Origin of the sequence: Acinetobacter sp. VT 511 (assembly GCF_001077515.1) — a bacterium.
Lineage (GTDB): Bacteria > Pseudomonadota > Gammaproteobacteria > Pseudomonadales > Moraxellaceae > Acinetobacter > Acinetobacter schindleri.
Genome location: NZ_LFRE01000061.1, coordinates 115,343 through 161,203, shown reverse-complemented (window position 1 = coordinate 161,203; position 45,861 = coordinate 115,343). Strand labels below are relative to the sequence as shown.

The following is a 45,861-nucleotide window of genomic DNA, read 5'->3' as shown; positions in this document are numbered from 1 at the left end:
TTTCTAGGACGAGTATTCAGTGACATGGCAACTTGATTTAAATAATGCTGATCTGCCTGATTTAAATCAATCCCTTTAGGTAAATATTGCCTAATTAAACCATTCATATTTTCGCATGTGCCTTTTTGCCAAGGTGAATGTGGGTCACAGAAATATACATCTATGCCTAAATCTTCTTCGAGTATTTTATGTTCTGACATCTCGCGTCCACGGTCATAGGTCAACGTTTTACGCAGTTCTGCAGGTAAATATTTCAGAGCTTCAGTTAAAGCCTTGCGCACTGATTCTGCCTTTGCATCAGGTAATGTTGCCAAGATACAGAGCCGTGTATTTCGTTCAATAAGTGTTGCTATCGAACTTTTATTGTCTTTACCTTTAATTAAATCAGCTTCCCAATGACCCGGTATTTTTCTTTCTTGAACTTCGGCTGGGCGCTCATGAATAGTTTTAATATCCTGTAATATAGAATCTTTTTTAGGTTCACCGTTAGCTTTTCGCTTTTTATTTTCATGACGCAGACAGGATAATAAGTCTTTTTTCAACTCACCCTTTGGTAATGCTCGTATCGTTGAATAAATCGTTGTATGGCTTACATTCATTGTTTGATCCAAATCAGGAAATGTCTTTAAACGCTTTGCTATTTGCTGAGGAGACCATAAACAACGGATCGCTTCAACAATAAATTTCCAGAGGATTGAATCGATTTTGAGTTTTCTGTGACCACGTCTACGTCTAGCGAAGGTGTTATCAGAAGCATATCGAGCTTGATAAACGTCATTGATGCTATTTCTTTTAAGCTCACGATAGATCGTACTAGGATGTCTTTTAATGAGTTCAGCAAATTTTCTGGCTGAAAAGCCTTCTTTTCTTGACTCAAGCATTAATGCAGTACGATCTTCAAAGTTAAGATGATGGTATGACAATTTTATATACTCCATAAACCCTTTAAATTAATTAGGTGGTTTATGTCGCACTTCAAGTTTTACTCTGCCCTTTTTTTAATAAAGGGATGAACGCGACTTTAGAAAAAATCACGGTTTTTTCGCAAATCCTGAGAGAAAATAAAGAATAAGCCAGCTTCTTTGATAGGTATTCTTTAAAACCATAATTAAATATAAAACAGTATTTTATCTTCGCCTTCTCCCGAAAGGGAGATGGAACTTTATATGTGGATTTTTTTCTAAAAGTGATCGCTTTTTAAAAATCACTATTATCATATAGATGTGACATACGTTTTTGCTTTGTTTCTAGATAAGCTTTGTTAAAGATATTTAAACCAACTTTTAAAGGAATACGTTCAACAACATTAATTCCTAAATCAGTTAAAGATTTAATTTTAAGGGGATTATTTGTAATGAGTTTTACATTCTTTATTTTTAAATAATCTAACATAATGGTACACATATCATATTTACGAGCATCTGCTGGTAAATTTAATAATAAATTGGCGTCAAGAGTATCATGTCCTTGGTCTTGAAGGGCGTAAGCTCGAATTTTATTGGTTAGTCCTATGCCGCGACCTTCTTGGCGTAAGTATAAGATCACACCTTGACCTGCATCATTCATCATTTTCATAGTTGAGTGTAATTGTGGACCACAATCACATTTGAGTGATCCAAAAGCATCACCTGTTAAGCATTCTGAATGAATTCTAACGAGTACAGGTTGATTAGAAATAGTATCCATTCCTTTAGCAAGAGCGATATGTTCTTCACCAGTACTTTGGTCTTGAAATGCTATAATTTCAAAATCGCCAAATGCAGTAGGTAACTTTGATTTGGAAACAAATTCTATAGCCATTGAAGAATACACCTATATAAATTTATATTTGATACGATTTACTTAATTTTTTTAAAAGCATTGGCTAAATTTTTACAATTATAAATTTCAGCGTTTTACTTCTAATTAAAGATTATGTATTTAATAGTGAATTTTTTGTGAAATGTTAAGTTGACAAAACCACTAACCAAGCGAAAAAGGATAATACCCTCATTTCAAGCTTCTCAAGCAGGCATGTCATGACGTTGAATCATGGCCGGCTTTGTTGCATAAACATTCAAAAGCTGAGTTTTCCCCAATCCATTCAAATTTAAGAGACAACTTGGGTGTGAGGTTGAGGTCTACCTAATTCCGTAAATCTATTCAGAACTGCCACACGCGCATGAATTTCATTGACCTGACTTTGAAAATGTCTTGCCGTCAGCTTATCTCCTAATAATTTGATGCAATGCATCTTGGTTTCCACCAAACTACGACGGTGATAACCCGACCATTTTTTCCATAGGGTTCTGCCTAAATGTTTAACCGTTTGAAGTAACTCATTTCGTTCTATTGAACTTATTTTAGAATCTTTCCAGGGCTTGGCATTCTTTCTGGGTGGAATTACTGCATGTGCTTGACGATCTGAAATCACTTGTCTGCAGCACTTCGTGTCGTACGCGCCATCGGTATAGACAGAATCTATTCGCTCATCTAGTGGAATTTGATCCAGCAAATCACCTAGTACTTGTGAATCACTGACATTATTTGTCGTAAGCTGAACGGCACGCATTTGCAGTGTTTCAGCATCTATACCAATATGCAGTTTACGCGATTGCCGACGGTATTCAGGCTGATGTTTTTTACGCTTCCATTCGCCTTCACCTAAAAATTTTAAACCCGTAGAGTCAACGAGTAGGTGTAACCCATCACGACTTTTCTGATAGCTTATCGCAATATCAATATGCTTTTGTCGTCTACAAAGGGTGGAGTAATCTGGTGCTATCCAATTCAAGCCACAGAGTTTAATCAGGCTTTGAACAAAGCCAGTAACCATACGTAAAGAAAGACGGAATAGAGATTTGATCATTAAACAGCATTGAATCGCTGTATCGGAATAAGTTTGATTTCGTCCGTGCTTGCCTTGTGGTTGTGCATACCATTGCGTCTTAGGATCAAACCAGATTGAAATATTTCCTCGCTTGATTAAAGCTTGGTTATACGAGGACCAATTGGTTGTACGATAGATTTTAGGTGTAGGCTTCTTCATTTGGAAATTATATTGCTGAAGAAGCCTTCAAGAATAGCTTTGTGCAACAAAGCCATTTAAAGTCTCAAAAAAAATAGGAGCTTAGAGCTCCCATTTTTATATTAACTTTCTAATTCCCTATGTTACTTTGAAGAATACTTCATCATAATGTCCGAATACAGCTATATTTTTTTGATTTCTACAATATCACTGGATTCAATGAGCGATTGGATATTACCAAATAAACTTTGAATATAATCAGAGGCTATATGGATATCTAAATCCTCCCTGCTACGCCATTCTTCTAAGAAAAAATATCTACTCGAGTCATTTTCGCTAATATAAAGCTCATATTTCAAGCATCCTTCTTCGTGAAGCGTAGGCTCTATTACACTTTTTAAAAGCGCTTCTAACGTCTCTTTTTGATCTGACTTTGCCTTAAAGTTCGCAATGATTGAAATAGTCATTATTTCACCTTGAATTTGTTTTAGAAGTTTTCTAGTACAATTTTGCCTTTTGACTTACCTGATTCAAGCAACTTATGCGCCTTCTCCAAGTTTGCAGCGTTAATTTTGCCTAGATTTTGGTTGAGGGTACTTCTAATTTTTTGCTGGTCAACTAATTGGGCAACCTGTTGCAATAGATCACCTTGCTTTTCAATATCATCGGTTTCATACATTGAACGGGTGAACATCAACTCCCAATGGATAGAAATAGATTTAGTCTTAAACGGCATAATATCAAAGGTTTGTGGATCATCGATTAATCCAAGCTTGCCTTGTGGTGCAATCAGAGAAACTATTTGCTTGATATAGGTTTCTGTATGATTTGTAGAGAATACGTATTTTGGTTTTGCAATGCCTAGTGTCTCGATTTGTGCATTTAAATCTTTGCTATGATCAATGACATGGTCGGCACCAAGTGATTCCACCCAAGATTTCGTTTCTTCACGTGAAGCTGTTGCTATAACGGTCAGATTTGTTTTTGCTTTTAGGAGTTGGATAGCGATAGATCCTACACCGCCTGCACCACCAATAATCAGAATACTGCCAACTTCTGTTTCTGAAATTTGAAACCGATCAAACAGCATTTCCCATGCCGTTATTGCAGTTAATGGCAATGCTGCTGCTTCTGCATTAGATACTGTAATGGGTTTAAGACTGATAATTCGTTCATCGACTGCTTGAAACTCAGCATTACTACCATCTCGGGTTAAATCGCCAGCATACCAAACAGAATCTCCTACTTTAAACGAGGTAACTTTTGAGCCAATTTCAATAATTTCACCAACGGCATCCCAACCTAAAATACGATTATTTGCTTCAGATGAATTTTTTCTCACTTTGGTATCAACTGGATTCACAGAGATTGCCTGAACTTTTACCAGTACATCACGCTCCTTAAGCGTAGGCTTCACTTTTTCAATATCTACCAATGAATTTTTAAAATCATCATGGTGATTGATAACATACGATACGGCTTTCATAGATTTGTCCTCAACTTTAAAAAAATAGAGTAAAAATGGGAGCCAAGTGCTCCCATTTTATGTTCCTCAATAATTAAAACTCTTGGCTCGTTGGGCGTAAAACAATTTCATTAATATCTACATCCGCAGGCTGTTCAATTGCATAAGCAATTGCTCGAGCGACTGAGTCAGCTGGTATGGCTTGTTTGTAGAAATCAGTAACAAACTCTGAACTTTCTTTATGAGAAGAACCGAATTTTAGTTCTGACTCAACTGCACCAGGCTCAATAGTCGTCGTTCTAATTGTTCCCCCAACTTCATGACGAAGTCCTTCAGAGATGGCTCTTACAGCGAACTTAGTACCGCTATAAACAGTACCTCCTGGACTAAATACTTTTATCCCTGCAACAGATGCGAGATTAATAAAGTGTCCAAAGTTTTGTTTTTGGAAAACAGGTAGAGTAGCTGCTATACCATAAAGAACACCTTTAATATTAATGTCGATCATACGATCCCATTCATCAACTTTTAGCTCACTTAATGGTGCAATAGACATTAATCCAGCATTGTTTACCAATACATCGATTTGACCAAATGCGCTTAATGCCTTTTCAATAAGTGCTTGTACTTCATGTGGTTTGGTTATATCCATACCAATAAATTCAGCTTGACCACCTTCAGCACGAATGTCGTGAACAATAGCCTCTAATTTTTCAGTACGTCTAGCACCAAGTACAACCTTTGCACCTTTTTTAGCAAGTAAGCGAGCAGTAGCTTCACCTAAACCACTACTTGCACCAGTGATAACAATAACTTTATTTTCTATATTATTCATACAAGTAACCTTCAACTTATCTGTCAATCATATTTGATGGATTAAGTATTACAGCCTTGTTAGGTATAATAAATGAATAATATTATCTTTCAGAATTCCTATTTACGGAATAATTACCAGACTACAGGGTTGGACATGCAGAACAAATTGGAAATGATGCGTATCTTTTGTGTCGCAGCAGAGTCTCGAAATTTTAAAGAGGCAGCCACTCAGCTCGGTATTTCCCCGCAGGTAGTAACACGGGCAATAAAGGAGCTAGAAGAGCAGCGCGGAGAGATTCTGTTCTACAGGAGTACTCGACAAATTAAAATTACCGCTGATGGTGAGCGTCTGGCAAAGCAAGCACGTTTTGCGGTGGGATCGATCGATGCTTTGTTTGTAAAAGACACCAAGGAAAAACGAGATGAAATGCGTGGGACTGTCCGTCTTACTGTGTCGTCTGTGTTAGGGCGTAAATTGGTAGTACCTGCACTAGCAGAATTTGCCACACGTTACCCAGATATTGTCGTGGATTGTGTGCTAACAGATTCACACTCGGATGTGATCGATGAGCGGATAGATATCGGGATCAGATTTGGATTTTTGCCGGACAATCGATATGTGGCAAGGGAATTGGCTAAAGTGAACTTTTATTCTGTGGGTACGCCAGAGTTAATTGATAAGGTCGGAATGCCTAAAAAAATTATTGACCTTGATAAATACCCTCTAACAGCACTATTCGATCATAAAACAGGGCGTTACTGGCCATGGACATTCACCGAAAGTCGAAGCTTCACGCCATCAAAGCCTCGTTTTATTACAGATGATCTAGAAGCTGAATTTCAAGCGATTCTCGCTGGAGTTGGATTCGGACACATGCCTGGATTTCTAGTTTTGCCGTGGCTTAGGAGTGGTAAGCTCATTCAGATACTTCATGAGGAAACCTCTCCCGTTTGGCGCCTGTATTTATATCGTCCACAGCGGGGCCCGACACCTTTGCGAATCCGAGCATTGTTTGATTACTTAGCGGAAGTGTTGGGCCATATAGAAAACTGAATCAGATAAGAACATCATGTATCTAGAGTAACTACAATTTTTCCTATTTGCTGATTTGATTCAAGATAGCGCTGAGCGTCATGCATGTCCTCAAAGTTAAAGCAACGGTCGATCACTGGACGAAGATATCCTGCACCTATACTGCTAAGAATAAATCGTCTGGCTTGCTCCCTTAGAACAGGGTCATGGAGAACCTCAAGGAACAAAAAACCTCGCATGGTTAAGCTCTTGCGTAATGCAACTTTAAGGGGGAATGGTGTGATCTCCGGGCTAAGTGCACCATGCATAACCATCGTTCCTCCTACCGACATCGCTTTTGCAATCTGTTCAATATGCGGCCCTCCTACAGCATCGAAGGCGACATCAAGATATTCTCCACCCAAACGTGAAACAAGCGCCTCATACAAATCTGGTTCATCTTCACTGGCTATAACATTTTTAACACCGAGATCCAGTAAACGTTGCTTTTTCTCTATCGTTTGTGTACTTGCAATGACCTTAGCACCCGCTGCTTCAGCGATCTGTATCGCAGCTAGTCCTACACTACTTGAAGCTGCTGTGATCAAGATCGTTTTTCCCTTCGATACTCCACCAGCATGGATTACACCACCCCAAGCCGTCAAATACTGCATCCAGATTGAAGAAGCTTCTTCCCAACTTAAACTATCGGGTTTGTGAACTAAAAAAGTTTCTGGAATCAGAAGCTTATCCGCATATGTCCCATATTTGGCTAGATTGTCAGTCGGAAGAATCGATACTGCATCTCCTGGAGAAAATTGGCGTACACCTTCACCTATCGCCAGAACTATGCCTGCTCCCTCATATCCCAGACGAGAAGGGAATACTGCCTTTTGAATATAAGTACCACGCCGAAACATTACATCAGCCCGGTTGAGTCCGATCGTTTTCATCTGGATTAGAACTTCTCCTGCGGCTGGTAAAGCCACAGGAAGTGTTTCTAATGTCAGAACATCTGTATCTCCAATACTATTGAAGCGCCAAGTCTTGGCCTGAAGTGCGTTAAATGACATCAATCACGACCTTAATATTGGCAGAGCGATCTTGAACAGCATCATGAGCCTCAATCGCTTGGTCTAGAGTAAAATGACGAGGATCAACAATAGGACGCAGTTTACCTTCCTCAACGAGACGAGTCGCGATCTTAAGGACATCACCATGATGAGCACGGCGATTGCCTGTTAACATCGGCATTAGGACGAATACGCCAGACACTGTGGCACACCGTAGAGATGAACTCGCTAAATTATGATTACCAAATGCAGCACAGCTGGTAATGTGGCCATAGTGAGTTGTCATGGAAAGCGAAGCTTCGAGTACTGGACCACCCACAGTGTCGTAAACAATGTTAAAACCTTGACCCTCAGGGCTTGCAGCAATAATGTCATCGGAAGATGCTGTTGTGTAATCGAGAGGTGTTGCACCGAGTTCTGAAATCAGTGATTGATCAGCTGTACGACCAGTCGCCCAAACATTTGCATCAAGTGCTTTTGCAAGCTGAACCACCATATAACCAACGCCACCAGCACCACCCTGAACCAGTACAGTTTGCCCTGGTTGGACCTTCGCATGATCCACTAAACCTTCCCAAGCGGTGAGGAACGTCAATGGTAGTACTGCTGCCTCGCGCATAGAGATATTGCGTGGCTTTAATGCGATCAGATCAGCATCTGCTACAACATATTCTGCTAAAGATCCTTGAAGACCACGAACGCCACCTATCAGACCGTAAACTTCATCTCCGACGTTGAAGCGGGTGACACCTTCACCAACAGCAGTGACAACCCCAGCCATATCCGTTCCCAACACGGCAGGAAGCTCTGGCATAGCATATGGTGCTTCACCAAGACGAATTTTATAATCAATAGGGTTTACACCACTGGCATGAATACGGACTAGAACTTGCCCAGCCTCTGGTTGAGGTATAGGGAGTTCTACACGTTTAAATTCATGATCACCAAAATTTTCTAGGATAAGAGCATTCATCATCTTATTCATAATTGTTCCTTATTTTTAACTGGGGGATGATGTGCACAGTACCAAAGTTAATTAATCCAATAAATGATATTTATAGGATTTAATAATTCCTAAATAATGAATAATAAATATCATCCGCTCCTTAAGATATTCTAGTACAGTCTATAAAGGCGGTTTAATCTAAACTGTCGGTAGTATTTTTAAGGTGTGATATGTTCAAAATATCTACAAAGTGGCTAAAAGTTGGAAACATAATTCTAAAAGGTCACAGCATTACAAAGAACATGAGCCAAAAAAAATGGGGGCTAAAAGTCCCATTTTTTTTTGTGACTTTCGCATAAGCTCTATGATGTTAATTTAAAAAAACTAAAAAACAGGGATAGAAAATTTTCGCTAAAGAGCTTTTTGATTTTTCGATTTATAAAAAATATTGTTTTTTTTATACTATGGGGTACTATAGTATTAATGCTAACAAATAAGGAGGTCTGATGCCTAATCAGGTTGAAGACAAAAAAAAGATTCTTCTACGCGTCAGAAAGATCAAAGGTCAGACGCAAGCGATTGAAAAAGCGTTAGAAGACAATGTCGAATGTGGTGCAATTCTGCAACAAATATGCTCTGTGCGTGGTGCTATTAATGGTTTGATGAATGAAATGTTGGAGGTTCATTTAAAGGACACTTTAGTATCAGGTGAAACCACAGAACAACAACGAAAAGAAGAATTGGCTGAAATCGCCAAGATTCTAAAATCATATTTAAAATAGATCTGTATAAGGAGTTATTCCATGAAGTCACGTGCTGCTGTTGCGTTTGGTCCTGGTCAACCTCTTCAAATTGTTGAAGTTGATGTTGCACCACCGAAGAAAGGTGAAGTATTAATCAAGATTTCCCATACTGGTGTGTGTCATACAGACGCATTTACTTTGTCTGGCGATGATCCTGAAGGCGTTTTTCCAGCTATTCTCGGGCATGAAGGTGCTGGTGTTGTAGTTGAGGTTGGTGAAGGCGTGACTAGCGTCAAACCAGGTGATCATGTAATTCCACTTTACACCGCTGAATGTGGCGAGTGCCTATTCTGTAAATCTGGAAAATCGAACTTGTGTATTTCCGTTCGCGAAACTCAAGGTAGAGGCGTAATGCCAGATGGCACCACTCGTTTTTCCTACAATGGTCAACCGATTTACCACTATATGGGCTGCTCAACATTCAGTGAATACACGGTAGTGGCAGAAGTATCATTGGCTAAAATCAATCCTGAAGCCAATCACGAACATGTCTGCTTACTGGGTTGTGGAGTAACAACGGGTATCGGTGCAGTACACAACACGGCTAAAGTACAAGAAGGTGATAGTGTTGCGGTCTTTGGTTTAGGTGGTATTGGTCTAGCAGTCGTACAAGCCGCACGTCAAGCTAAAGCAGGACGTATTATTGTGGTTGACATGAATCCAGATAAATTTGCGCTGGCAAAAGAGTTTGGTGCAACGGACTTCTTGAATCCTAAAGACTACGATAAACCAATCCAGCAAGTTATTGTCGAAATGACTGGCTGGGGTGTAGATCATTCATTTGAATGTATTGGTAACGTGAATGTGATGCGTGCAGCCCTTGAAAGTGCACACCGTGGCTGGGGACAATCCGTAATTATTGGTGTAGCTGGCGCAGGTCAGGAAATCTCTACCCGTCCATTCCAACTGGTTACTGGTCGTAAATGGCTAGGTTCTGCCTTTGGTGGGGTAAAAGGTCGTACGCAACTTCCAGGAATGGTTGAAGATGCCATGAAAGGTAAAATTCAATTAGAACCATTTGTGACACACACCATGGGCTTGGATCAGATCAATGAAGCCTTTGATCTAATGCATGAAGGTAAGTCAATTCGTACTGTAATTCATTACGAATAATTCCGTCAGACCTTATACTTTTCCATGCATGTGAATCATGATTGACATGCATGGAATCCTCTAAAACGGCACATTATCTGTAAAACCGATCTATCTGTGTAGGCATCGTGTATAGGTTCAATCAACCTGCCTACATTTTAAATCTTTATCACTATTCTCTGTGGAGAATGTAAGACTCCTTGTTTACTCGATTTCTCATGAAGTCTTGCTCAACATAGGTAATTGATTATGGAAATAATTGAGAAACATGTTTCTTTTGGTGGATCGCAAGAAGTGTATCGCCATCAGTCAATAGCATTAAACTGTTCAATGAAATTCTCAATATATCTGCCACCTCATCATAAAGATGAGCGGTTGCCAGTTTTATATTGGTTATCAGGACTGACTTGCAACGAACAGAACTTTATTACTAAAGCCGGAGCACAAAAGTATGCGGCTGAACATAAAGTCATTATTGTTGCACCAGATACCAGCCCACGTGGAGAGGATGTACCAGATCATGCAGATTATGATTTAGGCCAAGGCGCAGGATTCTATGTGAATGCAACACAAGCACCCTGGTCACAGCATTTCAAAATGTATGATTATATTGTGGAAGAGCTCAGAAATCTGATTGACCTGAATTTTCCGACCAACCAAGTCCAAAGCATTATGGGGCATAGCATGGGTGGTCATGGTGCATTAGTAATTGGTTTAAAAAACCCTGAGCTGTATAAAAGTATTTCTGCTTTTGCACCAATTGTTGCACCTAGCCAAGTACCTTGGGGGAAAAAGGCTTTTACACACTACCTAGGTGAAACCGAAACTTTATGGAAAAGCTATGATGCGATTGAATTAATCAAAAACGCTGAAGTTCATTTACCTATTTTAGTCGATCAGGGAACAGCTGATGATTTTCTTGAAGAACAGTTAAGACCTAAGCTTCTGAGTGATATTTGTTTGGAACAAGAATATCCTCTTACACTTAACCTAAGAGAAGGGTATGACCATAGCTATTACTTCATTGCGAGCTTTATAGAGAAACATATAGAGTTTCACAGCAAATTCCTAGCTAAATAACTTTCATAGATATGAAGATGTGCATGTTGTTCTTGAATGCTTCTTGAGCAATATAACTTCCAGATGAAGAGGTCAGCTTATAAATCTAAGGTAGAGTCAATTGATCCTTATATAACTAAGATTGAATTTAATCATCTCATATCTTGATTTTTTGATTCAAATGTTAATGATATTAACTTGAATAAATTCATAGCATTATGTCGAAATAAAAACCTAAATTTTGGCTCAGCTATGGGATGTTTTTTAACTTTTATACAACAAAACTTTCTGACATGCATCCATTAGCAATGACAGAATCAGTTTAAATTCTAATCAATTGTGGAGTTTTAGTCATGCTTAAAACAGCTTTATATGTCCGTCTTGAAGCTAAACCGGGTAAAGAAGACGAAGTGGAAGCTTTCCTTAAAGCCGGTTTACCTATTGTAATGGAAGAACCTGCGACAGTTGCGTGGTTTGGCTTACGTCTTGGACCTACAACATTTGGTATTTTTGATGCATTTCCTGATGAGGCGGGTCGCCAAGCACATTTATCTGGCAAGGTTGCAGCTGCGTTGATGGCTCAGGCCGAAGAGCTATTTTCAGAGCCACCGTCTATTGAAAAAGTAGATGTTTTGGCGAGTAAACTACCAGCTTAAACCGACGCTTAAATGTATAAATGTGCTGCCTGAAATTTTGAATGAAAGGCAGCACTTCAACCCTGTGAGGTTTGTCAGAGGCTTTTTATTCAAGTTGGGCTACTTTATTTAATGGCTTAATCTCATCATTTACATGGGTCAATATCCAAAACAGGGTAAATAAACGAATGCACCCATGTACATGCCTTATATTGAACCAATCTATCTAATTTACTGTCGCATTTGTACATCTGCTAAACCGTGCCAATCTGCTTTTAAAATATTTAATCATCGTTATTTTGTATGAGTCATTCACTGTTTTAGCCAATGCGTTCACGACCATGTCAGTAGTCATACATGTTGATACCTTCCATACAACAATCGCTCGTGAAAATACATCAATAATAAAAGCGGTATAGAACAAGCCTGAATGTGTTTAACCATCACTAAAGTCGCCAAGCTGAAATAATTTTTATAAAAATAGACGACTGGTCTATTTTTATGTATAGTTAGCACATGGTGCAGTCAAAAGCCGCAGTGTTGTCCAATTTTTTTAAAGTTTATTTGATGAATAACGGTGGTTTTTCAAATCAATTAACTGATCATCCTAGGATAAAAATATGCTGAATTTTAACTTTTATAATCCGACCCGCATTATTTTTGGTGGCGATACAATAGCTAAAATCAATGACTATGTGCCTACAGAAGCAAAAGTATTAATGTTGTTTGGTGGTGAAAGTGCACGTAAGAATGGTACTTTAGCTGAAGTGCGTGAAGCATTAGGTGCAAGAGAAATTCATGAATTTGGCGGAATTGAGCCGAATCCGAGTTACGAAACCCTCATGAAAGCTGTAGAGCTGATTCGAGAACAAAAGATTGATTTCTTGATGGCTGTCGGTGGTGGATCGGTAATTGATGGTACTAAATTTATTGCAGCAGCAGTCAATTATACAGGGGATACATGGGAGATTTTAGAAACCCATGGTACTAAAATTACTCAAGCTTTGCCTTTTGCGAGTGTACTCACCCTTCCGGCAACTGGTTCAGAAATGAATAGCGGTGGGGTAGTAACCAGAAAATCGACCCAAGCCAAATTGTCATTTAGCAGCCCCTATGTTTTTCCGCAATTTTCCGTACTGGATCCGAATAAAACTTTTAGCTTGCCGACGCGCCAGTTAGCAAATGGCGTGGTTGATGCATTTATTCATGTCATGGAACAGTACTTAACTTACCCTGTCAATGCACAAGTACAAGATCGTTTTGCCGAAGGTCTATTGCAAACTTTGATTGAGATTGGACCGAAAATCTTGGAAGATTCAGCAGATTATGACACGCGTGCGAATTTGATGTGGGCTGCTAGCATGGCACTGAATGGGCTGATTGGAGCTGGTGTACCACAAGATTGGTCAACCCATTTGATTGGGCATGAGCTCACGGCTTTACATGGTATTGATCATGCTCGTACCTTGGCCATTGTGTTGCCGGCCAATCTACAAGTGCGTCGTCAAGAGAAGCGAGAAAAATTACTACAGTATGCAGCTCGAGTCTGGCAGATTGTCGAAGGTGATCAAGAACAACGTATTGATACTGCTATTGCTCGTACTCGAGCTTTCTTTGAGCAACTTGGATTGCCGACTCGTCTTAGCGATTATGGACTGGGGGAGACAGATATTGAGATCATCATTACGCAACTTAAATCACATAATCTGACACAGCTAGGCGAACATAAAAATGTTTCATTAGAGGTCAGTCGCCAAATTCTTGAGACGAGCATCTAAATAAGCGTATCTGGCATGCTCACGCCATACGGTATGTGATTATGCAACAGTGCTCCTCAATTCTGAAAATTATCGGAGAAATAAAATGAAAATTTTAATCGTTTTAACCTCACATGATCAACTTGGCAATACTGGTAAGAAAACAGGTTTCTGGCTAGAGGAACTTGCTGCACCGTATTACACCTTTATTGACTCTGGTGCTGAAGTTACGCTGGCGTCGCCCCAAGGTGGGCAGCCACCACTAGATCCTAAAAGTAATTTAGCCGATGCGCAAACTGAAACCACTCATCGTTTTGAAGCAGATCCAACTGCAATGCAAGCATTGGCACAGACGCATAAACTTAGCGAAATTTCTGTAGCTGATTATGATGCAGTGTTTTATCCAGGCGGGCATGGCCCATTGTGGGATTTAGCAGAAGATCCGATTTCAATTTCTCTGATTGAACAGGCGATTCAGTCTGGCAAACCTGTTGCAGCAGTGTGTCATGCCCCGGGTGTTCTTCGTCATGTGAAAGCGAGTAATGGAGCGCCTTTAGTTAGCGGTAAATTAGTGACTGGTTTCACCAATACTGAGGAAGCCGCTGTAGGTTTGACTGAAATTGTACCATTTTTAGTCGAAGACATGCTTAAAGAAAACGGTGGTCATTATTCTAAAGTGGATGATTGGCAAGTATATGTTCAAGTAGATGGCTTGCTGGTTACTGGACAAAATCCAGCATCTTCTGCTGCAACTGCCTCAGCATTACTTCAATTGTTGAAATAAAGAGTAGCTAGTTTGTGTTGTGGTGCTTAGCAATGAATAAAACTTCTGACTCTGAGCAACGGGCGCAATCAGCAAAATAACCCTCATTTAATGGTGAAGGGCCTGAGTTAATAGCTTTCCTTCCTTTAATTTTCTATATACAGGAAGGAAGGGTATTTTTTTAATTTAGATCAATTAAGTCATGATTACTTGGATACAATGAAATGAAAGACAGCAAACTTTTTCAGAACTTAAGCTTAGGCCCTTATGTTTTGCAAAACCGTATTGTATTGCCACCATTAACACGGTCGCGCAGTAGTCAGCCAGGTAATATTCCAAATGAACTGATGGCAACCTATTATCAACAGCGTGCCGGGGCAGGATTTATGGTCACCGAAGGTACGCAAATCGAGCCCCGTGGTCAAGGCTATGCTTGGACGCCCGGTATTTACAGCTCTGAACAGATTGCTGGATGGCGTAAAGTGACGGAAGCAGTGCATGCTAAAGGAGGCATTATTTTTGCACAACTTTGGCATGTTGGGCGTGTTTCACATACATCTTTGCAACCCAATCATGCATCACCGGTCGCACCCTCGGCTATTAGGGCTGATAGTAATGTTAAAGTCTTTATTGAGACCGGGCCTAATGCTGGGACCTTGGCTGATCCTTCAATGCCACGTGCTTTAAGCAATGCAGAAGTTAAAGAATTAGTGCAACTCTATGCTCAAGCAGCACGCAATGCCTTGGCTGCTGGTTTTGATGGGGTTGAAATTCATTGTGCAAATGGTTATTTGGTGAATCAATTTATCTCTGCACATAGTAACCACCGTGAAGATGAATATGGTGGATCACTAAACAATCGTTTGCGTTTTTTACGTGAAGTAGTAGAGGCAGTTGCTGAGGTGGTTGGTGCAGATCGTTTAGGAGTGCGTTTTGCCCCGCTATTTGAAAGTACAGAGGAAGATCGTGTTTACATAGGGTTGGTTGAAGATGATCCACATGTGACTTATATTGAAGCCATAAAAATACTTGAAGAAGTTGGGATTGCCTATTTATCTATTGCAGAAGCTGATTGGGATAATGCACCAGAACTTCCTCATGATTTTCGTAAAGATGTCAGAGACACTTTCAGTGGTCGGATTATTTATGCAGGTCGATATACGGCAGAAAGAGGGACTCGAATTTTAGAGGCAGGGCTGGCCGATTTAATTGCATTTGGACGCCCATTTATTGCGAATCCAGATTTACCCGATCGCATCGCCAATGGCTGGCCATTGAATGCAGTAGATGCAAGCACTATGTATGGTGGGACGGAAAAAGGCTATATTGATTATCCAGCTTACGCAGATTAATATTGACTAAGTGAGTTATTTTGCCAACCTTTGTGGTTGGCAAAATAAGGATTTAGGATTGCTGTTGCCAGCATAAATTCTTCTTAAAACAAATTCTTAAAATTTTTTAGCTGTGTAATGAGCCAACCTGCCAGTGGGAAAGAAATCAGTTGCGTTACTGGCACTAATACTATGACTTCAATCAACACCATCATCGGGAAACTTTGATGCTGAGTAATTGGCTTTAATAAAGTGAGTACCAGTAATAGTGTGGGATATAAGCCTAAATATCCGACTAAAATACGAGTCACGAGGGCTTTAGAAGGAGAATTCATTGCGCGCTATACTCATTGATTGTAAATCGATCTAATAGCAATACATGAATAAGTAATCATTGGGTTGCTCTCATAAACCATTAATTATGTTGTTGATATTTAATTTAATTTTTATGAATCTTCACTTTTTAATAGAAATTTAGTTGCTCTCAGAGCTTGATGTAATGGTGTTTTATCTTTTTGCAACTTACTCAGTAATGCTGCACCTAACCACATTTGGTAAAGTACTTGTGCCAACGTCGAGGCCTCAGTATCTGCTTGGATAGACTGATCCTGTTTTCCCAAATCAATTAAAGCAGCAATCCGTTGGATTACATCATCGACGCCAGCGGACATAATGGAGCGCATATCTTCAGATAGATCGGCAACTTCTGCGGCAAGTTTCACAATTAAACAGCTATCCGCCCAACCACACTGTGTTTCAGGATCTTCTATCCATAAATTAAAATACTCAATCAGCTTTTGATAAGGGGATTTATCACTACGCCATACATCATTTAAACGGACTTGGTAATTATCTACATAATGCTGTACCAATTCACATCCGAAAGCTTCCTTGGATTGGAAATAATGATAAAACGAGCCTTTGGGGATCTCACAGCTCTGTAAAATTTCCTGTAATCCTACACCAGTAAAACCTTTATGCAAAATCAGGTCTGAACTGGTATTAAGAATGTGTAAGCGCTTCGCTTCAGACTTTTTAATAGGAGTAGGCTTCATATTAATTATTTACTCTATTGTAAAAAAATAGACCGGTCGTATTGTTTTTTATTATAACTCATTTACAATGGATGTAAAGAAATTTTAATCATAATTTTTGATTGTGAATAGAAATACTTCTAAATAAAACATGGAGTTATATGTGTGAAAACAGTTATTAATCAACGTATCATTTTAGCTCAAAGGCCAGTCGGTGAGCCAAAACACAGCGATTTTCGTATTGAGCAAGTTGAGCTCAATGAACTTAAACAAGGCGAAATGTTGTTAAAGACCATTTACCTGTCACTCGATCCTTATATGCGTGGTCGCATGAGTGATGCTCCTTCATATGCAGCACCGGTTGAAATTGGCGAAGTGATGGTCGGTGGAACAGTCAGTCAAGTGGTAGCCTCTAAAAACCCAAAATTCAAAGAAGGCGAGTGGGTTCTTTCAGGAAATGGCTGGCAGGGCTACGCAATTTCTAATGGGACTGCATGTCAAAGCTTAGGTATGCAACCTGAACATCCATCTTGGGCATTGGGTATTTTGGGAATGCCAGGATTTACTGCTTATATGGGGCTGTTGGACATTGGTCAGCCTAAAGCCGGTGAAACTTTAGTCGTTGCAGCTGCAACGGGACCTGTTGGTGCTACGGTTGGACAGATTGGCAAAATTAAAGGTTGTCGCGTGGTTGGCATCGCAGGTGGGCCTGAAAAATGTCGTTATGCAGTAGAAGAGCTTGGCTTCGATGCTTGTATCAATCATCATGATGAAAATTTTGCAGAACAATTACAACAAGCAGTTCCCAACGGTATTGATATTTATTATGAGAATGTAGGGGGTAAAGTGTTTGATGCGGTATGGCCATTGCTTAACTCTGCAGCACGTGTACCGGTATGTGGTGTGGTTTCCCAGTATAACGCTACCGAGCAAGCACAAGGGCCAGACCGTTTACCGGGCTTTATTTCCACCCTTTTAAAAAAGCGTATTCGCATGCAAGGCTTTATTATTTTTGATGATTATGGCAGTCAGTATCCGGAATTCTATCAGCAAATGTCTGAATGGTTGAAAGACGGAAAAATCAAATATAAAGAGCATATGGTGCAAGGTTTAGATAACACGATCAATGCTTTCAATGGTATGTTGAAAGGCGAAAACTTTGGCAAAGTGGTTGTAAAAATTTAAAAAAATAGGAATTATCATGATCACACTACATCATTTAGATCAATCACGTTCTTTTCGTATTTTGTGGTTACTTGAAGAAATCAAGCAGCCCTATGAGCTGAAACGCTATTATCGTGACTCAAGCACGCATTTGGCCCCTGACTCTTTAAAAACCATTCACCCTTTAGGGAAATCTCCAGTATTGGAATGGGATGGCAAAGTTATTGCAGAGTCAGGCGCAATCGTTGAGTTATTAATTCAGAAACTTGCGCCGCATTTAGCACCAGATATGGATGAATCTACCTATGTCGATTATCTACAGTGGATTCATTTCTCAGAAAGCTCTGCCATGCTGCCATTTTTGTTAAAAACGTTTAATACGATAGAAACCAAGCAGGGCACGAAGTTGGTATTTCTAGAAAATTATACTCAAGTTGAGTTCGATAAAGTATTTGGCCATTTAAATGAATATTTAAAAGATAAAGAATTTCTAGTGGCAGACCGTTTAACCGGTGCTGACTTCATGATGGGCTTTGGACTACATGCTTTAGTTTATCATATGGGACAAGGTGAAAATTATCCCCATATCCAACGTTACGCAGCAGGTTTAAGCCAACTACCTAGCTGGCAAGCCGCAGTACAAATTGAACAAAATGGTGTGAAAAGTCAAAAATAGCAAGATTGTTTTTTTAAGGCAATTGAGAAAAAGAATCATGATTGACAAGTACATCTGGTTATAAAATAAGCTGACACTTATTTAAAGTAAACGCCTAATGAATTTCATCGGGCGTTCTCTATTTTAAAGATAAGGAATTACCATTATTTAAGATAAGTTTCGCCTATTCTTTCACTGCAAATTCCTATCAAAAGGGCTTGAATATCACGACGGTTACGTTGAAAGATATAATCAACTTTTGAAAGAAAAGTGACAAACGCACAGCAAGATTAAATTATTCCTCGGGGTATTAAACAAGTAATCTATATCATTTTACTAACATAAACACATCTGCGTAAAAATCACGCCCCGCTTAACTGGCAATAGTTTTTGAACCCTTGTATAAAAGCTTAAAAGAATCTAGCAAGTCTTTAGACTTCTTGCGTTAGTCAGAATTTAAAAAGCATAAAGCTACATTTAATAAGGTTTTAGCCAATTCAAAAATTAGGTAAAACGATACTTTCGCAAGAGGTCTTTTATTTAATGTTAATACTCATCCAGTATTGAGGTTTTTTATCTTTTCTTGCCTGTGATCTAGGTTGTAATACTCTAATTTCATACTCACCTGAAGCAGGTAAAATATAAATACCATTATTATCAAGCTCTGGAGAATATTCTCCAAGATTGCAATATCAATATGCTTTTGTCTTCTACAAAGCGTACTGTACGAATATCACTGATATTCGGGGCTGCTCAGCCGCAAAGTTTAATCAGACTTTGCATAAAGCCAGTGACCATACGTAAAGACAGACGGAATAAGGATTTAATCATTAAGCAGCATTGGATGGCTGCGTCGGAGTAGGTTTGATTCGCCCTTGTTTGCCTTTTGATGGGGCATACCATTGCGTAGCTGGATCAAACCAAATGGCAATATTTCCGCGATGAATGCGTGCTCGGTTATATGCGAACCAATTGGTTGTGCGGTAAATTTTATGTGTATGCTTCTTCATTTGAAAATTATATTGCTGAAAAAGTCCTTAAGAACAGCTTTGCGCAACAAAGCCGTTCGAGATTGTTATGATCTTTTTTTGACAGAGAACAAATTTTCCCTGATCAAGCAAATAACTTTAAAATTTTCTTAATGAGCAAGATGGCCAATACTTATTAGAAGAAAAATCTTTTGTTTATGATGCTGAAAATGATCAATTTCTAGAATCGGATATACAGGCATTTTATTCCCTTTCGTCTGCAATTCTAGACTAGCAAGACCCGTCTTTTAAAGGCAGTTTTCCTATGTAATAACATGATAAATCAGAATTAGGATTGTAAATTTTTCACCCACCAAATTTTTTTGTGCTAGCTGTTATAATGCGCCAAATTGCTGCCAAGTCTCATCATTATGTAAAGAGTCATAATAATTTTGCAGTTCTACTAAATCATAATATTGAATATAAGCTAATAGCAATAGGCCGAGGATCAGTCCAACTTTAAGACAACTAAGTCTATTTGGCTTTCTATATAAATTATCTATTCCAAAGGCAGTTAAAATTAAAGCAGGAACCAATACAATTGTTTTTAAATGGTTTAGAAAGTGAATTCCATGTGTATACAATAACCCAATAATAAGCAAAACTATCCCTAAACTGGTGTAAATACGGTCATGGAGAGAAGTGCGTAACGCGAAATTACATTGAAAAGCTAAAATAAAAGTTGCAAATAAATAAAAACCAGTTCCACCAATAATGAACGTATAAATTGCATTGAATAGGCAATAAGCCAACAACACTGATAGTACGAAAGAATAGAGTTTGGTATAGAGAATATGTGAAAAGGGGAAAATCTGTTTCATAATTTGCTCTATTGAAAACTCACATCATATTAAAAGAAGATTTGAAGCTTAACATGCTATTCACTTTTTGCCACTGTGGCATGTTTTTTTAGTGTTGGAGATGGCTTGAATAAATGTCGCGTACGAGTAAAGCTTAGACCACAGATTATTAAACACAGCGTCCCTCCAATAAGTACTGCTGGCACCACAGAAAAATAGCGCGTCATCAGGCTCATGTGTAGGGCACCGAGCTGATTGCCTGAAGTGACTAATATGCCATTTAAAGCCGCTACACGCCCTAATAGTGCTTTTGGGGGGAGTTGCTGTAATAAAGTTTGTCGAATGACCATGCTGATGCTATCAAAGGCACCGATTAAAACAAGGAAGAAGACTGAGAGCCAAACATGGGAGGATAGTGCAAAGGCTAAAGTACACAAAGCAATTGCAAAACTACTATAGAGCATATTTCTCCATGCATTTTGCATCGGAGAATAACAGGTCAACATCAACATCATGATACAGGCGCCAATAGCTGGTGCAGCTCTGAGTATACCTAAGCCTTCAACACCAAGATGCAGGATATCGTGTGCAAAAATAGGCAGTAAGATAATGACACTACAAAAAAGCATGGCGCTGAGATCCAGCAACATACTCCAAAACATTAGTGGATGTTTAAAAATAAACAAATAGGCTTCTTTCAAACTTTTGCTTAAATGCTGTTTATGGGGGCTAGGGAATTGACGAGGACTTAATCCGAATAAGCAGATGCTACCCACGCAACACAAGAAAAAAACAATAAAGAGGGTTTTTTCAAGCCCAAGTTGGCCGAGTAAAAGTCCTGCGCATAAAGGCGCTAAAATGCCGCCTATTTGCCAAATGAGCGCGGTCCATGTGGCTGCATTGCTATAGGCTGACTCGGGGGTTAGAAAAGGGCGTAATGAATTAAATGATGGGCTGTAAATGCCTCTAAGTATGCCTAAGCAAAAGATGAGGCTATAAATGCCGCATAAAAGTGTATTTTGTTGAATGTGCTGTTGTTGGTACTGAGAAAAAAGAACAATAAATAATAATGGAATTAAAGTGCTACAGCTAAAACTCCACTGCACAATTTTTTGTCGGTTATAGCGATCAGCCCAGTCGCCACTGATCAGGGAGAGGCAAATAAAGGGGAGTAACTCAATTAAGGCAATCATGCCAAGGCTGAGTGGATTTTGAGTGAGTTGATAGATACTATAGGCAATGACGACTTCTTGAATCATGATGGTTAGAATTAAGCACAACTGATTGACACTCAGAAGTGAAAAATCACGTGAACGAAAAGCCAAAAAAGCATCGGAATGGAAAAGCGACATAAACAGAATAGTTTCAAATATGAATTAAAAAAGGATGGCGCAAAGTCCATCCTTTTTAGGGTTTAAAGCAGATTACTGTGCTTTTGCTACCGCAATAGTTTCGTCATTTGCAGCTTTAGCCATAGGTGTATATTTCAAACCAAGGGTTGTGCTGGTGTATTGGCGAACTTGGTCAAGAAGCACAGGATTAGTGCTGAGTTCTTGTTGGTACGATTTTACAATTTCATGTAATTTCGGATTCCATTTACCTGCTACTTGCTGAGGGAATGCTTTTTCAAGCAAGCTCAACATAATATAAGGGGAAGTTGAAGCACCAGGAGACGCACCTAATAGGGCAGTCACAGCACCATCTTGTGACGCAAAAATCTCGGTACCAAATTGCAAGCTTGCAGGTTTGCCTGGTTCTTTCTTAATGATTTGAACACGTTGACCACCTTGATTCATGCGCCAGTCTTCTGGTTTTGCATCAGGATAGTATTTTTTCAACTCATTAAAACGGTCTTCATCGGTCATCATGACTTGGCTAACTAAGTATTTCACCAAATCAAGATTTTCCATACCCACAGCGGTCATTGGTAAAACGTTGTTCTTAGTGGTTGATTTCAATAAATCAAGCTGAGAACCTTGTTTTAAGAACTTGTTTGAATAAGTTGCAAATGGACCAAACAACACATATTTTTTACCGTCGATATAACGTGTATCAATATGTGGAACAGACATTGGCGGTGCGCCTAATTCAGCACGACCATAAACTTTTGCAGTATGGCCTTCAGTGACTTTTGGGTTGTCGGTCATTAAGAACACGCCACCTACAGGGAAGCCAGCATATTGCTTCGCTTCTGGTAAGCCTGTCATTTGTAAAAGTTTAACCGCTGCACCGCCTGCACCAATAAAGACAAAGCGCGTTTTCACGTGATCTGTTTTCCCTGTAGTGAGGTTTTTAAATGCAACAGTCCACGTTTTATCATCGTTTTGGCTAATGCCAGTCACTTCAGTCGATGTTTGTAACTGAAAATTAGATTGTTTTTTAAGGTGATCGACCAATTGAGTGGTGATCGAACCATAGTTCACATCCGAACCTACATCCATGCGTGTTGCAGCTACTTTTTGTGCAGCATCACGGCCATTCATCACCAATGGTGCCCATTGTTTAATTTCAGCAGGATTCTCAGAGAATTTCATGCCATAAAACATTGGGTTTTTAACCATTGCAGCGTAACGTTTTTCGAGGAAATTCACGTTATCGCCCCAAACGAAAGCAATGTGCGGTACAGGGTTGATGAAACTATTTGGTCGTCCCAAAACACCTTCTTTGACTTGATAAGACCAGAACTGTTTTGCAACTTCAAATTGTTCAGCTACTTTTACAGCTTTGGTAATGTCCATTTTCCCATCTTTTTCAGAGGTGTAGTTCATTTCCATAAAGCCAGAGTGACCTGTGCCTGCATTATTGAAGCCGTTAGAGCTTTCTTGTGCAACTTTGTCTAGGCGTTCATACATGCGAATTTGCCAGTTTGGCTCAAGTTCACTAAGATATGTGCCTAGGGTTGCACTCATGATGCCACCACCAACTAAGACTGCGTCAACGACAGGCTCATTGCTGGTGTTTTGAATTTTCTTAGACGCGATAGGTCTAAATAAGAAGATTAGTGCTGCAATAATAAGCAGAACGATGAATACCAATAGGTATTTTAAAAATTTGTTCATGCGATTATGACCATGGAGGGCAGGTTTGGATCGCTTTATAGCGAAGACAAGAATAACAATTATGGTGATAGGAACACTTGTAAAGAATTAGCTTAGAGAATTGAAGTAATACTCAAAATTACAAGTATGCAAAGATTAACGTTCGAAGCTATCACACATTTTTGATTGATGGATATTTTAGACTAAATATGTATTGACTTAGTAATTTTTATTGTAAATGAACATAATTAAAATATAAATACCAATGATGTTTGTTCTTGTTTATTAGTTTTTATTTTAATTCACTATCTGGTCTAAAAAAAATCAGATGTTGAATATTTATACAAATACTCAGTAATTTATGAAAAAGAAGCTTATAACTTGTTTCAAGGTTACTTTCCAACGGCTTTATTGCACAAATATTTGAAAGGCAAAGCGCCCCTAATTGAGCCAAATTTAAGACGTAACTTCGGTAAGTGGTCGACCTAATTCTGTAAATCTGTTAAGGACTGCTACACGTGCATGAATCTCATTGTGAACCGTACCGGGTTTGTCGGAGACCAACTTTCCTGAGATGAGAAGCATTGCTTCGCAAGACGTAGCGAAGCGTAGTGTTCTAATGAAAAAAGTAAAATATACCCCTGAAATCAGAGATAGAGCGGTTCAATTATTGATTGACTACCAAGACGGTATCTCAGGTGAATGACTTTACGTATATTCAAACAAATTCAGGCTGGGTCTAAACCGCCTTTATTATTGATGTGTTCTCACGAGCAATTGTTGGATGGAAAGTATCAACACGTATGAATACAAATATGGTGCTCGATGCACTGGAGCAAGCATTACACGATTGAGGTATGCCAAGGAATGTGATTCATCATTCCGACAGGGGTGTGCAATATCTTTCGATTCGCTATACCAATCGTTTAGGAGCAGAAAATTTACGAGCATCAATAGGTACAACGGGGACTCATACGATAATGCTTTGGCTGAAACAGTGAATGGCTTATGCAAAACAGAGATGATTGAATATTTAAAAGCAGATTGGCAAAGTTTAGCAGATGTACAACTTGCGACATTAAATTGAGTAGATTGGTTTAATAAAAAGCATGTACACAGTGCACTGGGTTATGTATCGCCTTTTGAGTTTGAAGCAATGTACTATGATAAGATTAACCCTTTAGGTCAGGTGGCCTAACTTAAATAAAAAAATCTCCGACAAACCCGGTAAGGTTCAAAATGCAATTTATGGCTTTTTTATGTAAAAAAAAGTAATATTTGTTTTATTGTTAAATTATAACAATTAGTATAAATATACCTATGATTTACATATAAAAAAGGTAGTTAAATGAAATATTTTTTAAGTTTAACTTTGTTAGTTTTAGCAATGACTGGGTGTACTTCGAGTCCAAAGACTGAAACTTTACAAGATAAGGCTACAAGCAATACTTCAGCTGATACGCAGGTCCTTAAATTTTCTGGTCCGAATGGTTTATTAATTTTTCTGAAATCATCGGATAACTTTGAAACTGCTTTAATGACTGATAACTCAGGCATGGTATATCGTTTAAAGCAAACAGTTGCTGGTAGTGGTATTCGTTTAGCTAATAATAATGGAGTTTCAATTCACTTTAAACGTGGTGAAGGGGTTGTTGAATTTGTAAAAGACCAGCCAATCAGCATTACTGAAGTAAAATAATAAGGTTTAAACTTTAAGAAAACCCCACACCATAATCTGCATACCGAAAGTTGGACACTATTTCTTGAAATGTGGTCAAACATGATCAAGGACTAATTCGCACTCTGTTAATGGGTGAATTCAAACATGAGGTGCGACAGTTTCAAAAGCCTTATGATAATCTGTGTGATTCATAGACATCACTTCAATATAATGGGTGTCTATGAACAGAGAAATTCAACAAAGACTCGTATGGGTTAAATTATTTGAAGAGACCAATAATGCTGGCCTGGTTTGTCGGAGATGTGGCATTTCTAGACCAACTTTACGCAAGTGGTGGAAACGATATTCTGAACAAGGTATTGATGGATTAAGTAGTCATAGTAAATGTCCCTTAAAATCGCCAAATACTAAAATCAATGCTGAGCTAGAAGCTTTAATATTGGAAATGCGCTCAGCTAGAAATCTTGGTGCTCGACGTTTGCAAACCGAATTAATGAGCTGCACGGAGTCTCGTTGTCCTTGGCGACTATCCATAAAGTACTATCCACCCATTAAGTCAAACCGATTAAAAAATTCCGTCGTAAAGTAGATTACATTTGTTATGAACGTCCATTACCAGGCGATAGAATTCAAATGGATACCTGTAAACTGGGTCCTGGACTATATCAGTACACATCTATCGATGACTGCACACGATATCGCGTTTTAAGGATATATAAACGCCGAACAGCGCGAATACGCTCGACTTTTTAACTGTGTAATTGAAGAAATGCCTTTTCTCATACAGCGAATACAGACCGATCGAGGGCGAGAATTCTTTGCTGAAAAAGTACAGAAAAAATGATGCAGTATGGAATCAAATTTAGGCCAAATAAACCGGGTTCACCTCATCTGAATGGCAAGGTAGAGCGCTCACAAAAGACTGATAAATCTGAGTTCTACGCTACTGTAGATATCGACTCAGAGGAAATTCAGAGCAAACTGGCAGAATTACTATAACTGGATGAGACCACATTCGGCTTTGAAAGGTAAAACACCGATGGAAAGGTACTTTGAATTATGTGAAGAAACTCCTTTCTCAGATGAAGTCCAAAAGCAATACGACCCCTCAAATGAACGGATTCAACATGCCAATTTAAGACTTGCAAAATCAATGGTTAATTAATTGGTTACTGGGGAATAACCAATCTAAATATAAATTTTATTTAACAATTACTTATAAAAATATGTGATGCGTATGATACGCATCATATGAATATCGCTTAAATTTGCTATAATTGAATTGAGCAGTGCCATTTGTGGTTAGGTTAAAAATTCATGAGTCTTACTGAAATTAAGGTACGTCAAGCTAAACCAAAGGAAAAAATCTATTTTCTGGCAGATGATGACGGCTTAAGTTTGAAGGTAGAACCAAACGGACGTAAATCTTGGAGTTACCGCTATTCACTTGCAGGGACAAATAAACGTCCTCGCATGAAGTTGGGTGAATATCCTGTAATGTCCTTGAAAGAGGCCAGATCAGTCCGGGATGAATATAAATTTAATAATTATGAAAATAAACCACCGCATAAAAAATACATCAAAACTTTTCAGGATATTTGTGAAGAGTGGTTAGAATTTAAAATTAAAAATTCCTTTGAAGATGAACCACGATGCGGTGTAATTCAGCTCGCAAAAAAATGTTTAGATCAGGATGTTTATCCAAATATTGGACTAATGCCATTTATTGAAATTAAAAGATATGATCTAGTTAAGATTATTAAAAATATAGAATCTAGAAATGTAAAAGAACCTGTAAAGAAAGCCTATAGTTATTTAAATCAGATTTATGATTATGCTGTAGCAATGGGTTATTGTGAATATAATATTGCCCATGGTCTTCATAAAATATTAATCAATAATAAAATTAAAAAAAATTATCCGTATTTAAACTCAGATGAACTATCTAGCTTTTTAGCTAGATTAAAGCAGGTTAATACAGATCCTATTATTAAAAAAGCCCTATTATTTAAGTTATATACAGGCGTACGAGGTGGAGAATTACTGCTTTGTGAACCGCATCACTTCGATCTGGATAAAAAAATATGGAAAATACCAGCCTTACATATTAAACAATATAGAAGAAAAGTTATTTTAGGTCATGATATTCCTGAATTTTTAGTTCCACTATCTGATCAAGCACTTGAAGTTGTAAGATCTGCACTAATCTGGTCTCATGGAGACAAATATGTTTTTTCCAGTCCAAGAAATAATAATAAACCCATTCATTTTAATACCCTGAACTTAATTATTAGAAAGATGGGATATACTAAAAATGAACTATCATCTCATGGTTTGCGCTCAACATTTAGTACCATATTAAATGAATCCGGTTTATTTCAATCAAATTGGATTGAAGCACAGCTATCTCATATTGATAAGAATAAAACCCGTGCGAGTTATAATCATGCAGAATATTTTAATCAGCGTATGGAAATGATGCAATGGTGGGGCGATTTTATTGATAGTTGTACTGTAAATTAATGGTTATGAAATCCAAGTTTTAATTAGAATAGGCTTTGTTGCACAAACCTATTCACCGCCATAAATCATTATCTAAAATTGCATCTCGTGGTAAAAGCTCAATGGGTCGGTTCTATGGCTATAAATTACATATTGTGATGAATCAACTTAGAGAAATAGTCTGTTCACAATAATGATTCCTCTTAACTCGTAAAGTTTATGACGGTGCTGAACGTGTTCAATTGAATCTTAAGCAAGGTAAATGGACAGAAGAGAACTTCATTAAGCCGTATCAAAATATTCTTGAAAAATAGGCATTTCATTTCACATTAGAGCGAGAATCTAATGAGAAAGTTGCCTGTTTGAATGTAGTGAATAGATTCATTGCATAATGGTTGACTAAAATTTTCTATATCAGCCTGTTTAAGATTAATCGGGCTGATTCTGTTAGGTCGAATATAATAGCGACCTGCTTTAATCATTTTTATTTGAACTTTATTTTATGTCACAGCTTGCTTCCCATTTTAAGCACAATCAGTTTTGTATTTTGTTGGAATATTTAAGTTCTGCTAAGGGCATTGCCGTACCAATGTCTTTAGCAGAATTTCCATGTGCGATCACTTTGGCAGATCGAGTGCATGCCGATAGTGATTTGGCACCACTTGAATGTGCGAAGACATTTCCTTCATCAGTGGAAAAAATCATCCATTATTCAGGGAAAGGTCGGGATATTACTGATTTTGAGACCTTCTTAAAATCAACTCAAGCTTCGGGACAGAAAAATTTACTGCTTCTCACAGGTGATAAGTTAAAAGGGCATACAAATGGTCAAGATGGAACGAATCGCACCCGATATTTAGAGTCTGTAAATGCGGTCATGGCCGCAAAGTGTTATGGTGGATTTCACATTGGTGTAGCTTTTAATCCCTTTAAATATGCTGAAGCTGAACGTGATGCACAATATTTAAAACTTCACAAAAAGATTAAAGCAGGAGCAGACTTTATCGTTACCCAGTTGGGTTACGATATGGAGGCTTTAAAACAAGCCAAGGCTTTTTTAAATCGTCATCGATACCCACAAAATATACTTGCTTGTGTTATGCCACTTAGTTTGGCACGTGCCAATTTTATGATGAAACATAAGATCGCAGGAATTGTGATTACACCCCACATGTTACGAGTGTTGGCTCAGGAAAAACAGGATGGACGAACTGAGAATGCTTATAAACGTTGTGCTATACAAATATTGATGTGTAAGTATTTGGGTTTTGCAGGTGTGCATCTTTCAGCATGCCATAAGCCTGAAGAGCAAAAGCTTTTAGAAAAATATATTGAACAATATCGACATTATGGTTTACAGGAACTCGAAGCACTCTGGAATGCACTGTGGCAAGTGGAGACTAAAAAGGAACTCGTGCCACAATTAGCTTATTATTCCCGCCAACCATCCTCTAGCCAGCTTATTAAATATCAGCAATTGCATTTCATGCACAAGGCTCTATTTGAGTCCAAAATTGCCAAAGGTGTGGGGCATTTTATTTTTAAAGCCTCATTCTGGGAAAATACGCCTGCAGCAAAAGCATTGTTAAAAACTGAATTTATCTCTAAGCAAGGGGTCGTGGGTTGTGAAAGTTGTGGTCAATGTAGGTTAGGAGATACTTTATATATTTGCCCTGAAACTTGTCCCAAAGGATTGGCGAATGGTCCTTGTGGTGGTACGACATTGGATCGCTGTGAGTTTGGAGATCGTGAATGCATTCATTCTGTGAAAGCCCGACTTGCCAAAGCCGTGGGACAGACTGACGTTCTAAAAGAAAAACTGATTCCAACTGTACCCATTGAAGTCCGTGGAACCAGTTCCTGGAAAAATTGGTATCTGGCGACTGAAGCTTAGCTTTCATCATCCATGGCATTCGAATAAAATTTCACGCCCAATTTGATGCGATCACGACCTTGGCTCATACGCCAACGGTTGGTATCACGTAAGGAGTATACACAGCCACAATATTCTTGTTGGTAGAATTCTTCCTTCTTGCTGATTTCAAGCATACGAACAGCACCACCATTTTTACGCCAGTTGTAGTCCCAATAGGTGATACCTTCATAATGTGAAGCAGAACGATGCCCACAATCATTGATTTGCTTCATATCTTTCCAACGAGAAATACCCAATGAGCTACTAATTAGGCTGAAGCCATTTTCAGCTGCATAAAGGGCAGTCCGTTCAAAGCGCATATCAAAACACATGGTACAGCGAATACCTTTCTCTGGCTCATTTTCCATGCCTTTGGCACGTGCAAACCAATTGTCTGTATCGTAATCACAGTCAATAAAAGGAATATTATGTTTTTCTGCAAAGCGAATATTTTCTTCCTTACGGATTTCATATTCCTTGACAGGGTGAATATTGGGATTATAAAAAAAGATCGAAAAGTCGATGCCTGATTCAATTAGGGTTTCCATCACTTCACCCGAGCATGGTGCACAGCAGGAGTGAAGCAGAAGCTTGTCATGACCTGCTGGGAGAGTCAATTTCTGACGTTCAAGTTTGTTTGACATAGTTATATGGGTTTAAATCTAAACCCTATATTTTAACGATTTAATTAGATAGTAAGGATTTGATATACTGATATTTTCTAAGGTTAAGATGAAAGAAATTCACTAATTGAAATTTAATAAGAACGGCTTTGTTGCACAAACCTATCTGTAAAGGCTTTTTCAGCGATATAATTTTCAAATGAAGAAGCCTACACACAAAATCTACCGCACAACCAATTGGCCCGCATATAACCGAGCACTCATGAGTCGCGGAAATATTGCCATTTGGTTTGATCCTGCTACGCAATGGTATGCGCCATCAAAAGGCAAACAAGGGCGAAATCAAACCTACTCCGACGCAGCCATCCAATGCTGCTTAATGATTAAATCCTTATTTCGTCTGTCTTTACGTATGGTCACTGGCTTTGTGCAAAGTCTGATTAAACTTTGCGGATTAAATTGGATAGCACCAGATTACACCACGCTTTGTAGAAGATAAAAGCATATTGATATTGCGATAAGCTATCAGAAAAGTCGTGATGGGCTACATCTACTCATGGACTCTACAGGCATGAAGTTTCTAGGTGAGGGCGAGTGTAAGCGCAAGAAACATGGACCTGAATGTCGTCGCCAATGGCGTAAACTACAATTGGTATAGATGCTAAAACCCCTCAAATACGCGCTATTGAGCTCACAACCAATAATGTCAGTGATTCACAGGTGCTTGATGATTTACGTAATCAGATTCCACAAGATGAGCAGATTGACTCTGTTTATACCGATGGAGCTTATGGCACCAAGCAATGCCGTCAGGTCATTGCAGATCGGCAAGGGCCTGCAGTGATTCCACCTAGAAAAAATGCGAAACCATGGAAAGATACAAAGAGTAGCTCGCTAGAGCGAAATGACTTACTTCGAACAATTAAACGTTTAGGCAGGACACTATGGAAAAAATGGTCAGGCTATCATCGTCGAAGTTTGGTTGAAACTAAGATGCATTGCATCAAATTATTAGGAGATAAATTAATGGCAAGAAGCTTTCCTAGTCAGGTGAATGAAATTCATGCACGTGTAGCAGTCCTCAACAGATTTACGGAATTAGGTCGACCACTTACCCAAGTTACGCCTTAAATTTGGCTCAATTAGGGGCGCTTTGCATTTCAAATCTTTGTGCAACAAAGCCTTTACACATACTTGATAGTTGGAGATTTATTATCTTTGGTAGAGTTGCAAAAAACATTATCAATTTCAGATAAAGATTTTAGATAGCCGCTTAACTTACTGAATAACTAAAAATCCTCAGAATCTTTAATTTATTAAGATGAGTATTTCTCATCTTAAGCTGAATTTATATCGTTTTACTCACTTTCTTATTCACGTTTAAATATAGCCATTCAGAAATTTAGCTTTTTATAAAATTTTTAGGTGGCAATCTCCATGAGTACAGCATTTGAGTGTTCAATTAAACGTATCCGTTTTGATGAGAATTATACACCAGCAGAAAGCACACGTTTAACCACAAACTTTGCCAATTTGGCACGTGGGGAAAGCCGTGAAGAAAACTTGCGTCGTACCCTTGCGATGATCAACAACCGTTTTAATAGCTTGGCAACCGTTGATAACCCGAAAGGTGATCGCTATTCACTTGAGATTGACATCATTTCTGCTGAAATTGATATCGAAGGTAATGGTCAAACTTTCCCATTTATTGAAACACTGAAAAGTGTAGTGATTGACCATAAAACAGGGGAGCGTATTGAAGGCATGATCGGCAATAGCTTCTCATCTTATGTGCGTGATTACGACTTCAGCGTAGTATTGCCTCAATTGGGTTGTGGTGTAGGTGAAAAACCTGAAGATTTTGGAGATCTACATGGTAAATTGTATCAACATTTGGTGAATTCAGATGTATTTAAGGCAGAATTTACCAAGCCACCTGTGATTTGTTTAAGTGTTTCAACCTCTAAAACCTATTACCGTACGGCAAACGTACATCCTATTTTAGGTGAGGAATATACCAATGATGAATATTCACGTACCGATGAATATTTCGCCAAAATGGGCTTACGTGTACGTTACTTCAAACCAGAAGGTGGTAATGCACCATTAGCATTCTATTTCGCTGGCGACTTAGTCCGTGATTATACTGATTTTGAATTGATCAGCGCGATTGCAACCATGGAAAGCTTCCAAAAAATTTATCGTCCTGAAATTTACAACACCAACTCTCCGGCAGGTGTGGAGTATCAACCAAGCTTGAGCTATGGCGATTACTCACTGACACGTATCGTTTATGACCGTGTTGAACGTGCTGAGTTAGCGGTTAAGCAAGGTAAATGGACAGAAGAAAACTTCATCAAACCATATCAAGATATTTTAAATGAATGGGCAGCAAACTTTAAGGTCGAAACAGCTGCTTAAGACATCGAATTGACACACAGACTGACGAATTTTAGAGAAAGAAGATTAGACATGGCGCTTACACAACCGAAACTTTTACTCCCAACTTCAACTGCGGGTAGCTTGCCAAAACCGTCTTGGTTAGCTGAACCTGAAAAATTATGGTCTGCATGGAAGCTTGAAGGCGAAGAATTATTAGAAGCTAAACGTGATGCTTTGAAATTATCATTACATGAGCAAGTCACTGCAGGTATTGATATCGTAAGTGACGGTGAGCAAACCCGTCAGCACTTTGTAACCACGTTTATTGAACATCTTGAAGGTGTAGATTTCGAAAAGCGTGAAACCATGCGTATTCGTAATCGTTATGATGCAAGTGTACCTTCAGTTGTGGGTGAAGTTTCTCGTAAAAAAGCAGTGTTTGTAGACGATGCGAAATTTTTACGCAGCCAAACCAGTCAGCCAATTAAATGGGCGTTGCCTGGTCCAATGACCATGATTGATACACTTTTTGACGGACACTACAAGAGCCGTGAAAAACTGGCTTGGGAATTTGCCAAAATTTTGAACCAAGAAGCTTTAGAACTTGAAGCAGCAGGCGTAGACATTATTCAATTTGATGAACCTGCGTTTAACGTATTCTTTGATGAAGTGAATGACTGGGGTGTACCAACCTTAGAACGTGCACTTGAAGGTCTAAAGTGTGAAACAGCCGTTCATATTTGCTATGGTTACGGCATTAAAGCCAATACAGATTGGAAACAAACTTTAGGTAATGAATGGCGTCAATACGAAGAGTCATTCCCGAAACTACAACAATCTAAGCTCGATATTATTTCACTTGAATGTCAAAACTCACGTGTACCAATGGATTTAATCGAATTGATCCATGGTAAGAAAGTGATGGTGGGTGCAATTGATGTGGCAACCACTCAAGTGGAAACTGCAGAGGAAGTAGCAAATACGCTACGCAAAGCATTGAAATTTGTTGATGCAGATAAACTGTATCCTTCAACTAACTGTGGTATGACACCGCTATCTCGCCAAGTGGCACGTGGCAAACTTGAAGCTTTAAGCGCAGGTGCTGCCATTGTTCGTAAAGAGCTAGAAGCTTAATCAAACGTAGTCTCGTGCGAAGCAGAACAAATCATCGCAAGGTCATTTGTCCAGCTTTATGCACGAGCACGTGATATGTACATTTGAGATGAAAGAGATGATTGAAGCAACAGACTTTAGAAATGCAATGTCTTTACTCACCACAGCAGTGAATGTTATTACGACTTCGGGTGAAACAGGTATGCATGGATTTACTGCATCTGCCGTATGTAGCGTGACGGATACACCGCCAATGTTATTAGTCTGTATGAATCAATCCTCCCGTTCACATGCCCATTTTGTTGAAAATAAAGTCTTGGCTGTAAACGTACTAAGTACTCAGCATGAACAGCTTTCAAATGCTTTTGCTTCAAGTAAATTCAGCTCAGAAGATCGTTTCAAACTCGGTGATTGGAGTACGATGGAAACTGGTTCACCTATTTTGAAAGATGCCTTGGTCAGTTTTGACTGTGAGATTCAAGATATTCAGCAAGTCGGTACACACAGTGTTTTCATGTGTCGTGTGCTTCAAGTTCAACAAAGCGATCAAGAAGAAAGTCTGGTGTATTTTAACCGTGCTTATCATCAAGTGGGTCAATTGGAACACGTTTAACCCAATGCCTTAATTCCTTCATCTTTTTAAAAGTTAGTCTATTGTGGAACTTATAACCTTTTTAATCATCGGTGCTTTTGCTGGTTTTGCAGCAGGGCTGTTTGGTGTCGGCGGTGGTACGATTATTGTACCACTGCTTTTTATTGTCTTTACCCAAATGGGCTATGACCCCGATGTGGTTATGCACCTCGCATTAGGTACATCTTTGGCAACCATTGTTGTAACCTCGATTAGCTCATTGATGGCGCATCATAAAACTGGTGCTGTGATTTGGCCTGTTTTTAAAAATCTAGCGCCACCTATGGCAATTGGTTGTTTTTTTGGGGCAGGTATTGCTGGTTTGATATCAGGATTACATCTACAAATCATTGTTGGCTTATTTCTGATTTGGGTCGCATATACGATGTTTACAGGTGCCAAAAAAGCAATTGACCCAACGAAAACGTTACCCTCATCAGGTCAACAAGTTGCTGCAGGTAGTGTGATTGGGGTCGCATCAGCAATCTTTGGTATTGGTGGTGGAAGTCTGACGGTTCCATATTTGAATCGCTATGGTGTGGTCATGCAGAAGGCTGTTGGAACATCTGCGGCGTGTGGGTTACCGATTGCGGTTGCAGGTGCATTAGGATTTATGATTTTTGGCATGAATGCTGAAATCAATGTGCCGAATACTATTGGTTATGTTCATATTTATGCCTTCATTGGCATCAGTATCATGAGTTTCATCACTGCAAAATTTGGTGCGAAGGCTGCACATGCCTTATCGCCAGTAATGTTGAAGAAATGCTTTGCCGTTTTATTGGTCATTGTTGGATGCTTTTTCCTTGTGAAAGGATTCATTTGATATTAAGCAATGATCATTCATCATGTTAAATAGCCTGCTTCATGTGGGCTTTTAATCTTTGCTTTTAATGTATCCTTACAAGGACAATGATTTGAGTTTCTCCCAAGATGATCGAATTAAAACACTTAAAAATGCTTTCAGCTTTAAGAGAACATGGTTCTTTAGTCGCAGCTGCGAGCGATCTTTGCATTACACCTTCAGCGGTATCTCATCAGCTACGTGAGCTTGATCAGTGGATGGGGGTTGAGGTCGTGAACCGCAAGACTCGGCCTATTACTTTTTCTAATGTTGGTCAACGTCTACTAAAACTAGCAGATGAGATTTTGCCACAAGTACAAATCGCACAAGCTGATATCAGTAGAATTCTGCATGGTCAAACAGGTCGAATCACATTTTCTTCTGAATGCCATAGTTGTTTCGATTGGCTTATGCCACTATTAAATCAGTATCGTATTCAATATCCAGATGTCGATTTAGACTTCGCATCAGGATTTGAAGCGAATCCACATGAGTTATTGCAAAATGGCGAATTTGACTTACTGATTACAGCAGATCCAATCGCTTTAAAAGGTGTTGAATACTTTCCGGTATTTGAATATGAATCGCGACTTGTTTTATCAACAACCCATCCATTGGTACGTGTAGAACAAATTACCGCTCAAGAGTTAGCTGAAGAAACACTGATTACTTATCCAGTGGATAAACATCGTTTAGATATCATGTCGAAACTATTTATTCCTGCAAATATTCAACCTAAAAACATTCGAACCACTGACTTAACCCAAATGCTGATTCAGCTTGTGGCGAGCGGACGTGGTATTGCAGCGCTACCTGATTGGGTAGTGGATGAATATGAAGCGAAAGGCTGGGTCACGTCACGACGTCTAGAATGTGTTTCACCTGAAGGATTACGCCGAACCTTATATGCAGGTTTTAGAACGGATGAAAAACAAAGAGACTATTTTGAAGGGTTCTTAAAGCAGCTTGAACGATTTTCTAAGAAACGAAATAGCTATTATGCTTAAATCTAGGCTTTTTTCCTTCACTTCAGGGTCAAAGGAGTGCTAAAAAAATGTAGAGTAGATTTGTATGTTATTCACCAATTAAAATGTCCTGTTTTTTACCCCCCAAGAGTCAAGCACAGGATTCAGATTTCGTTCTTTGATTACTGTTTTCTGTGCACGTCTGCTTGGCATCTTTTGAGAACGATTGCGTTTATTTTGTTGTTCTAGTTCTTCATGCTGCTGTTGAATATGGGCTAATACAGAACCCAAACGTTTATTTTCAACAATCTCTCGCTGGTTGAGCTGACTTAATTTATCGAAGATGCTGTAATTGATTTTTCTTTTCTGATATTCAATCGCGACTGTACTATCCGGGTATTCCAGAAACTCAAGATACTTGCCAATCAATCTTTGGTTTTCTTCCGTGTTTTCCAGGAGATATACGCATTTATCATAAGTGATCGTCAGGCTATTCGTGACTCTGCGGGGTTCACGCCAGGTAAAAATATCATCTAATTCTTCGGCTGTTTCAGTGACAGTCCGGTGTAGATCCTTGGGATTAAAGGCCATCTTGGCAAACTTCTGATTGAACTGCTCAATGAAGCAGGGTAGCCAGGCATTGGCTTCGGCAATCGAACTGATGCCTTCCAGACGCATTTCTTTGATCAGACGGTCCTGAAGCGTTCTATTGGCTCGTTCTACACGGCCTTTGGCCTGTGGTGAATTAGCGAAGATAATATCGATATTCAGGGTGCTGAGTACGCGCCCAAACTGGGTAATCTTGGTGTCTTTCTTACTGCTTTGATTCACCCTGAAGACTGAATATTTATCGCTGTAGAAGGCTAAAGGCTTACCATGCTGCTCAACATACAAACGTGTTGAAATCATATAGTCAAAGGTTGATTCCGACTCACAGAAGCGTAAATGCTGTAATTTGCCTGTGGCATCATCGATAAATACCAGCAGACAGCATTTAGGGGCTCGACCTTCAAACCAGTCATGGTGTGAGCCATCGATTTGGATCAGTTCACCATAACAGTCCCGGTTATAACGAGGCTGATACGGGCGTTTCAGACGCTTGGCGCGAGGAATCCATAAATCGGCTGCAATCATCCAGGAACGCAGTGTTTCCACTGAAATATCAAAGCCATGAACGGTGGTGAGCTTTTCATGCGCTAAAGTGGGTCCGAAACCATGCAGTTGATCAGAAACAATATTGAGGCACTTGAGTCTGAGCTCTTCAGGAAGCCTGGAATTGCTGATTTGACCACGACCGGCATGGGCTAATGCAGCTGGGCCTTGAGCTTTGTATTTTTGCAATAAACGTCTGATCTGACGCTCTGAAATATGCAGTAGCTGAGCAGCCTGGGACTGGGTTATGCGTTGATCACAGATTTCCTGCAAGACCGACAATCGTTTAAGTTCTTTATCCGACATAGACACCAACATATCAAACCGTCCGCTAAGAAAATTGCAAAAGTGCATATTCTAAAAGCGGACATTTTTACTTTGGAGAAACCGGACATTTCTACTTTGGGCTTACAATAGTATTTCGTATAATATTGATTATGTTAAATAGACGAATTTCGGTATTAAATTCATTAATATTGATATAAATTAAATTATACATTATGTGTTGTCAATTTCTTCTTAAAAAATAGAGTTTTCCAATCACTATTATGAGAATGAGTTTGTAAATACAGACTCATTTCCTATCGCTATAAATATTAAAAATAGCTACATAGAGTTTATCTCTAGCTTATTCAAATTAGGCTTTACTATGGATGAACAATAATTTTTACAGCAGACTCATTATTATGAATCAACGTTTCAAAGCCTTTAGAAACAAGATCATCTAATGCAATACGTTGGGTAATAAAAGGTTCTAGATTAATCTTACCTTGCTCGACTAAACGGATGGTTTCCTGATGGTCATTGACATAAGCTATCGTGCCACGAATGTCTAGTTCTTTCATCACTACACTATGCACATTAATTGTGGCAGGATGGCTCCAAATAGAAACGATAACGACTACACCAGTTGGTTTCATTGCTGCAACGAGTGTATCCATGACTTTATTAACACTACTACATTCAAAAGCGACATCAACACCACGGTCTTCCGTAATTTTCATCACTTCAGCGACCACATCAACCTTAGATGGATCTAGCACATAATCTGCAACACCCGCTTCTATCGCTTTTTCTTTACGCTTTGCACTCAATTCAGTAATGATGACCGTGAGACCTTTAGCCTTTAAAATGGCTGATAAAAGTAAACCTATAGGGCCTGCTCCACCAACCAGTGCTATATCGCCAGCTTTTGCACCACTTCTGACATAGGCATGATGACCGACAGATAAAGGTTCTATCAATGCGGCCTGATCTAAGGGAATATCATTTGAAATAGGATGTACCCAACGTCGTTGAACTGCAATTTTTTCAGAAAGACCGCCGCCACGTCCGCCTAAACCAATAAAGTTCATATTTTTTGATAAATGATACTTATCATTCGGGCCAGTCGGGACATCATCCGCAATAATATAGGGTTCAACTACGACATGTTGTCCAATTTGGATATCGTCTACACCCTCACCAACTGCATAAACTACGCCTGAAAATTCATGTCCCATTGTTACAGGTGCAGATTCTCCCGAAATTGGATGTGGATGACCACAAGGTGGAATAAAAATAGGGCCTTCCATGAATTCATGTAAATCTGTACCGCAAATACCGCACCATGCAACTTGAATTCCAACTGTGCCTGGAAGTACTTTCGGTTCAGGGATATCTTCAATTCGAATATCCCCTCGATCATAAAAACGAGCTGCTTTCATTGTGTATTCCTTATGTTGATATTAACGGTAAACCATTCCACCATCTGTCAAAATAGACTGACCTGTAATATAGTTTGCATCCTCGCTGGCTAAAAATGCAACTAATGCAGCCACGTCATCTGGTGTTTCAGCACGTCCTAAAGCAATACCATCTACATATTTTTTATACGTTTGACCAATTGGTGCACCTGTAATTTCAGAGAACCGCTGATCTATTTCGACCCACATGTCTGTACCAACAACACCCGGACAATAACTATTTACAGTAATTTCAACACTGGCATATTCTTTAGCCGCAGCTTGCGTCAATGCACGAACTGCAAATTTAGTTGCCGAATAAACACCGAGTAAAGCAAAGCCTTCATGACCTGCTATTGAGCATGCATTAATAATTTTTCCAGCCTGTTGGCGTTGTTTAAATTTATTTGCTGCGGCTTGAATCCCCCAAAGTACACCACCGACATTGATGTTCATAATTTGGTTAAATTCACTCGGCGTTACTTCTGCCAAAGCTTTGACTTGTGCAATACCTGCATTATTAATCATGATATCAAAACCATTAAGTGTCGATTCTGCATGATTAATAGCGTCACTGATTTGTATTGGATCTGAAATATCCGCAATAAATGTGGTGGCTTTTACGCCAAAGGCTTCAACCTCTTGTTGAACAGTATTTAACTTTTCTTGGTGAAGATCGACCAATCCAATATGAACACCTTCTTGTGCTAAACGTAAGGCAATACCGCGTCCAATACCTTGTGCCGCACCCGTAATTAATGCAACTTTATTGTTTAAACCTCTAGGCATGTTGCGACTCCTTAAATATGGATTGCACGTTGCATCGCCGACAAGACCGACTCATGCATCGCCTCAGACAAAGTAGGATGAGGGAAAATGACCTGCGCTAAGCTTTCATCTGTAGCTTCTAGGTATTTCGCGATGGCAAACCCTTGAATGTGTTCGGTGACTTCATGTCCAACCATGTGAGCACCCAACAATTCACCTGTTTCCTGACTAAAAATGGTTTTAACAAATCCTGCGCTATCGCCCAAAGCCAATGCTTTACCATTCGCTTGTAAAGGAAACTTACCCACATTGATATTCAAGCCCGCAGCTTTCGCTTTCTGTTCTGTCAAACCAATACTGGCCACTTGCGGATGGGTAAAGATACAGCCCGGAATTTGTGTACGATCTAAAGCATGTACATGACTTAGGCCTGCAATTTTCTCCACACAAAGAATGGCTTCATGACTGGCTTTGTGTGCCAAACACGGTGCGCCTGCGACATCACCAATTGCATAAATGCCCACTACATTGGTTTTACACCATGAGTCGACTTTAATAAAACCATCCTCAAATTCAATTCCCAAAGCTTCTAGGCCAAGATTTCCAGCATTCGGTTTCACGCCAATAGCTGAAAGCACCTTTTCAACAGTAATGATTTGCACACCTGTGGCAGTTTCAATATGACAATGTACTTGAGCCTGATCAGTTTCTATTTTTTTTACAGTCGCTTCGGTTAAAACCTGCATACCCTGCTGTTCAAATTGCTTTTGTACATACTTCGCAACTTCAATGTCTTCGCTAGGGAGAATCTGCTTTGCAATATCAACCAAGGTAACTTGGCAGCCTAAGTCTTGGTATAGGCTTGCAAACTCACTGCCTATAGCCCCCGAACCAATGACCAGTAAAGATTTTGGTAATTGTTCGGGAACTAAAGCCTCTTTATAACTCCAGACCTGATGGCCATCTACAGGAATATGAGGCAAATTGGCCGCACGTGCACCTGTTGCGACAATAATATGCGGTGCAGAAATCTGCTGTTTTTGACCATTCGCATCTGTAAGCTCTAATTGCTCTTTGGCAATAAACTGGGCTGCTGCGTTAAAAACAGTGATTTGATTTTTTTTCAATAGTTGACCGATACCTTGCACGAGTTGCTCAGAAACCTGTCTGCTATGATAGACCAGTTTTTGAATGTCAAAATCAATCGCGTTAAGCGTAAAACCAAACTGCCCAGCATGTTTGAACTGCTGCGCAAGCACAGCCCCGCTCAATAATGCCTTGGTTGGAATGCATCCCCAATTAAGACATACTCCGCCTAAGTGTTGTTTTTCAACGATTGCCGTTTTTAATCCCAGTTGCGCTGCGCGAATCGCAGCGACATATCCTCCAGGACCAGCACCAATAACCACAAGATCAAATTGTGTATCTGACATGACTATTCCTCCTACACCAAAATTAATGCAGGATTTTCGACAAACTGCTTAAATGCCGATAAGAATTGAGCACCCAACGCACCATCAATGACACGATGATCACAAGACAATGTTGCGGTCACCATTTCACGAACAACAATCTCATCATTTTCAACGACAGCACGTTTCTCTGCTGCACCTAAGGCTAGAATTGCACCTTGAGGCGGGTTAATAATGGCATCAAACTGTTGAATACCAAGCATGCCCAAATTGGAAATACTGAAACTGCCCCCTTGAAACTCATCAGGTGCCAATTTTCCAGTTTTGGCACGTGTCGCCAGATCACGCATATCATTGGAAATTTGCGCCAAAGATTTACGGTTCGCTGCTTTAATAATTGGCGTGATCAGTCCATTTTCGATGGCTACAGCAACCGAAATATCAGCCTGTTCAAACTGTAAAATCTGCTGATTCTCTTCATCAAACTGAACATTAACTTGTGGAACTTTAATCAGTGCAGCAGCAGCAGCTTTAATCAGCATATCATTAATGGACAGTTTGACTTGCGGTACAGTACTGTTAATTTGCTGACGCAAAGCCTGAACCGACTCAACCTTTAAGTCTATCGTTAAGCGAAAATGTGGTGCATTGCGTTTTGCCGCTTGTAGCCGTGCAGCGATTGCTTTACGCATACCATTCATAGCTACGGTGGTGAATTTTGCTGACTCTGTTGGATGCGCATACTCAGTATGTTGAGCTTGTACAGGGTTTTCACGTTGATATACAGCTTCAACATCTTCCTTACAGACTCGTCCACGTGAACCCGATGCACGACAATCATGCAAATTAATGCCCCATTGTTTTGCCAAACGGCGAGCAACAGGTGTTGCTAGAACATCACTATCATCTGCTTTAGATTTCGCGGCTTTCGTACTAGCTTGATGACGTACATCTGGCCAAGAACCACCAGCAGCTTGAACTGCGGCCTGAATATCTTGAACACTGATACGGCCTTCACGTCCAGAACCCGTAATCTGAGCCAAGTTTACATTATGCTTTTCAGCCAATTTCAAGGCATGTGGCGTTGCAAAAATATCATCGCTTTGTTGGTAGCCTTGTAACGCAACAGGAATAGAATATCCGCCCTGAGTCACCGCTTTTGATCCATTACCAACACTGTTCTGTTTAGGAGCAGCTTGTACTTTGCTTTCAACTTGAGCCACATCGACTTTTTCAGGAACCGCTGCTACCGCTTTATTTTCAGTTACAGCAGGTGTTCCACCTAAAGACTGTGCAAATGCTTCAACTTCTGCATCGGAAACTTGAGCGTCTGCACAAATTGCAATGACTCCACCTACGACAAGGGTATCACCATCTTTAGCAATAATTTTTCGTAGCAGGCCATCAAAAGGTGCCTCCAATACATTGACGATTTTTGTGGTTTCAATTTCACAAATTTCCTGTCCTTTACTAAATTGGGTACCTTCCTGAATCAGCCATTGGGCAATCGTACCCTCTTCCATGGACAAACCCCATTTTGGGATTTCTAAAGTTTTAATTTCGCTCATCCTAAGCCTCCAACGTCTTGCGTACAGCCTGTTCGATGCGTTCTACACTAGGTAGCCATTCTTTTTCTAGTACTGGTGAAAATGGTACGGGTGAGTGTGGTGGAGTGACTAATTCGATTGGTGCTTTAAGATAATGAAAGCCTTTCTGGGCAATAAGCGCAGCCACATCATGTCCGAAACCACAACGTGCGGCAGATTCATCTACAATCACCACACGACCTGTTGAAGCTACGGACTCTAAAATGCCATCTTCGTCTAATGGTGAAATGGTTCTAGGGTCAACCACTTCAACCGAAATGCCTTCTTTTGCGAGCTTATCAGCGACTTCATTGGCACGATGCACCATCAAACTTAAGGCAATAATGGTGATATCAGTACCTTCACGGGTGTAATTTGCGACACCAAAAGGAATAGTGTAGGACTCATCTGGCACTTCGCCCTTAATGTCGTACAACAACTTGTGTTCACAAAAGACTACTGGGTCGTCATCTCGAATGGCTTGAATCAACAACCCTTTTACATCATAGGCACTTGAAGGCACCACCACTTTTAAACCAGGCACTGAGGCAAACACGTTATATGGCGACTGAGAATGCTGCGCTGCTGCGGAAAAACCTGCACCAATCATGCCACGTACAACGAGTGGCGCTTTGGCTTTGCCGCCAAACATGTAGCGAAATTTAGCTGCTTGGTTATACAGCATGTCATAACACACGCCGTAAAAATCCATAAACATTAAATCTGCCACAGGTCTTAAACCCGTTGCAGCAGCACCTGCCGCCATACCAATAATCGCTGATTCTGTAATTGGAGTATCAATGACTCGTTCAGAACCAAATTCAGTCCATAAGCCTTTGGTTACACCAAGTACACCGCCAAAACCTTCCAGCTTATTATCATCGGTATTTTTACCACCATGTCCACCACGAACATCTTCACCGACCACAATGACACTTGGGTCTCGGCGCATTTCTAATTCAATTGCTTCTTTAATCGCGTTTCGATAACTTTTATTTGGCATTTTTCTACTATTCCTTTAGTAAGAGACGTATACATCGGTAAGTAACTGAGAGGCTTCTGGGTACTTAGCTGCACGTGCCTTTGCAACGGCATCGTCTACATTGGCTTTAGACTGAGCGTCAATCGCATCGAGCTTGGCTTCGTCAATTTTGTCTTTGACTTTTTCGCGGAATATTTTCAATGGATCTTTATGTTCTTTGACATAATCCAGTTCTTCTTTAGAACGGATAAGCCCTGGATCACCTTCAAAATGTCCATAAAATCGGTTGGTTACCGTTTCAATCACACTCGGCCCTTCACCACGGCGGGCACGTTCAATGGCTTTTTGTGCAACCTCATACACAGCAAAAAAGTCTGTTCCATCTACTTTTTCAGCGGGTAAGCCAAAACCTGCTGCTCGGCCTGCAATATCTTTACTGCCTACGGCATAATCATGTGCAGTACCTTCACCAAAACCGTTATTTTCAAAAACAAAAATGACAGGAAGCTTTAACACAACAGCCATATTAATGGCTTCAAAAGTTAAGCCCTGATTTGAACCGCCATCACCGGTAAAAGATAGACCAATCCCACCATTTTTGAGTGTTTTAGCACTTAAAGCTGCCCCAATAGCCAAAGGTGGACCACCACCCACAATACCGTTTGCACCGAGCATGCCTTTATCTAAGTCCGCAATGTGCATTGAGCCGCCTTTACCACGACACAAACCATCATCTTTGCCAAAAATTTCTAGCATCATGGCGTGAATGTCACAGCCCTTTGCAATACAATGTCCGTGACCACGATGTGTTGAGGTAATGAAGTCCTTATCTGTTAAATTTTCACAGATCCCTACGGCAACAGCTTCCTCACCGCTATAAAGGTGGATGAAACCTGGGATATCACCTGTATTGTTTTCATCGTGAAGTCGATCCTCAAATTCACGAATGTCGCGCATTCTTTTGTATGCTGCTAGCAATTGCTCTTCCGTTAATTGCATATATTTATTCCTTATTAACTACGCTTAAAAGAAAATCCCAAGTTGAATAACTGGATTTTTAAATCGTATATTTATATAAGAATATTTTTATTTAATTTCATATTAGACTAAAAAAATATAATGCATAAAAACATAAGATAAACATTAAAAACAATGGTTTATAAAATTAAGAAATTTGTAAATTTTTTAATATTATTCAGCTATATACAAAAACAAACCTTTAACCAACCTTTGTTTTATATGATAAGTTTTTTGCCCTGTTTTAATATTATTAATGCATTTAAAGCAGCTTATTTAATATCAGGCTCAATATTAATTATTTTAAACGACGGAGTGTTTGAAATGGATTTAAATAACCCAGTATTAACTGGAAAGAAGTTACGTGGCGCTAAAAAAATGGCGCGTATTCCAATTAAAGTTGTTCCAACGGAAACGATACCGAAAAAGCCAGAATGGATCCGGACTAAAATTAGTCGACCTGAGGAAGTCCAAATCATTAAGGATTTATTAAGACAACAAAAACTACATACCGTTTGCGAAGAAGCGGCTTGTCCTAACTTGCCGCAATGTTTCGGTAGTGGAACAGCAACATTCATGATTATGGGAGATATCTGTACTCGACGCTGTCCATTCTGTGATGTCTCGCATGGCCGTCCTAATGCCTTAGATATTAACGAGCCACTGCATTTGGCTGAAACGGTGAAGAATCTAAACTTAAAGTATGTTGTGATTACTTCCGTTGACCGAGATGATTTAAAAGATGGCGGTGCACAGCATTTTGCAGATTGCATTCGAGAAATTCGTCAAACTAGTCCAGACACTTTGATTGAAATTTTGGTTCCTGATTTTCGTGGTCGCGCAGATAGTGCACTTAAAATTCTGAGCAAAAATCCACCTGATGTCTTTAATCACAATATTGAAACCGTGCCACGCCTGTATAAAGCCATGCGACCAGGCGCTGACTATCAGCATTCATTGAATTTACTTAAGAAATTTAAACACTACTGCCCTGATATCCCAACGAAATGTGGTTTGATGGTGGGTTTAGGAGAGATTGAAGCTGAGGTTATTGCGTTATTAAATGATTTGAAAGATTATCAAATT

At 39.4% G+C, this 45,861-nt stretch carries 42 protein-coding genes and 6 pseudogenes (1 of these 48 running past the window's edge); 25 read left to right on the top strand and 23 right to left on the bottom strand.

Annotated features, from left to right (window positions below):
• From ACS72_RS09390 to ACS72_RS09365, 6 genes are all read right to left on the bottom strand, one after another.
• On the bottom strand, positions 1–881 hold an 881-nt coding region (locus ACS72_RS09390), incomplete at its 3' end, for an IS30-like element ISAba125 family transposase (protein ID WP_235675451.1).
• A gap of 316 nt (positions 882–1,197) precedes the next feature.
• Positions 1,198–1,800, bottom strand: coding sequence for a GTP cyclohydrolase II (ribA, locus tag ACS72_RS09385; protein WP_045795875.1), 603 nt, complete (start codon positions 1,798–1,800; stop codon positions 1,198–1,200).
• A 289-nt stretch (positions 1,801–2,089) separates the two neighbouring features.
• Positions 2,090–3,028 (bottom strand): IS5 family transposase, encoded by a 939-nt coding sequence (locus tag ACS72_RS09380; RefSeq protein ID WP_048881949.1) that lies wholly within the window; start codon positions 3,026–3,028, stop codon positions 2,090–2,092.
• 161 nt (positions 3,029–3,189) lie between these two features.
• On the bottom strand, positions 3,190–3,474 hold the full coding sequence (locus ACS72_RS09375; protein ID WP_045795876.1) for a putative quinol monooxygenase: 285 nt from the start codon (positions 3,472–3,474) through the stop codon (positions 3,190–3,192).
• Positions 3,475–3,494: 20 nt separating this feature from the next.
• Positions 3,495–4,493: a zinc-binding alcohol dehydrogenase family protein gene (locus ACS72_RS09370; RefSeq protein WP_048881948.1), complete on the bottom strand. Its 999-nt coding sequence runs from the start codon at positions 4,491–4,493 to the stop codon at positions 3,495–3,497.
• Between the two features lie 73 nt (positions 4,494–4,566).
• The gene (locus ACS72_RS09365) at positions 4,567–5,307 is read right to left on the bottom strand and encodes an SDR family oxidoreductase (protein ID WP_048881947.1); all 741 of its coding nucleotides are present in this window, start codon (positions 5,305–5,307) and stop codon (positions 4,567–4,569) included.
• A gap of 135 nt (positions 5,308–5,442) precedes the next feature.
• Between ACS72_RS09365 and ACS72_RS09360 the strand changes: the two genes are divergently transcribed.
• Positions 5,443–6,342, top strand: coding sequence for a LysR family transcriptional regulator (locus ACS72_RS09360; protein WP_048881956.1), 900 nt, complete (start codon positions 5,443–5,445; stop codon positions 6,340–6,342).
• 14 nt (positions 6,343–6,356) lie between these two features.
• Here the strand turns inward: ACS72_RS09360 and ACS72_RS09355 are convergent, their stop codons facing one another.
• Together ACS72_RS09355 and ACS72_RS09350 are read right to left on the bottom strand one after the other, a co-directional pair.
• A complete protein-coding gene (locus ACS72_RS09355; protein ID WP_048881946.1) occupies positions 6,357–7,373 on the bottom strand; it encodes a zinc-dependent alcohol dehydrogenase family protein in 1,017 nt (338 codons plus the stop codon).
• Positions 7,363–8,358 (bottom strand): zinc-dependent alcohol dehydrogenase family protein, encoded by a 996-nt coding sequence (locus tag ACS72_RS09350; protein ID WP_048881945.1) that lies wholly within the window; start codon positions 8,356–8,358, stop codon positions 7,363–7,365. Before ACS72_RS09350 ends, ACS72_RS09355 begins: the two co-directional genes overlap by 11 nt.
• Before the next feature lie 467 nt (positions 8,359–8,825).
• Here ACS72_RS09350 and ACS72_RS09345 point away from each other — a divergent pair, with 467 nt between their 5' ends.
• The 4 genes from ACS72_RS09345 to ACS72_RS09330 all read left to right on the top strand — a co-directional run bounded on the left by ACS72_RS09345 (position 8,826) and on the right by ACS72_RS09330 (position 11,929).
• Positions 8,826–9,101 carry a metal/formaldehyde-sensitive transcriptional repressor gene (locus ACS72_RS09345; RefSeq protein WP_001133624.1) on the top strand — a complete coding sequence of 92 codons (276 nt, stop codon included), beginning with the start codon at positions 8,826–8,828 and terminating at the stop codon, positions 9,099–9,101.
• Positions 9,102–9,122: 21 nt separating this feature from the next.
• The gene (locus ACS72_RS09340; protein ID WP_004682263.1) at positions 9,123–10,235 is read left to right on the top strand and encodes an S-(hydroxymethyl)glutathione dehydrogenase/class III alcohol dehydrogenase; all 1,113 of its coding nucleotides are present in this window, start codon (positions 9,123–9,125) and stop codon (positions 10,233–10,235) included.
• A 228-nt stretch (positions 10,236–10,463) separates the two neighbouring features.
• Entirely contained in the window at positions 10,464–11,294 is an 831-nt protein-coding gene (gene fghA / locus ACS72_RS09335; RefSeq protein WP_048881944.1) for an S-formylglutathione hydrolase, read from the top strand.
• A 332-nt stretch (positions 11,295–11,626) separates the two neighbouring features.
• Positions 11,627–11,929, top strand: coding sequence for a putative quinol monooxygenase (locus ACS72_RS09330; protein WP_000920558.1), 303 nt, complete (start codon positions 11,627–11,629; stop codon positions 11,927–11,929).
• 208 nt (positions 11,930–12,137) lie between these two features.
• On the opposite strand, the pseudogene ACS72_RS18005 reads toward ACS72_RS09330, so the two are convergent.
• Positions 12,138–12,368, bottom strand: a pseudogene (locus ACS72_RS18005) (IS3 family transposase); the annotation flags it as partial.
• A 160-nt stretch (positions 12,369–12,528) separates the two neighbouring features.
• On the opposite strand from ACS72_RS18005, the gene ACS72_RS09325 reads away from it, so the two are divergent.
• The 3 genes from ACS72_RS09325 to ACS72_RS09315 all read left to right on the top strand — a co-directional run bounded on the left by ACS72_RS09325 (position 12,529) and on the right by ACS72_RS09315 (position 15,780).
• Positions 12,529–13,686 (top strand): iron-containing alcohol dehydrogenase, encoded by a 1,158-nt coding sequence (locus ACS72_RS09325; protein WP_048881943.1) that lies wholly within the window; start codon positions 12,529–12,531, stop codon positions 13,684–13,686.
• Positions 13,687–13,771: 85 nt separating this feature from the next.
• On the top strand, positions 13,772–14,449 hold the full coding sequence (locus ACS72_RS09320; RefSeq protein WP_004915316.1) for a type 1 glutamine amidotransferase domain-containing protein: 678 nt from the start codon (positions 13,772–13,774) through the stop codon (positions 14,447–14,449).
• 203 nt (positions 14,450–14,652) lie between these two features.
• Positions 14,653–15,780, top strand: coding sequence for an alkene reductase (locus tag ACS72_RS09315; protein WP_048881942.1), 1,128 nt, complete (start codon positions 14,653–14,655; stop codon positions 15,778–15,780).
• Between the two features lie 83 nt (positions 15,781–15,863).
• On the opposite strand, the gene ACS72_RS09310 is transcribed toward ACS72_RS09315, so the two are convergent.
• Both ACS72_RS09310 and ACS72_RS09305 read right to left on the bottom strand, forming a co-directional pair.
• Complete coding sequence (locus ACS72_RS09310; protein WP_048881941.1) at positions 15,864–16,094, bottom strand: hypothetical protein; 231 nt, start codon at positions 16,092–16,094, stop codon at positions 15,864–15,866.
• Positions 16,095–16,205: 111 nt separating this feature from the next.
• A complete protein-coding gene (locus ACS72_RS09305) occupies positions 16,206–16,814 on the bottom strand; it encodes a TetR/AcrR family transcriptional regulator (protein WP_004281836.1) in 609 nt (202 codons plus the stop codon).
• Between the two features lie 144 nt (positions 16,815–16,958).
• Between ACS72_RS09305 and ACS72_RS09300 the strand changes: the two genes are divergently transcribed.
• Together ACS72_RS09300 and ACS72_RS09295 are read left to right on the top strand one after the other, a co-directional pair.
• Positions 16,959–17,978, top strand: coding sequence for an NADP-dependent oxidoreductase (locus ACS72_RS09300; RefSeq protein ID WP_048881940.1), 1,020 nt, complete (start codon positions 16,959–16,961; stop codon positions 17,976–17,978).
• 16 nt (positions 17,979–17,994) lie between these two features.
• A complete protein-coding gene (locus ACS72_RS09295; protein ID WP_048881939.1) occupies positions 17,995–18,633 on the top strand; it encodes a glutathione S-transferase family protein in 639 nt (212 codons plus the stop codon).
• A 721-nt stretch (positions 18,634–19,354) separates the two neighbouring features.
• On the opposite strand, the pseudogene ACS72_RS16980 reads toward ACS72_RS09295, so the two are convergent.
• The 4 genes and pseudogenes from ACS72_RS16980 to mqo form a co-directional block, all read right to left on the bottom strand.
• Positions 19,355–19,622 (bottom strand): annotated as a pseudogene (locus ACS72_RS16980) (transposase); the annotation flags it as partial.
• Between the two features lie 353 nt (positions 19,623–19,975).
• Positions 19,976–20,461: a hypothetical protein gene (locus tag ACS72_RS09285; RefSeq protein WP_004733174.1), complete on the bottom strand. Its 486-nt coding sequence runs from the start codon at positions 20,459–20,461 to the stop codon at positions 19,976–19,978.
• Positions 20,462–20,517: 56 nt separating this feature from the next.
• Entirely contained in the window at positions 20,518–21,792 is a 1,275-nt protein-coding gene (locus ACS72_RS09280; protein ID WP_048881938.1) for an MFS transporter, read from the bottom strand.
• A 72-nt stretch (positions 21,793–21,864) separates the two neighbouring features.
• Complete coding sequence (mqo, locus tag ACS72_RS09275) at positions 21,865–23,499, bottom strand: malate dehydrogenase (quinone) (protein WP_048881937.1); 1,635 nt, start codon at positions 23,497–23,499, stop codon at positions 21,865–21,867.
• 683 nt (positions 23,500–24,182) lie between these two features.
• Between mqo and ACS72_RS18000 the strand changes: the two are divergent.
• From ACS72_RS18000 to ACS72_RS09250, 8 genes and pseudogenes are all read left to right on the top strand, one after another.
• Positions 24,183–24,676 (top strand): annotated as a pseudogene (locus ACS72_RS18000) (IS3 family transposase); the annotation flags it as partial.
• Positions 24,677–24,826: 150 nt separating this feature from the next.
• Positions 24,827–25,177 carry a hypothetical protein gene (locus tag ACS72_RS09265; RefSeq protein ID WP_004281821.1) on the top strand — a complete coding sequence of 117 codons (351 nt, stop codon included), beginning with the start codon at positions 24,827–24,829 and terminating at the stop codon, positions 25,175–25,177.
• A gap of 202 nt (positions 25,178–25,379) precedes the next feature.
• Positions 25,380–25,748, top strand: coding sequence for a helix-turn-helix domain-containing protein (locus tag ACS72_RS19590; protein WP_368677446.1), 369 nt, complete (start codon positions 25,380–25,382; stop codon positions 25,746–25,748).
• Between the two features lie 251 nt (positions 25,749–25,999).
• Entirely contained in the window at positions 26,000–26,158 is a 159-nt protein-coding gene (locus ACS72_RS19585; protein ID WP_368677445.1) for an integrase core domain-containing protein, read from the top strand.
• 318 nt (positions 26,159–26,476) lie between these two features.
• Positions 26,477–27,682 (top strand): integrase arm-type DNA-binding domain-containing protein, encoded by a 1,206-nt coding sequence (locus ACS72_RS09255; protein WP_048881936.1) that lies wholly within the window; start codon positions 26,477–26,479, stop codon positions 27,680–27,682.
• A gap of 41 nt (positions 27,683–27,723) precedes the next feature.
• Positions 27,724–27,849, top strand: a pseudogene (locus ACS72_RS17465) (transposase); the annotation flags it as partial.
• A gap of 9 nt (positions 27,850–27,858) precedes the next feature.
• A pseudogene (locus ACS72_RS17995) lies at positions 27,859–27,975 on the top strand (putative oxygenase MesX); the annotation flags it as partial.
• A 188-nt stretch (positions 27,976–28,163) separates the two neighbouring features.
• A complete protein-coding gene (locus ACS72_RS09250; protein ID WP_048881935.1) occupies positions 28,164–29,555 on the top strand; it encodes a methylenetetrahydrofolate reductase C-terminal domain-containing protein in 1,392 nt (463 codons plus the stop codon).
• Here the strand turns inward: ACS72_RS09250 and ACS72_RS09245 are convergent.
• Positions 29,552–30,220 (bottom strand): epoxyqueuosine reductase QueH, encoded by a 669-nt coding sequence (locus ACS72_RS09245; protein WP_004647714.1) that lies wholly within the window; start codon positions 30,218–30,220, stop codon positions 29,552–29,554. The two genes, ACS72_RS09250 and ACS72_RS09245, sit on opposite strands and share 4 nt — an antisense overlap.
• Before the next feature lie 178 nt (positions 30,221–30,398).
• Here ACS72_RS09245 and ACS72_RS09240 point away from each other — a divergent pair.
• The 6 genes and pseudogenes from ACS72_RS09240 (at position 30,399) to ACS72_RS09215 (ending at position 36,176) form a co-directional block, all read left to right on the top strand.
• A pseudogene (locus tag ACS72_RS09240) lies at positions 30,399–31,330 on the top strand (IS5 family transposase).
• A 306-nt stretch (positions 31,331–31,636) separates the two neighbouring features.
• The gene (locus ACS72_RS09235; RefSeq protein WP_004281805.1) at positions 31,637–32,620 is read left to right on the top strand and encodes a putative oxygenase MesX; all 984 of its coding nucleotides are present in this window, start codon (positions 31,637–31,639) and stop codon (positions 32,618–32,620) included.
• A gap of 51 nt (positions 32,621–32,671) precedes the next feature.
• The gene (locus ACS72_RS09230) at positions 32,672–33,715 is read left to right on the top strand and encodes a methionine synthase (RefSeq protein ID WP_048881934.1); all 1,044 of its coding nucleotides are present in this window, start codon (positions 32,672–32,674) and stop codon (positions 33,713–33,715) included.
• A 97-nt stretch (positions 33,716–33,812) separates the two neighbouring features.
• Complete coding sequence (locus tag ACS72_RS09225; protein ID WP_048881933.1) at positions 33,813–34,307, top strand: flavin reductase family protein; 495 nt, start codon at positions 33,813–33,815, stop codon at positions 34,305–34,307.
• A gap of 43 nt (positions 34,308–34,350) precedes the next feature.
• Entirely contained in the window at positions 34,351–35,151 is an 801-nt protein-coding gene (locus ACS72_RS09220) for a sulfite exporter TauE/SafE family protein (protein WP_048881932.1), read from the top strand.
• A 107-nt stretch (positions 35,152–35,258) separates the two neighbouring features.
• Entirely contained in the window at positions 35,259–36,176 is a 918-nt protein-coding gene (locus ACS72_RS09215; RefSeq protein WP_048881931.1) for a LysR family transcriptional regulator, read from the top strand.
• A 78-nt stretch (positions 36,177–36,254) separates the two neighbouring features.
• Here the strand turns inward: ACS72_RS09215 and ACS72_RS09210 are convergent, their stop codons facing one another.
• The 7 genes from ACS72_RS09210 to ACS72_RS09180 form a co-directional block, all read right to left on the bottom strand.
• Complete coding sequence (locus ACS72_RS09210) at positions 36,255–37,592, bottom strand: ISNCY family transposase (protein ID WP_081405844.1); 1,338 nt, start codon at positions 37,590–37,592, stop codon at positions 36,255–36,257.
• A 341-nt stretch (positions 37,593–37,933) separates the two neighbouring features.
• Positions 37,934–38,992: a 2,3-butanediol dehydrogenase gene (locus ACS72_RS09205; protein ID WP_004281883.1), complete on the bottom strand. Its 1,059-nt coding sequence runs from the start codon at positions 38,990–38,992 to the stop codon at positions 37,934–37,936.
• Between the two features lie 21 nt (positions 38,993–39,013).
• Positions 39,014–39,799, bottom strand: coding sequence for an acetoin reductase (locus ACS72_RS09200; RefSeq protein ID WP_010326711.1), 786 nt, complete (start codon positions 39,797–39,799; stop codon positions 39,014–39,016).
• An 11-nt stretch (positions 39,800–39,810) separates the two neighbouring features.
• Complete coding sequence (lpdA, locus tag ACS72_RS09195; protein ID WP_048881929.1) at positions 39,811–41,211, bottom strand: dihydrolipoyl dehydrogenase; 1,401 nt, start codon at positions 41,209–41,211, stop codon at positions 39,811–39,813.
• A gap of 11 nt (positions 41,212–41,222) precedes the next feature.
• The gene (locus ACS72_RS09190) at positions 41,223–42,758 is read right to left on the bottom strand and encodes a 2-oxo acid dehydrogenase subunit E2 (protein ID WP_048881928.1); all 1,536 of its coding nucleotides are present in this window, start codon (positions 42,756–42,758) and stop codon (positions 41,223–41,225) included.
• Position 42,759: 1 nt separating this feature from the next.
• Positions 42,760–43,779 (bottom strand): alpha-ketoacid dehydrogenase subunit beta, encoded by a 1,020-nt coding sequence (locus tag ACS72_RS09185; protein WP_048881927.1) that lies wholly within the window; start codon positions 43,777–43,779, stop codon positions 42,760–42,762.
• Between the two features lie 15 nt (positions 43,780–43,794).
• Positions 43,795–44,757 (bottom strand): thiamine pyrophosphate-dependent dehydrogenase E1 component subunit alpha, encoded by a 963-nt coding sequence (locus ACS72_RS09180; protein WP_004812189.1) that lies wholly within the window; start codon positions 44,755–44,757, stop codon positions 43,795–43,797.
• 342 nt (positions 44,758–45,099) lie between these two features.
• Between ACS72_RS09180 and lipA the strand changes: the two genes are divergently transcribed.
• Positions 45,100–45,861 carry the 5' portion of a lipoyl synthase gene (gene lipA / locus ACS72_RS09175; protein WP_048881926.1) on the top strand. It continues 213 nt past the right edge of the window, so only the first 762 of its 975 coding nucleotides appear in the window; its start codon is at positions 45,100–45,102; the stop codon falls past the right edge of the window.

Bases quoted from the DNA above. Each gene is read 5' to 3' on its own strand.
- lpdA (WP_048881929.1), bottom strand. From the start codon at position 41,211: ATGTCAGATACACAATTTGATCTTGTGGTTATTGGTGCTGGTCCTGGA.
- ACS72_RS09315 (WP_048881942.1), top strand. From the start codon at position 14,653: ATGAAAGACAGCAAACTTTTTCAGAACTTAAGCTTAGGCCCTTATGTT.
- ACS72_RS09265 (WP_004281821.1), top strand. From the start codon at position 24,827: ATGAAATATTTTTTAAGTTTAACTTTGTTAGTTTTAGCAATGACTGGG.
- fghA (WP_048881944.1), top strand. From the start codon at position 10,464: ATGGAAATAATTGAGAAACATGTTTCTTTTGGTGGATCGCAAGAAGTG.
- ACS72_RS09245 (WP_004647714.1), bottom strand. From the start codon at position 30,220: ATGTCAAACAAACTTGAACGTCAGAAATTGACTCTCCCAGCAGGTCAT.
- ACS72_RS09350 (WP_048881945.1), bottom strand. From the start codon at position 8,358: ATGAATAAGATGATGAATGCTCTTATCCTAGAAAATTTTGGTGATCAT.
- ACS72_RS09375 (WP_045795876.1), bottom strand. From the start codon at position 3,474: ATGACTATTTCAATCATTGCGAACTTTAAGGCAAAGTCAGATCAAAAA.
- mqo (WP_048881937.1), bottom strand. From the start codon at position 23,499: ATGAACAAATTTTTAAAATACCTATTGGTATTCATCGTTCTGCTTATT.
- ACS72_RS09215 (WP_048881931.1), top strand. From the start codon at position 35,259: ATGATCGAATTAAAACACTTAAAAATGCTTTCAGCTTTAAGAGAACAT.
- ACS72_RS09285 (WP_004733174.1), bottom strand. From the start codon at position 20,461: ATGAAACAGATTTTCCCCTTTTCACATATTCTCTATACCAAACTCTAT.
- ACS72_RS09205 (WP_004281883.1), bottom strand. From the start codon at position 38,992: ATGAAAGCAGCTCGTTTTTATGATCGAGGGGATATTCGAATTGAAGAT.
- ACS72_RS09280 (WP_048881938.1), bottom strand. From the start codon at position 21,792: ATGTCGCTTTTCCATTCCGATGCTTTTTTGGCTTTTCGTTCACGTGAT.
- ACS72_RS09310 (WP_048881941.1), bottom strand. From the start codon at position 16,094: ATGAATTCTCCTTCTAAAGCCCTCGTGACTCGTATTTTAGTCGGATAT.
- ACS72_RS09305 (WP_004281836.1), bottom strand. From the start codon at position 16,814: ATGAAGCCTACTCCTATTAAAAAGTCTGAAGCGAAGCGCTTACACATT.
- ACS72_RS19585 (WP_368677445.1), top strand. From the start codon at position 26,000: ATGATGCAGTATGGAATCAAATTTAGGCCAAATAAACCGGGTTCACCT.
- ACS72_RS09210 (WP_081405844.1), bottom strand. From the start codon at position 37,592: ATGTCGGATAAAGAACTTAAACGATTGTCGGTCTTGCAGGAAATCTGT.
- ACS72_RS09370 (WP_048881948.1), bottom strand. From the start codon at position 4,493: ATGAAAGCCGTATCGTATGTTATCAATCACCATGATGATTTTAAAAAT.
- ACS72_RS09225 (WP_048881933.1), top strand. From the start codon at position 33,813: ATGATTGAAGCAACAGACTTTAGAAATGCAATGTCTTTACTCACCACA.
- ACS72_RS09255 (WP_048881936.1), top strand. From the start codon at position 26,477: ATGAGTCTTACTGAAATTAAGGTACGTCAAGCTAAACCAAAGGAAAAA.
- ACS72_RS09190 (WP_048881928.1), bottom strand. From the start codon at position 42,758: ATGAGCGAAATTAAAACTTTAGAAATCCCAAAATGGGGTTTGTCCATG.
- ACS72_RS09180 (WP_004812189.1), bottom strand. From the start codon at position 44,757: ATGCAATTAACGGAAGAGCAATTGCTAGCAGCATACAAAAGAATGCGC.
- ribA (WP_045795875.1), bottom strand. From the start codon at position 1,800: ATGGCTATAGAATTTGTTTCCAAATCAAAGTTACCTACTGCATTTGGC.
- ACS72_RS09330 (WP_000920558.1), top strand. From the start codon at position 11,627: ATGCTTAAAACAGCTTTATATGTCCGTCTTGAAGCTAAACCGGGTAAA.
- ACS72_RS09250 (WP_048881935.1), top strand. From the start codon at position 28,164: ATGTCACAGCTTGCTTCCCATTTTAAGCACAATCAGTTTTGTATTTTG.
- ACS72_RS09295 (WP_048881939.1), top strand. From the start codon at position 17,995: ATGATCACACTACATCATTTAGATCAATCACGTTCTTTTCGTATTTTG.
- ACS72_RS09200 (WP_010326711.1), bottom strand. From the start codon at position 39,799: ATGCCTAGAGGTTTAAACAATAAAGTTGCATTAATTACGGGTGCGGCA.
- ACS72_RS09320 (WP_004915316.1), top strand. From the start codon at position 13,772: ATGAAAATTTTAATCGTTTTAACCTCACATGATCAACTTGGCAATACT.
- ACS72_RS09355 (WP_048881946.1), bottom strand. From the start codon at position 7,373: ATGTCATTTAACGCACTTCAGGCCAAGACTTGGCGCTTCAATAGTATT.
- ACS72_RS09340 (WP_004682263.1), top strand. From the start codon at position 9,123: ATGAAGTCACGTGCTGCTGTTGCGTTTGGTCCTGGTCAACCTCTTCAA.
- ACS72_RS09380 (WP_048881949.1), bottom strand. From the start codon at position 3,028: ATGAAGAAGCCTACACCTAAAATCTATCGTACAACCAATTGGTCCTCG.
- ACS72_RS09325 (WP_048881943.1), top strand. From the start codon at position 12,529: ATGCTGAATTTTAACTTTTATAATCCGACCCGCATTATTTTTGGTGGC.
- ACS72_RS09360 (WP_048881956.1), top strand. From the start codon at position 5,443: ATGCAGAACAAATTGGAAATGATGCGTATCTTTTGTGTCGCAGCAGAG.
- ACS72_RS19590 (WP_368677446.1), top strand. From the start codon at position 25,380: ATGAACAGAGAAATTCAACAAAGACTCGTATGGGTTAAATTATTTGAA.
- ACS72_RS09185 (WP_048881927.1), bottom strand. From the start codon at position 43,779: ATGCCAAATAAAAGTTATCGAAACGCGATTAAAGAAGCAATTGAATTA.
- ACS72_RS09235 (WP_004281805.1), top strand. From the start codon at position 31,637: ATGAGTACAGCATTTGAGTGTTCAATTAAACGTATCCGTTTTGATGAG.
- ACS72_RS09365 (WP_048881947.1), bottom strand. From the start codon at position 5,307: ATGAATAATATAGAAAATAAAGTTATTGTTATCACTGGTGCAAGTAGT.
- ACS72_RS09345 (WP_001133624.1), top strand. From the start codon at position 8,826: ATGCCTAATCAGGTTGAAGACAAAAAAAAGATTCTTCTACGCGTCAGA.
- ACS72_RS09230 (WP_048881934.1), top strand. From the start codon at position 32,672: ATGGCGCTTACACAACCGAAACTTTTACTCCCAACTTCAACTGCGGGT.